This window comes from Streptomyces sp. NPDC002057 (assembly GCF_040296665.1).
In the GTDB taxonomy this organism is placed as follows: domain Bacteria; phylum Actinomycetota; class Actinomycetes; order Streptomycetales; family Streptomycetaceae; genus Streptomyces.
In genome coordinates, this window is record NZ_JBEOXR010000038.1 from 1 (window position 1) to 56967 (window position 56967).

Here is a 56967-nt window from a genome sequence, read left to right on the forward strand (position 1 = left end):
CGGTGGCGCGGGGGTTCCTGGAGTCGATGGGCGGCACGCTGACGGCCGAGGACACCCCCGGCGGCGGGCTCACCATGACGGTCACCCTGCGGATGCCCTCGCCGAACGGCTCCACGATCGCGGCGGAGGCCGGTGACGCGACCGTCGTCGCCGCCTCCCTGCGCAACCACTCGGCCGTCGCCCGCTGGCTCACCGACCGGGGGTACGGCACGGCGGACCGCCCCCTCGCCGTGATCGCCGCCGGCGAGCGGTGGCCCGACGGTTCGCTGCGCCCGGCCCTGGAGGACCTGCTCGGCGCGGGCGCCGTCCTCGCCGGACTGCGCGCCGCGGGCCGGCCCACCCTGACCCCCGAGGCGACCGCGGCGGCCACGCTGTGGTCGGCGACGGAGGACCCGGTCGCCGCCTTGCACGGCTGCGACTCGGGCCGTGAACTGTACGCGTACGGCTTTCCGCAGGACGTGGCCGTGGCCGCCGAGACCGACAGCTCGACGACCGTCCCCGTTCTCGTGGACGGCGCATTCCAGGAGGCACCATGACCGACGACGGCATCACCCGGCTCATCGAGATGCTGGACGACCTCGACGCGGACGTCGACGCGACCATCGACCTCGCCGACGAGATCGCGGCGACCGGCGACCGGGCGCTGCTGCCGCGCCTGACGGCCGAGCTCGACCGGGCGATCGCCGAGCGCAACGCGTACGCCCGCGAGCTGCTCGGCGGTGTCGTCGCGGGCGTCGGCGGCACCGGGACCCTCCCGGTCCTGGTGCGGGCCTCGGCCGTCGACCTCGGCGACGACCAGGACGGACTGGCGACCGAGATCGTCGACCTGGTCCAGGCGGACCCGCGGACGGCCCGCGGGCTGCTCCAGCCCCTCACGGAGGACGACGACCTCTCCGTCGCCCACCGCGCCGACTGGGCCCTGCGCTTCCTGCCGTAGCACCGGACGCACGCGAGGAGGCCACGGCCCATCGGCCGTGGCCTCCTCACGTCCGCGCGTACGCGTCCCTAGCGGCGCTTGCCGCCGCCCTCACCGAGCAGCCCGGCCTTGCGCAGGGCGTCGGCCATCGCGCTGTTCGCGGGGGCGGGCGCGCCCGAGCCGCCCGCCTTGCCACCCCGGTCGGACTGGCCGCCCCGGGCCGCCCGGTCGCCGCCCTGGCCGCCCCGGTTCCCCTGGCCGCTCCGCTCGGGCTGACCGCCCCGGCCGCCGCGCTCGCCGCGTCCGCCACCGCCCTGACGCTGCTGCGGAGGCCGCCCGGAGCGCTCGCCCCGCTCGCGCTTCGGCGCGCCGTCCTGGTCGTCCGCGCCGGCCTGGTCGTCCAGGCGCAGCGTCAGCGAGATCCGCTTGCGCGGGACGTCCACGTCCAGGACCTTCACCTTGACCACGTCGCCGGGCTTCACCACGTCGCGCGGGTCCTTGACGAAGGTCTTCGACATCGCCGACACGTGGACGAGGCCGTCCTGGTGCACACCGACGTCCACGAACGCGCCGAACGCGGCCACGTTGGTGACGACCCCCTCCAGGACCATCCCGGACACCAGGTCGCCGATCTTCTCGACGCCCTCCTTGAAGGTGGCGGTCCTGAACGCCGGACGCGGGTCGCGGCCCGGCTTCTCCAGCTCGCGCAGGATGTCCGTCACCGTCGGGAGCCCGAAGGTCTCGTCGACGAAGTCGTCCGCCCGCAGCGAGCGCAGCGTGCCCGTGTCGCCGATGAGCGCGGCGACCTGGCCGCCCGTCTTCTTCACCATCCGGCGCACCACCGGGTACGCCTCCGGGTGCACCGAGGAGGAGTCGAGCGGGTCGTCGCCGTCCCGGATGCGGAGGAAGCCCGCGCACTGCTCGTACGCCTTCGGGCCGAGCCTGGCCACGTCCTTGAGTGCCCGGCGGGAGCGGAAGGGGCCGTTGGCGTCCCGGTGCGCGACGATGTTCTCGGCGAGACCGGAGCTGATGCCCGAGACGCGCGAGAGCAGCGGCGTGGAGGCGGTGTTGACGTCCACGCCGACACCGTTCACACAGTCCTCGACGACCGCGTCGAGGGAGCGCGAGAGCTTCACCTCGGCCAGGTCGTGCTGGTACTGGCCGACGCCGATGGACTTCGGGTCGATCTTCACCAGCTCCGCGAGCGGGTCCTGGAGCCGGCGGGCGATGGAGACGGCGCCCCGCAACGACACGTCGAGGCCGGGGAGTTCCTGCGAGGCGAACGCGGAGGCCGAGTAGACCGAGGCGCCCGCCTCCGAGACCATCACCTTGGTCAGCTTCAGCTCGGGGTGCCTGTCGAGCAGTTCGGCAGCCAGCCTGTCGGTCTCGCGGGAGGCCGTGCCGTTGCCGATCGCGACCAGCTCGACCGCGTGCTCCTTCGCGAGCCGCGCCAGCTTCTCCAGCGCCTGGTCCCACTTGTTGGCGGGGACGTGCGGGTAGATCGTGTCGGTGGCCACGACCTTGCCGGTCGCGTCGACCACGGCGACCTTGACGCCGGTACGGAAACCGGGGTCGAGGCCGAGCGTCGCCCGGGTGCCGGCCGGCGCGGCGAGCAGCAGATCGCGCAGGTTCGCCGCGAACACCCGGACCGCCTCGTCCTCGGCGGCCGTCCGCAGCCGCAGCCGCAGGTCGATCCCGAGGTGGACCAGGATGCGGGTCCGCCAGGCCCAGCGGACGGTGTCCTGGAGCCACTTGTCACCGGGGCGCCCCCGGTCCGCGACGCCGAAGCGGCCCGCGACGACCCCCTCGTACGAGGAGGGGCCGGGGGTCTCGGAGGGCTCCTCCGGCTCCAGGTCCAGGCTGAGCACGTCCTCCTTCTCGCCGCGCAGCAGGGCGAGCACCCGGTGCGAGGGCAGGGCCGTGAAGGGCTCGGTGAAGTCGAAGTAGTCGGCGAACTTCGCTCCCGCCTCCTCCTGCCCGTCCCGCACCTTCGCCACGAGGCGGCCGCGTCCCCACATGCGCTCGCGCAGCTCGCCGATGAGGTCGGCGTCCTCGGAGAACGTCTCGGCGAGGATCGCCCGCGCGCCCTCCAGGGCCGCGGCGGCGTCCGCGACGCCCCGGTCCGCGGCCACGAAGGCCGCGGCGGCGGCCGCCGGCTCCACCGACGGGTCGGCGAGCAGCCCCTCCGCCAGCGGCGCGAGACCGGCCTCACGGGCGATCTGGGCCTTCGTCCGGCGCTTCGGCTTGAAGGGCAGGTAGATGTCCTCCAGGCGCGCCTTGGTGTCGGCCGCCCGGATGCGGGCCTCGAGCTCCTCCGTGAGCTTTCCCTGCTCGCGTACGGAGTCGAGGACCGCCGACCGGCGGTCCTCCAGCTCGCGCAGGTAGCGCAGCCGCTCCTCCAGGGTGCGGAGCTGCGCGTCGTCGAGCATCTCCGTCGCTTCCTTGCGGTAGCGCGCGATGAACGGCACGGTCGAACCGCCGTCGAGCAGCTCGACGGCTGCCTTCACCTGTCGCTCGCGTACGCCGAGTTCCTCGGCGATCCTTGCTTCGATGGACGTCGTCACGGTGTCCCGACTCGCCTTCTCGTGCCTCAAGCTTGCGAGTGCATTGTGCCGGGTCGGTCACCCGTACGCGGCAACCGACCCGTCCCGCGCGCGTCCCGCGGCCTCCCGCGCGCCCCCGCTCACCCCTTGCCGACGAGGTCCGCCGGGAAGGCGCCCGCGCCTGCCGCCGTGATGAGGAAGCCGCGTCCCAGCTCGGTGAGCCGCTCGACGCCGGCCGCTCCGAGGTGTTCGTAGGGGGCCGAGTCCAGGCGGTCGGTGTGCTCCTCGAGCTCGGCGCGCAGGGCCGTGCCCGCCTCGGTCAGCTCGCCGTCGGCGCCGAGCAGCCCGCGCCCGCGCAGCCGCTCCACCGCCGCCTCCCAGTCGGCGCGCCGCCAGCCGCGGGAGCCGAGGACCCAGCGGGGGGCCATGCCCTTGCCGGTGGCGGTGTGGGAGGCGAGGGCCTCGACGGGGTCGAGCCCGGCGGAGAGCAGGGCGGCGAGGTGCCCGTCGCCCCGGTGCTCCCGCAGCAGGGTGGCGGCGTGCCAGTACGCGAGGTGGGGCTCCTCGGGGACCGGCAGGTCGGCGTTGGCCGAGTAGAGGGGCCGGGCGTGCCGGGTGCAGGCCTCGGCGGCCCGCAGGGCGAGCCGCGCGGCCTCGGCCATCTCGGGGGAGGAGACGGTGTCCTCGCCGAGCAGCCTGCGCAGGGTCGCGTCCGCGGTGCGCAGCCGCGCGTCCAGGACCTGGGCGGGGGAGGCGGTCTCCCAGACGGCCGGGAGGTGCCGGGCGAGCAGCTCGTGGTTGTAGTTGTAGAAGGTCGCGGCGACGGTGCCGGCGCCCACCGCGCCGAGCGCGGCGCTGCGCGCGGCGAGCCGCATCGCGCTCTGGTCGGTGAATCCGAGGGCGCCGAACTCGCGGTCGAGGTCGGGCGAGAAGTAGAGCGTGGAGTGCAGCGGGTTGAGGGCGTTGTGGCAGCGGCGTCCCGCGCGCGGCGGCAGAGCAGTCGTCATGCCCCGAAGGTTACCGACTGGTCGGTACGACGGGAACAGTCGGTTCTCCTCCGGCCTGGGCCCCCACCATGGCAGAAAAGGTGGGGTCGGCGTCATTGCGGCCGTCATGGCCCCCTCCCAGGATGGAGCCATGACGCAGCGACCCGTACTCGTCGTCCTCTTCGACGGCGTCCAGAGCCTCGACGTCACCGGCCCCGTCGAGGTGTTCGCCGGTGCCGCCCGGGCCGCCGGCGACCCGGACGCGTACCCGATCCGCACCGCCTCGTTGGACGGCGGCCCGGTCCGTACGCACAGCGGACTGCGTCTGCTCCCCGACACCACCCTCGACGCGGCGGTCGCCGACGGAGCCCCGCACACCCTCGTCGTCCCCGGCGGCGAGGGCACCCGCGCACCCGACCCGGCCCTGATCGAGTGGCTGCGCGTCCACGCCCCCGGCGCCGGACGCCTGGTCTCCGTCTGCACGGGGGCGCTGCTCCTCGCCGAGGCCGGGCTCCTCGACGGACACCGGGCGACGACCCACTGGATCGCCTGCGACCACCTCGCCCGCCACTACCCCGAGGTCGAGGTGGACCCCGACCCCATCTTCGTCCGGGACGGGCGCCTCGCCACCTCCGCGGGGGTGACCGCCGGCATCGACCTGGCGCTCGCCCTCGTCGAGGAGGACCTCGGCCGGGACGTGGCCCTCGGCGTCGCCCGCCACCTGGTCGTCTTTCTGCGCCGCCCGGGCAACCAGGCCCAGTTCAGCGCCCAGCTGGCCGCCCAGACCGCCCGCCGGGAGCCGCTGCGCGACCTCCAGGCATGGATCACCGAGCACCCCGAGGGGGACCTCTCCGTCGAGGCGCTGGCCGCCCGCGCCCGGCTCTCGCCCCGCCACTTCGCCCGCGCCTTCCACGCGGAGACCGGCGCGACCCCCGGCCGCTACGTCGACCGCGTACGGCTCGAACACGCCCGCCGCCTCCTGGAGGAGACCTCGCGCGGGGTCGAGGAGGTCGCCCGCGCCTCGGGCTACGGCACCCCCGAGGCGATGCGCCGCGCCTTCACCAGGGCCCTGGGCACCGCACCCGCCGACTACCGCCGCCGCTTCCACGCACCCGTCAGCTGAAAGGGACCACCGTGCAGATCGCCGTCCTGCTCTACCAGGGCTTCACCACGCTCGACGCCGTCGGCCCGTACGAACTCCTCGCCCGCCTCCCCGGGGCCGAGACCGTCTTCGTGGCCAAGGAGACCGGGCCCGTCCGCAACGACCAGGGCAGCCTCGCCCTCGTCGCCGACAGGAGCCTCGCCGAGGTCCCGAGCCCCGACATCGTCCTGGTCCCGGGCGGGCCCGACTCCCGGGAGGCGATGAACGACCCGGAGATCCGGGCCTGGCTCCGTACCGCCGACGAGACCAGCACCTGGACCACCTCGGTCTGCACCGGCTCCCTGATCCTGGCCGCCGCCGGGGTCCTCTCCGGCCGCCGCGCCACGACCCACTGGCTCGCGTACGAGGAGCTCAGGGCGCTGGGCGTCGAACCCACCGGCGAGCGGGTCGTCTTCGACGGCAAGTACGTCACCGCCGCCGGCGTCTCCTCCGGCATCGACATGGCGCTGCACCTGCTCGGCCGGATCGCCGGGGACGAGGTGGCCCAGACGATCCAGCTGCTCACCGAGTACGACCCGCAGCCGCCCTACGACGCGGGTTCGCCGGAGAAGGCGCCGGCCGCGGTCGTGGCGCGCTGGCGGGGCGAGAAGGCGGAGACCCTCGACCGGTAGGCCGGCCCCCGAGCCGGCCGGGCCGTCCCCGGGGTCAGCTCCCGTAGGTGAAACGGGGCGCCCGGCGTTCCAGGAAGGCGGCGACACCCTCAGCGGTGTCGCCGCTGCCGCGCGCCTGCTCCGCCCAGTGGGCGTCCCGGTCCAGACGTCCGTCGGCGAACTCCTTGGCCGCCGCCTGGGTCAGCAGCGAGCGCGAGGCCAGCACCCGGGCGAACTCGGCGACCCGCTTGTCCAGCTCGCCCACCGGGTGCAGCTCGTCCACGAACCCGGTCCGCAGCGCCCGCCCGGCGTCGATCAGCTCACCCGAGAACAGCAGGTACTTGGCGGCCGAGGGCCCCACCAGGGCGGCGAGCCTGCGGGTCGAGGAGGACGGGTAGACGATGCCGAGCTTCGACGGGGTGATCCCGAAGCGGGCGCCCTCCTCGGCGAACCGCAGGTCGCACGCGGCGGCCAGCTGGCTGCCGCCCCCGACGCAGAAGCCCCGCACGGCGGCCAGGGTGGGCCGGGGGAAGGCCGCGAGCGCCTCCTCGGCCCGAACCGCGAGCGTCTGCTGCTCGTCGCCGGGCTCCCGGAGCGCCGAGATGTCGGCGCCGGCGCAGAAGGTGTCGCCCTCGCCCGTCAGCACCAGGACCCGCACCGAGGGATCGGCGGCGAGCCGGTCCAGCACGCCGGGCAGCGCCCGCCACATGCCGGCGCTCATCGCGTTGCGCTTGGCCGGGTTGGCGATGACGACGGTGGCGATCCCGTCCGCGACGGTGTCCCTCAGCTGCGGCTCCATGGGCCGGATGCTATCCGCCGCACCCGAACGTACGATCAAGAAGGGGTCGCTCCGAGGAGGCACGGCATGGCCAAGGACGCCCGCGCGACGCACGAGGACCCGGACCCCCTCCGGGAGATGGCACGCGAGGGGAAACGGCTCAACCGCAGCTTCAGCTGGCTCGCCGCGCTGGGCATCCTGCTCGTCGTCGGCGGTGTCGTCGGCCTGGTCTACACGGGCCTCGCCACCCTGACCTCGATGCTGCTCTTCGGCTGGCTGCTGCTGATCGGCGGTGTCGTGGGGCTGCTCCAGGCGATCCAGTCGCGGGGCACCAGCTACTTCTGGCTCGCCGCGGTCGTGGCCGCCCTGAACATCGCCGCGGGCGTCGTGGTGATCCGTCACCCGGAGGGCTCGGCGGAGGCGCTGACGATGTTCGCCGCCCTGCTCTTCCTGACCGGTGGTCTCTTCCGGCTGGTCGGCAGCGTGGTGGTGCGCGGTCCGCAGTTCGGCTGGACGCTCCTGCAGGGGGCCTTCGGCCTGCTCCTCGGTCTGCTGGTCCTGTTCGACTGGCCGCAGAGCAGTCGGTACGTCCTCGGGGTGTTCTTCTCGCTCGCGCTGCTCTTCGACGGCCTCGGCCTGATCGCGATCGGGGTGGGCGGCCGAAGGATCGTCAGTATGGTGACCCCGGCCGCCCCGGCCCCGGCCGCTGTGACGCCCCCGGCCCCGGCCGCCCCGGCCCAGGGCGCCCCGGCCTCGGACTCCGTGGCGCCCCCGGAGGCGTCAGAAAGCGCGCCCGATCAGTCGAACAACTGACATGGGCATACTCACCCGATCAGAAGGTGGCCGATAAGTGTCGACTTCTGGTCAGTAGGTCGGTCTGCCCACGCGCATTGCCAAGACTCGATCCGTGGCGAGAATCGAGCACGAGGGTGGGAACCGGACCGTGGAGAACCACGGGGGTGGCCCCGCCCGGCAACCGTCCTACGAAGGAGTCTGGCGCTTCACCGCTGCCGCGGTCGACGTCTCCGTCCCGCAGGCCCGGCACGCCGTACGCGACCTGCTGGTCCGCCAGGACGTTCCGCTCCATGAGGAGATCATGGACGGCCTGCTCCTGATCGTCTCCGAGCTGGTCACCAACGCCGTGCGGCACGCGGCGCTGCTCTCCCCGGAGATAGCGGTGGAGGTGGCCATCGGCCCCGAGTGGATCAGGGTGTCCGTCGAGGACAACCACCCGTACCGCCCCAAGGCGCTCGAGGCGGACTACGGGCAGACGGGCGGGCGCGGACTGCTGCTGGTCCGCGAGATCGCCCAGGAGGCCGGCGGCGCCTGCGACGTCGAGCACACCGCGAGCGGCGGCAAGATCATCTGGGCGGCGCTGCCCCTGGCCCCGATGGCACCGGGGCCGGGAGCGGCGATCCACGCGCCGATGGTCACCAGCCCCCGGACGGACCCGTCAGCTCCCTGACGGCCGGACGCGCCGCGTCGAGCACCGTCATGAACCAGGCGGAGAACGGCGCGGCGGCGTGACGCTCGGCCAGTTCGGCGGCGGTCACGAAGGCGGTGTCCTCGATCTCCTCCGGGTCCGGCCGGGGCTCGGCCTGCACCAGGCCGACGAAGAGGTGGTTGAACTCCTGCTCGACCAGGCCCGAGGCCGGGTCCGGGTGGTTGTAGCGGACGGTGCCCGCCTCCGCGAGCAGCGTGGGCGAGACGCCGAGCTCCTCGAAGGTCCGGCGGGCCGCTGCGGCGAACGGCGCCTCGCCCGGGTAGGGGTGGCCGCAGCAGGTGTTCGACCAGACGCCGGGGGAGTGGTACTTGCCGAGCGCGCGGCGCTGGAGCAGCATGCGGCCCGACTCGTCGAAGAGGAAGACGGAGAAGGCGCGGTGCAGCTGGCCGGGCGCCTGGTGGGCGGCGAGCTTCTCGGCCGTGCCGATGGTCGTCCCGTCCTCGTCGACCAGTTCGAGCATGATCGGCGCCGGGGCTCCGGACGGCTGGACACCGTTCGACGTGATCTCGGGCGAGATCTGAGCCGCGGTGGCTGGTGTGGTCGGCATACCCATCCTTCGCTTCGGTCCTCGCCCCGGTGGGGCCACCTCAGTCTGCCGTACAAAAGCGGCTTGTCCGTACTTCGGCGGCCGGACGTGGCCGCTCCCGCCGCACCGGAGTACCACCGGCGCGGCGGGAGCGGAAGGGCGGCGCGGGGCGGCTACACCCCGAAAGCCCCCGGATAGACGATCGTGCCGGACGGAACGGGCGCGGAGTCGTCCAGGACGAGGGCCATCATCGCCTCGTCCGGCACCTCGAAACCTGGCTTGATTCCATGCTCAGACGCACGTGCGAACCCGAACCTCCGGTAGTACTCCGGATCGCCCAGGACGAGCACCAGCGGCTCGCCCCGCAGCCGCGCGGCGTCGAGCACCGCGCGGACGACGGCCTGTCCGGCCCCCGACCGCTGGTGCGCGGGGGCCACCGCGACCGGGGCGAGCGCCGCCGCGGGGGCGCCGCCCACCCGGCAGCGGGTGATCAGGGCGTGCGCCACGACCGAGCCGTCGGGTGCCTCGGCCACGTAGGACAGGCCGGGGAGCCAGGCGTCGGGGTCGCGCCGGAGCGCGTCGACGAGGTCCGCCTCCGCCTCCGATCCGAAGGCGGCCGCCACCAGCGACCGGATCACCGGCGCGTCCTCGGCGGTCTCGGGCCGGGTGATCCGGCGCGGGTCGGCGGGCCGCAGGACGAATCCGGCGTACCCGTAGTCGGCACCGTGCTCGCGCCGCAGGGCGATCTCGGCGCGGGCGCCGGCCACCGCCCCGGCCATGCCGGGCCGGGTGGTGTCCGCCGCGTCGGCGCGGGCGGCGAGCGGACCGTAGTACTCGTCCCAGTCGCTCCCGGGCTGGGTGAAGGTGCCCAGGACGTGGTAGCCGGCCGCGACCGCGGCCGCCGCGTTCCCGGTGACGGTACGGAGCGGGTAGTGCTCCTCCCAGAAGGCGCGGGCCACGGGGCCCGGCTCCCCGGTGGTCCAGACGCACTCGGTGAGCACCAGGGTGCCTCCGGGCGCGAGCAGCCTGCGCCACTCGGCGAGGGCCCGGTCGAAGCCGAGGACGAAGACCGAGCTCTCGGCCCAGACCAGGTCGAAGGAGCCGTCCGGGAACGGCAGCGCGCCCATGTCGGCGCGGAGGGTGTGGATCGAGCCGTCGAGACCGCGGTCCGCGGCGGACCGCCGCAGCTCCGCGAGGAACGGTTCGTGGAGGTCGACGGCGGTCACCTCGGCGCCCGCCTCGGCGGCCAGGAGCAGGGCGGAACGGCCGGGGCCGCAGCCCAGGTCGAGCACGCGCGGGCGCTCGGGGAGCGGTCCGCAGAGCGCGAGGAGCCGGCGGGTGGTGGCGTCGGAGCCGGGACCCTGCCGCGGAAGACCGTGGTGCAGGGCGAAGAAGGAGTCGTGCGAGGCGTTGTCGGACAACGTGGGAAACCCTTGGTGAGAGGGCTCCGGCCGACGACGTGACGGACCGGTGGGAACCGGGATCAGGTCAGCCGGAGACCCGGAGGCTGAGGAAGGACCGGGTGCTGCCGCTGGGGGCAGCCTCCATCGTGACGGTCATCAACCTCAGCTCCTCTCTCCACACGTTCGTACGAAAAGACTAACAGCCGGCGCCGGCCCTCACAGACAGAGCTTCGCCTCGTGCTCCGCGTGCCCGACCGGCTCCAGCTGGAAGGTGCAGTGCTCCACGTCGAAGTGCGAGCCCAGGCACCCCTGCAGGGCGTGCAGCATTTTCTCGTGCCCGACCGAGTCGAGCGCGCCCTGGTCCACGACCACGTGCGCCGAGAGCACCGGCATCCCCGAGGTGATCGTCCAGGCGTGCAGGTCGTGCACGTCCTCGACCCCCGGCAGGGCCAGGATGTGCGCCCGCACCTCCGCCATGTCGACGCCCTTGGGGGCGGCCTCCAGGAGCACGTCCAGGGTCTCCCGCAGCAGCTTGACCGTGCGCGGGACGATCATCAGGCCGATCACGATCGAGGCGATCGGGTCGGCGTACTGCCAGCCCGTGGTCAGGATGATCGTGGCCGCGACGATCACCGTGACCGAGCCCAGCGCGTCCGCGAGCACCTCCAGGTACGCGCCGCGCACGTTGAGGCTCTCCTTCTGGCCCCGCATGAGGAGCGACAGCGAGACGACGTTGGCGACCAGACCGATCAGCGCGAAGGTGATCGCCAGACCGCCCTTGGTCTCGGCCGGCTCGACGAACCGCTGGATCGCCTCGTACAGCACGTATCCGCCGACGACGAGCAGCAGCAGACAGTTGGCGAGCGCCGCCAGGATCTCGGCCCGCGCGAACCCGAAGGTGCGGTTCCCCGAGGGCGGCCGGTTGGCGAAGTGGATCGCGAGCAGTGCCATCGCGAGGCCGACCGCGTCCGTCGCCATGTGCGCCGCGTCGGCGATCAGGGCGAGCGAGTCGGAGACCAGGCCGCCGATGATCTCGATCACCATCACGGAGAGCGTGATGCCGAGCGCGATGCGCAACCTGTTCTTGTACGCGGCCCCGGCCGTGCCCGTCGGCGCCGGGCCGCCGTGACTGTGTCCGTGGTCGTGTCCAGCCCCCATGGCATGGCCTCCAGATCGTGTCGTCCTCAGGTGCCCCGAGTGGCCAGTGAACTACGGGTGGGGGGTATGTGCAACACGGTACTGAACACCGTTGTCATATGCTCTGACCTGCGACGATGCAATCGGGCCCGACCGTGGCGAGAAGGCGGCGGCAGGAGCCCCCGGGGTGGCGCCGGAGCGTGGTTTGTGAGGGGGGCCGCCGATCACCCATGATGATCACCACCGGACGGGGCGCACCCGCGAGGACACGGGTGGGCCTGGGGGAGTCCTGGCCGCCAAGCCTCGGTGAACTCGCGCTCCTGTTCATCCGATAGCCTCAGCCGACGTGTCGCCGCCCGGTGCCGGGCCGCACCGCCGCGCCCGGGGCCGCCATGGGCCCCGCCGGCCCCTCCGTCAGCTCCAAGGAGTGAGTTCGTCTGTCGACCGCCATCCTCACCGGACCGCCGGCACCCGGATCCTCGCTCGACGGAGATCTCCGGTCGCTCGGCTTCGACGTCAGGGCCGCGTCCGGCCCCGACGAGGCCGGCGCCCTGCTGGCCGCCGTCCCGGCGGGCGAGCGCGTCGCGCTCGTCGACCCCCGGTTCGTCGGACACCTGCACGCGCTGCGCCTCACCCTCACCGACCCCCGGTTCCCCGCGGCCGCCGCACCCGGCGCGCTCACCGCGCAGGGCGAGGCCCGCCCCGCGCTCACCCGCGCCCTGACCGCCGCCGGGACCCCCGGCGCCGCGGACGACCTCACCGGCACGCTCGCCGACGCCCTCGACGCCGACGGCGTCGCCGTGCACCGGCCGCAGCTCGGCACCCTGGTCGCCACCGTCCCCACCGACGCCGAGACCCGCCACGCGGCGCGCGCCGCCGTCGACGCCGTCGACGACGAGGCCGTCCGCCTGCGCTCGGCCGTCAAGGCCCACGACGGCTTCTTCACCACCTTCTTCATCAGCCCGTACTCGCGCTACATCGCCCGCTGGTGCGCGCGCCGCGGACTGACCCCCAACCAGGTCACCACCGCCTCGCTGCTCACCGCCCTGATCGCGGCCGGCTTCGCGGCCACGGGGACCCGGGGCGGTTACGTCGCCGCGGGCGTCCTGCTCCTCGTCTCCTTCGTGCTCGACTGCACCGACGGCCAGCTCGCCCGGTACGCGCTGAAGTACTCGACGATGGGCGCCTGGCTCGACGCCACCTTCGACCGCGCCAAGGAGTACGCCTTCTACGCCGGCCTCGCCCTCGGCGCGGCCCGCGACGGCGACGACGTCTGGGCCCTGGCGCTGGGCGCGATGGTCCTGATGACCTGCCGGCACGTCGTGGACTTCTCGTTCAACGAGGCCAACCACGACGCCACCGCCAACACCAGCCCCACCGCGGCCCTCTCCGGCCGGCTCGACAGCCTCGGCTGGACCGTCTGGGCCCGCCGCATGATCATCCTGCCGATCGGCGAGCGCTGGGCGATGATCGCCGTCCTCACCGCCTTCACCACCCCCCGGATCGTCTTCTGGGCGCTGATCGTCGGCTGCGCCTTCGGCGCCTGCTACACCACGGCCGGCCGCGTCCTGCGCTCCCTGACCCGCAAGGCCAGGCGCACCGACCGGGCCGCCCAGGCCCTGGCGGACCTCGCGGACTCCGGCCCGCTCGCCGGGATCGTCGCCCGCGTCCTCGGCCGCGGCGGCCTGCGCGCCCCCGGAGTCGTGCTCGCGGCCGTCGCCACCGGCGCGCTCCTGGCCACGGTCCTGGCCCGGCCCTTCGGCGACCGCCAGATCGTGATCATCGCGGTCTTCTACGTGGTCCTGGCCGGCGCGGCCGTCGCCCGCCCCCTCAAGGGCGCCCTCGACTGGCTCGTACCCCCGCTCTTCCGCGCCGCCGAGTACACCACCGTGCTCGTGCTCGCCGCCCGCTCGGACTCCCCGCACGCCCTTCCGGCGGCGTTCGGGCTGGTCGCGGCGGTCGCCTACCATCACTACGACACGGTGTACCGCATTCGCGGAGGCACCGGCGCGCCGCCCGCCTGGCTGGTGCGCGTCACCGGCGGACACGAGGGGCGCACGCTCCTGGTGACCGTCCTCGCCGCCACGCTGGCGGACCGCGGTGACGACTTCACCCTGGCACTGACCGCTCTCGCGGTGGCCGTCGCGCTCGTGGTGCTCGTGGAGTCCGTCCGCTTCTGGGTCTCCTCCGGAGCACCCGCCGTTCACGACGAAGGAGAAACAGCATGATCGGTCTCGTACTGGCAGCCGGTGCCGGACGGCGTCTGCGCCCCTACACCGACACCCTTCCGAAGGCCCTCGTGCCGGTCGACGGCGAGACCACGGTCCTCGACCTCACGCTGAAGAACTTCGCCGAGATCGGTCTCACCGAGGTCGCGATCGTCGTCGGCTACCGCAAGGAGGCCGTCTACGACCGCAAGGAGGCCCTGGAGGCGAAGTACGGGCTCAAGCTCACCCTCGTCGACAACGACAAGGCCGAGGAGTGGAACAACGCCTACTCCCTGTGGTGCGCCCGTGAGGTCCTCAAGCGCGGTGTGATCCTCGCCAATGGCGACACCGTGCACCCCGTCTCCGTCGAGAAGACGCTGCTCGCCGCCCGCGGCGACGGCAAGAAGATCATCCTCGCCCTCGACACGGTGAAGAGCCTCGCCGACGAGGAGATGAAGGTCATCACCGCCGAGGGCAAGGGCGTCCAGCGCATCACCAAGCTGATGGACCCGGCCACCGCCACCGGCGAGTACATCGGTGTCACCCTCATCGAGGCCGAGGCCGCCGAGGAGCTCGCGGACGCCCTCAAGGCGACCTTCGAGCGCGACCCCGACCTCTACTACGAGGACGGCTACCAGGAGCTCGTCAACCGCGGCTTCACCGTCGACGTCGAGCCCATCGGCGACGTCAAGTGGGTCGAGATCGACAACCACGACGACCTCGCGAAGGGCCGTGAGATCGCGTGCCAGTACTGACCCGGCTGATCCCCTCGCCGGTCGTCGTCGACATCCGCCGGGGAGCGCTGGACGACCTGTCCGCGCTCCTCGCGGACCAGCGGATCTCCAGCAACGGCAAGATCGCCGTCGCCATCAGCGGCGGCTCGGGCCTGAAGCTGCGTGACCACTTCGCCCCCGAGCTGCCCGGTGCCGACTGGTACCCGGTCGCCGGCGGCACCATCGACGAGGCCGTGAAGCTCGCCGACGCCATGCGCGGCAAGCGGTACGACGCCGTGGTCGCCCTCGGCGGCGGCAAGATCATCGACGTGACGAAGTACGCGGCGGCCCGGGTCGGGCTGCCGCTGGTGGCGATCGCCACCAACCTGTCGCACGACGGGATCTGCTCCCCGATCTCCACCCTGGACAACGACAACGGCCGGGGTTCGTACGGTGTGCCCACCCCGATCGCCCTCGTCATCGACCTGGACGTGATCAGGGACGCGCCGGTCCGCTTCGTGCGCTCCGGCATCGGCGACGCGATCTCCAACCTCTCCGCGATCGCCGACTGGGAGCTCTCCCACCAGGTGACCGGCGAGCCCGTCGACGGCCTCGCGGCCGCCATGGCCCGCAGCGCCGGCGAGGCCGTGCTCCGCCACCCCGGCGGCGTCGGGGACGACGACTTCCTCGTCACCCTCTCCGAGGGCCTGGTGATGTCCGGCATCGCCATGTCGATCAGCGGGGACAGCCGCCCCTCCTCGGGCGCCTGCCACGAGATCAGCCACGCCTTCGACCTGCTCTTCCCGACCCGCGCCGCCAGCCACGGCGAGCAGTGCGGCCTCGGCGCGGCCTTCGCCATGCACCTGCGCGGCGCCCACGACGGCTCGGCCCGGATGGTCGAGACCCTGCGCCGGCACGGACTGCCCGTCCTGCCGGAGGAGATGGGCTTCACCGTGGACGAGTTCGTCCAGGCGGTGTCCTTCGCCCCGCAGACCCGGCCGGGCCGCTTCACCATCCTCGAACACCTCGACCTGTCCGACGACGAGATCAGGGACGCGTACGCCGACTATGCCAAAGCCATCCGTAGCTGAGCTCCGCCCGGTCGTCCACCCCCCGGGTGTGAAGGACCGGCGCAGCGGGGAGCACTGGGGCGGCCGCCTGTACATGCGGGAGATCTCGCTCAGGATCACCCGGCAGCTCGTCGGCACCAGGATCACGCCGAACCAGCTCACGTACGTGATGACCCTCGCGGGCGTCCTCGCGGCACCGGCCCTGCTGGTGCCCGGCATCCCCGGGGCGCTGCTCGGCGCGCTCATGGTCCAGCTCTACCTGCTGCTCGACTGCGTCGACGGCGAGGTGGCCCGCTGGAAGAAGCAGTTCTCGCTCGCCGGCGTCTACCTGGACCGGGTCGGCGCCTACCTGTGCGACGCGGCCGTGCTCGTCGGCTTCGGCCTGCGCGCCGCCGACCTGTGGGGCTCGGGCCGGATCGACTGGCTCTGGGCCTTCCTCGGCACCCTCGCCGCCCTCGGCGCCATCCTGATCAAGGCCGAGACCGACCTCGTCGGTGTCGCCCGGCACCAGGGCGGACTGCCGCCGGTCAAGGAGGCCGCCTCCGAGCCGCGCTCCTCCGGCATGGCGCTGGCCCGCCGGGCCGCCGGGGCGCTCAAGTTCCACCGGCTCGTCCTCGGCATCGAGGCCTCGCTGCTGATCGTGCTCCTGGCCATCGCGGACCAGGTCAGGGGAGACCTGTTCTTCACCCGTCTCGGTGTCGCCGTCCTGGCCGGCATCGCGCTGCTCCAGACCGTGCTCCACCTGGTGTCGATCATGGTCTCCAGCAGGCTGAAGTGAGGCCGGCCGTGAGCGCGCCGCTCAAGGTGGGAGCCGTCGTCATCACGATGGGCAACCGCCCTGACGACCTGCGCGCGCTCATCGACTCGGTCGCCGAGCAGGAGGGCGACCGCGTCGAGGTCGTCGTCGTCGGACAGGGCACCCCGGTCACCGGGGTGCCCGCCTGGGTGCGGACCGTCGACCTGCCGGAGAACGTCGGCATCCCCGCCGGGCGGAACGTCGGCATCGAGGCCTTCGGACCCGGCGGCACCGACGTCGACGTCCTGCTCTTCCTCGACGACGACGGTCTGCTGGCCCACCGGGACACCGCGGAACTGGTCCGCCAGGCCTTCACCGCCGACCCGCACCTCGGCATCATCACCTTCCGGATCGCCGACCCGGAGACCGGGGTCACCCAGCGCCGGCACGTGCCGCGGCTGCGGGCCTCCGATCCGATGCGCTCCTCCCGGGTGACCACCTTCCTCGGCGGCGCCAACGCCGTCCGCACCAAGGTGTTCGCCGAAGTCGGCGATCTTCCGGGCGAGTTCTTCTACGCGCACGAGGAGACCGACCTCGCCTGGCGCGCGCTCGACGCCGACTGGATGATCGACTACCGTTCCGACATGGTGCTGTTGCACCCCACCACAGCGCCTTCCCGGCACGCCTCGTACCACTTCAACGTGGCCCGCAACCGAGTCTGGCTGGCACGCCGCAATCTGCCCGCGCCCCTGGTGCCGGCGTATCTCGGCGTCTGGCTCCTGCTCACCCTGGTCCGTCGGCCCTCGCTCTCCGCGCTCAAGGCGTGGTGCGGCGGATTCCGTGCCGGCTGGACGACCCCCTGCGGACCGCGCCGCCCCATGAGGTGGCGTACGGTGTGGCGGCTGACCCGGCTGGGTCGCCCCCCGGTCGTCTGACATCGTGGTACCGACGTGCCGCGCATTTGAACACGAAAGTTTCGACTTGTGAGTGACACACAGCAGGGCGGGGCGGTCGCGACGAGCGCGCCCCCGTCCGTCGACGAGGGCCTGTCCTCGGCCGAGGTGGCCGCGAAGTACGGCCTCTCGGTCAGCGGCGCCAGGCCCGGCCTCGTCGAGTACGTCCGTGAGCTGTGGAGCCGCCGCCACTTCATCCTGGCCTTCTCCTCGGCCAAGCTGACCGCCCAGTACAGCCAGGCGAAGCTGGGCCAGGTGTGGCAGGTGGCGACCCCGCTGCTCAACGCCCTCGTCTACTACCTGATCTTCGGCCTCATCCTGGGTGCCGGGCAGGGGATGACCAAGGAGGTCTACATCCCCTTCCTGGTCACCGGCATCTTCGTGTTCACCTTCACCCAGAGCTCCGTCATGGCGGGCGTCCGGGCGATCTCGGGCAACCTCGGACTCGTCCGGGCCCTGCACTTCCCCCGCGCCACCCTCCCGATCTCCTTCTCGCTCCAGCAGCTCCAGCAGCTGCTGTTCTCGATGATCGTGCTCGTGGCGGTGGCGATCGCCTTCGGCAGCTACCCCTCGCTCCGCTGGCTGCTCGTGATCCCGGCGCTGTTCCTGCAGTTCGTGTTCAACGTGGGACTCGCCATGATCGTGGCCAGGATGGGCGCGAAGACGCCCGACCTCGCCCAGCTGATGCCGTTCGTCATGCGCACCTGGATGTACGCGTCCGGCGTGATGTTCTCGATCCCGGTGATGCTCTCCGACAAGCCGGCCTGGATCGCCGACATCCTCATGTACAACCCGGCGGCGGTCTACATGGACCTGATCCGCTTCGCCCTCATCGAGGGGTACAGCGCGCACAACCTGCCGGACCACGTCTGGATGACGGCCCTCGCCTGGGCCCTGATCTTCGGCATCGGCGGCTTCGTCTACTTCTGGAAGGCCGAGGAGAGGTACGGCCGTGGCTGACACCAACCGGTCCAACGTTCCCACCGTCATCTGCGACGACGTCCACATCGTCTACCGCGTCAACGCCGGCGGTGGCGGCAAGGGCAGCGCCACGGCGGCGCTCAGCCGGATCGTCGGCCGGGGCAAGGCCGAGGTCACCCGGGGCGTCCGCAAGGTCCACGCGGTCCGCGGCGTCACCTTCACCGCCTACCGCGGCGAGGCCATCGGCCTCATCGGCTCCAACGGCTCCGGCAAGTCCACGCTGCTGCGCGCCGTCGCCGGGCTGCTCCCCACCGAGAGCGGCAAGGTCTACACGGACGGGCAGCCCTCGCTCCTGGGCGTCAACGCGGCCCTCATGAACGACCTCACCGGTGAGCGCAACGTGATCCTGGGCGGCCTCGCGATGGGCATGAGCCGCGAGGAGGTGCGCTCGCGCTACGAGGGGATCGTCGACTTCTCCGGCATCAACGAGAAGGGCGACTTCATCAGCCTGCCCATGCGCACGTACTCCTCCGGCATGGGCGCCCGGCTCCGCTTCGCCATCGCGGCCGCCAAGAACCACGACGTCCTCCTCATCGACGAGGCGCTGGCGACCGGCGACCGCAAGTTCCAGATCCGCTCCGAGGAGCGCATCCGCGAACTCCGCAAGGAGGCCGGCACGGTCTTCCTGGTGAGCCACAGCAACAAGTCCATCCGGGACACCTGCGACCGGGTGCTCTGGCTGGAGAAGGGCCAGCTCCTCATGGACGGGCCCACGGACGAGGTGCTCAAGGCGTACGAGCGGGAGACCGCCCGCTGACCCGCGCCACCGCACACCGCCCCCACCCCCCGGTGGGGGCGGTGTCGTTTTCCGCGCGTCGCGCCGCCGCCTGGAATGTTCATGCGGTCAACATCGGGCAGGATGAGCCCATGGCAGCGATCTCGGGGGGAAAGACCTACCACCACGGCGATCTGCGCAACGCGCTGATCTGCGCGGCCGTCGACCTCGCCACCGAGGGCGGGCCCGAGCGGGTCGTCCTGCGCGAGGCGGCGCGCAGGGTCGGCGTCTCACCCACCGCCGCCTACCGGCACTTCGACGGACGGGGAGAACTCCTCCGCACCGTCAGGACCCACGCCCAGCGGCTGCTCGCCGACGCCATGGAGCGGGCCGCCGCCCGCGAGCCCGGCGCCGACGACCCCGCCCTGGCCGCCGAGCGCCGGCTCGCCGCCCTCTGCCGGGCCTACGTCGGCTTCGCCGTCGACCAGCCGGGCCTCTACCGGGCCGCGTTCTGCGTCCCCCGCCCGACCGGGGCGGACGAGCCGGTGCCGGAGCGCCAGACCCCCGAGCCCGAGGTCCGCGCCTTCACGCTGCTCCGTGAGGCCCTGGAGGCCCTCACCCGCGCCCGGACCCCCCGTCCGGACACCCGGCCGGGCGTCCGTCCGGCCGCCGGTGCCGCGGCGTGGTCCGCCGTTCACGGACTGTCACTCCTGCTGCTCGAAGGCCCTCTTCGCCGCCTTCCCGCGCAACGCAGGAACGCCGTCGTCGAGAGCACCCTCGCGATGGTGGTCTCCGGCACGCGCGCCCTCTGAATCCACCGTCGTCCCGAACTCCCTTGCGGTACGCGGGGGTTGGTGACACGTACGGGTGAGCCCCGGAGTGCCGGACACCCCGGAATGGCGACGGCCGTCGTACAACGTAAGCTGGACCGGTCTGTTTCGCGGCAAGTAGGGCGATACCCCACGACCATCGGGCCTCCGGGCGGCGGCTCTCCGTGCAGGGGTCGGCGGCGTGTCCGAAATAGGATGGATTGGGTCGGCAGTGTAGAACGGGAGACGTGACGGCCATGACGCAGAATCTCCAGCTCCACGAGGGTCTCGCCGTCCCTCCGTCGGGCAGCGCCCTGTGACGGACACCCGGCAGGCGCGCCCCGACGCCTCCTCGCGCGCCACCCTCGGCAAGGCCGCGGACGAGAACTTCCCCGTGGCCCCCTTCTTCCTGCCCCGGGCCTGGCGGGACGACCTCATGGCCGTCTACGGCTTCGCGCGGCTCGTCGACGACATCGGCGACGGCGACCTCGCCCCCGGCGGCGCCGACGCCCGCCACCTCGGCATCGACCCCGGGACCGCCGAGGACCGCCTCGCCTTCCTCGACGCCTTCGAGGACGACCTCCGCCGCGTCTTCGACGGCACCCCCCGCCACCCGCTCCTGCGGGGCCTCCAGCCGACCGTGCGCCGTCACCGGCTCACCCCCGAGCCCTTCCTCGGCCTGATCGCCGCCAACCGCCAGGACCAGCAGGTGAGGCGGTACGAGAGCTACGACGACCTCCTCGCGTACTGCGCACTCTCCGCCAACCCCGTCGGCCGGCTCGTCCTCGCGATCACCGGCACCGACACCCCCGAGCGGATCAGGCGCTCCGACGAGATCTGCACCGCCCTCCAGATCGTCGAGCACCTCCAGGACGTCGCCGAGGACCTCGGCAACGACCGGATCTACCTGCCCGCCGAGGACCTCAAGCGGTTCCACGTCACCGAGAGCGACCTCGCCCGGCCCTCCGCCGGAGCCTCCGTGCGCGCCCTGATCGCCTTCGAGGCCGAGCGGGCCCGCGAACTGCTCCACGCGGGCACCCCGCTCGTCGGCAGTGTCCACGGCCGCCTGCGGCTCCTCCTGGCGGGATTCACCGCCGGAGGGCTCGCGGCGCTCGACGCGATCACCGACGCCGGATACGACGTGCTGACCGGCCCACCGAAGGCCACCAAGCCGAGCCTGATGCGCCAGGCGGGAGCGGTTCTGCTCCGGGCGCGGAGAGAGGGGTGAGCGTGACCGTGGAGGGACAGCCCCAGTCGTCCGCGCCGGTCCAGGCCGCCTACAGCTACTGCGAGGCGGTCACCGGACAGCAGGCGCGGAACTTCGCCTACGGGATCCGGCTGCTGCCGGCCGAGAAGCGTCAGGCGATGTCCGCGCTGTACGCGTTCTCCCGGCGCGTCGACGACATCGGCGACGGCACGCTCGCGCCCGAGGCCAAGCGGGAACGCCTGGAGGCCACCCGCGTCCTGCTCGACCGGATCCGCGCCGGCGAGATCGACGAGGACGACACCGACCCGGTCGCCGTCGCCCTCGCCGACTCGGCCCGCCGCTTCCCGATCCCGCTCGGCGGCCTCGACGAACTCATCGACGGCGTCCTGATGGACGTGCACGGCGCCACCTACGAGACCTGGGACGACCTCAAGGTCTACTGCCGCTGCGTCGCCGGGGCGATCGGCCGGATCTCCCTCGGCGTCTTCGGCACCCAGCCCGGCGCCCAGGGCGCCGACCGCGCCCCCGAGTACGCCGACACCCTGGGCCTCGCGCTCCAACTCACCAACATCCTCAGGGACGTACGCGAGGACGCCGGGAACGGGCGGACCTATCTGCCCGCCGACGACCTCGCCAAGTTCGGCTGCGGCGACGGCTTCGGCAGCGAGACCCCGCCCGAAGGCGCCGACTTCGCCGGGCTCGTCCACTTCGAAGTACGCCGCGCCCGCGCCCTGTTCGCCGAGGGCTACCGGCTGCTGCCCATGCTCGACCGGCGCAGCGGCGCCTGCGTCGCCGCCATGGCCGGCATCTACCGCCGCCTCCTCGACCGGATCGAACGCGACCCCGAGGCCGTCCTGCGCGGCCGGGTCTCGCTGCCGGGCCGCGAGAAGGCGTACGTCGCGGTGCGCGGCCTCTCCGGCCTCGACACCCGCCACATCGCCCGGCGCACCGTCAGGAGGCGTGCCTGATGAGCCCCCGCGCCCCCGCCCACCGCGCAACCCCGGACGCCGCCCCGGCGTCCCTGCTCGGGGCGGTCGTGTCCGCGCCCGCCCGGCCCCCGGCCGTGACGACCCGAACGGAGGCCGTGTGACGACCGACGGAAGCGAGCGGAACACCGTGCCGGGCACCGGCGTGCCCGCCGCGGAGACCGGCCGGGCCACCCGCCCCGGCGCCGGTGACACCACCGGCGGGGGACGGCGTCCCCACGCCGTCGTCGTCGGCGGCGGGCTCGCCGGCATCACCACCGCGCTCCGGCTCGCCGAGTCCGGCGTCGGCGTCACCCTGCTCGAAGGCCGGCCCCGGCTCGGCGGCCTCGCCTTCTCCTTCCGCCGCGGCGACCTCACCGTCGACAACGGCCAGCACGTGTACCTCCGCTGCTGCACCGCCTACCGGTGGTTCCTCGACCGGGTCGACGGCGCCCGGCTCGCCCCCCTCCAGGACCGGCTCGACGTGCCCGTCCTCGACGTCGCGCACCCCGGCGGCCCCCGCCTCGGCCGGATCCGCCGCGACGCCCTCCCCGTACCGCTGCACCTGGCGCGCAGCCTCGCCACGTACCCGCACCTCTCCCTCGCCGAGCGGGCCTCCGTCGGCCGGGCCGCGCTCGCCCTGAAGAAGCTCGACCCCGCCGACCCGGCGCTCGACGGCATCGACTTCGCCACCTGGCTCGGGCGGCACGGACAGTCCCCGCGGACCGTCGAGGCCCTCTGGGACCTGGTCGGCATCCCGACCCTCAACGCCCCGGCCCCGCAGGCCTCCATGGGGCTCGCCGCCATGGTCTTCAAGACCGGACTCCTCTCCGAGCCCGGCGCCGCCGACATCGGCTGGGCCCACGTCCCGCTCGGCGAACTCCACGACACCCGGGCCGCGAAGGAGCTCGACGCCCTCGGCGTCCGCACCGCGCTCCGCACCAAGGCCGAGCGGATCTCCCGCACCGACGACGGACGCTGGGCCGTCGACGTACCCGGCGAGACGATCACGGCGGACGCGGTCGTCCTCGCCGTACCGCAGCAGGAGACCCACGACCTGCTGCCCGAGGGCGCCCTCGACGACCCCGACCGGCTCCTCGACATCGCCACCGCCCCCATCCTCAACCTGCACGTGGTCTACGACCGCAAGGTGCTGAGGCGTCCCTTCTTCACCGCCCTCGGCTCCCCGGTGCAGTGGGTCTTCGACCGCACCGACTCCTCGGGACTGCTGAGGGGCGGGCCCGAAGGACACTCGGACAAGGGCGGTGGTGGGCGACGGGTGGGCGGCCAGTACCTCGCCGTCTCCCAGTCCGCCGCCCAGGACGAGATCGACGAACCCGTCGCCGCCCTGCGCGCGAAGTACCTCCCCGAGCTGGAGCGGCTGCTGCCCGCCGCGCGCGGCGCCGGGATCCGCGACTTCTTCGTCACCAGGGAGCGGACGGCCACGTTCGCCCCCACCCCGGGCGTCGGCCGGCTCCGCCCGGGCGCCCGCACCCGGGCGCCGGGGCTCTTCCTGGCCGGGGCCTGGACCGCCACCGGCTGGCCCGCGACCATGGAGGGTGCCGTCCGCAGCGGATTCAGTGCCGCGGGCGCCGCGCTCTCCGCCCTCGGCCGCCGCCATGACCATCCGCTGCAGGAGGCGGTATGAGTGTGAGTACCGGAACAAGAGGAGAGACCGTGCCGACTGTGCCGCCGGGTAATCCGGCCGTCGACACCGCGGACGTGTCCGCACTGCTGGAGCGGGGGCGGACCCTGTCCACCCCCGTACTGCGGGCGGCCGTCGACCGCCTCGCGCCGCCCATGGACACCGTGGCCGCCTACCACTTCGGCTGGATCGACGCCCAGGGCAACCCCGCCGACGGCGACGGCGGCAAGGCCGTCCGTCCCGCGCTCGCGCTGCTCTCGGCCGAGGCCGCGGGGGCCGCGCCCGAGGTCGGTGTCCCCGGCGCCGTCGCCGTGGAACTCGTCCACAACTTCTCGCTGCTGCACGACGACCTGATGGACGGGGACGAGCAGCGCCGCCACCGTGACACCGTGTGGAAGGTGCACGGCCCCGCGCAGGCCATCCTGGTCGGCGACGCCCTCTTCGCCCTCGCCAACGAGCTGCTCCTGGAACTGGGCACCGTCGAGGCGGGACGGGCCACCCGCCGGCTGACCACGGCCTCCCGCAAGCTCATCGACGGGCAGGCCCAGGACATCTCGTACGAGCACCGCGAGCGGGTCACCGTCGAGGAGTGCCTGGAGATGGAGGGCAACAAGACGGGCGCCCTGCTCGCCTGCGCCGTCTCCATCGGCGCCGTCCTCGGCGGGGCCGACGACCGGACCGCCGACAAGCTGGAGGAGTACGGGTACCACCTCGGGCTCGCCTTCCAGGCCGTGGACGACCTGCTCGGCATCTGGGGCGACCCGGAGGCCACCGGCAAGCAGACCTGGAGCGACCTGCGGCAGCGCAAGAAGTCCCTCCCGGTCGTCGCCGCGCTCGCCGCCGGCGGACCGGCCTCCGAGCGGCTCGGCGAGCTGCTCGCCGCGGACGCCAAGTCCAACGACTTCGACACCTTCTCCGAGGAGGAGTTCGCCGTCCGCGCGGCCCTCATCGAGGAGGCCGGAGGACGGGAGTGGACCTCCCAGGAGGCCCGCCGCCAGCACGCCGTCGCGATCGAGGCCCTGGACGAGGTGGACATGCCCGCCCGAGTGCGGGCGCAGCTCACCGCGCTCGCCGACTTCGTGGTCGTACGGAAGAGATGATCACCATCACCCTGATATGAGTTCGCGGTCGCCGGCCGGTGCCTTCCGGCGCCGGCCGACGGCAGACCCGTAGAAGCAGAAGTAACCGACTGCGCAAAGGGGAAGCCATGACAGCGACGACCGACGGAAGCGCCGGGGCCGTGGGCCCCCGGGCAGCCGCGGCCAGCACGACGTACGACACCGACGCCTCCGCGTCGGGACTCGACACAGCCGCCGCGCGGGCCGCGGAACGGGCCGTCGAGCACCTGCTCGCCCGACAGGACCCCGAGGGCTGGTGGAAGGGCGACCTGGAGACCAACGTCACCATGGACGCCGAGGACCTCCTCCTCCGCCAGTTCCTGGGCATCCTCGACGCCGACACCACCCGCGCAGCGGCTCTCCACATCCGCCGCGAACAGCGCGAGGACGGAGCCTGGGCCACCTTCTACGGCGGGCCCGGCGAGGTCTCCGCCACCGTCGAGGCCTATGTGGCCCTGCGGCTCGCCGGAGACGCGCCCGAGGCGCCGCACATGGCACGGGCCGCCGCCTGGGTCCGCGCCAGGGGCGGCATCGCCGCCGCCCGGGTCTTCACCCGGATCTGGCTGGCCCTCTTCGGCTGGTGGCGCTGGGAGGACCTGCCCGAGCTGCCCCCGGAGCTGCTCTTCCTGCCGAAGTGGTTCCCGCTCAACATCTACGACTTCGGCTGCTGGGCCCGGCAGACGATCGTGCCGCTCACCGTCGTCTCCGCGAAGCGCCCGGTCCGCCCCGCGCCCTTCCCCCTCGACGAGCTGCACACCGACCCCGCCCGCCCGAACCCGCCCATGCCGCTCGCCCCGGCCACCGGATGGGACGGGCTCTTCCAGCGCCTCGACAAGGCGCTGCACGCCTACCACCGGGTCGCGCCGCGCGCCCTGCGCAGGACCGCGATGAACCTCGCCGCGCGCTGGATCGTCGAACGCCAGGAGAACGACGGCTGCTGGGGCGGCATCCAGCCGCCCGCCGTCTACTCGGTCATCGCCCTCCACCTCCTCGGCTACGACCTCCAGCACCCCGTCATGCGCGCCGGCCTGGAGTCGCTCGACCGGTTCGCCGTGTGGCGCGAGGACGGCTCCCGGATGATCGAGGCCTGCCAGTCGCCCGTCTGGGACACCTGTCTCGCCACGATCGCGCTCGCCGACGGGGGACTCCCTCCGGACCACCCGGCCCTGGTCAAGGCCGTCGACTGGATGCTCGACGAGGAGATCACCCGGACCGGGGACTGGGCGGTGCGGCGGCCCGGACTGCCCCCGGGCGGCTGGGCGTTCGAGTTCCACAACGACAACTACCCCGACATCGACGACACCGCGGAGGTGGTGCTCGCCCTGCGCCGGGTCAGGCACCCCGACCCCGCCCGGGTGGAGGCGGCCGTCGCCCGGGGCACGCGCTGGACGCTCGGCATGCAGTCGCGCAACGGAGCCTGGGGCGCCTTCGACGCCGACAACACCAGTCCCTTCCCCAACAAGTTGCCGTTCTGCGACTTCGGCGAGGTCGTCGACCCGCCCTCCGCCGACGTCACCGCCCACGTGGTGGAGATGCTGGCCTACGAGGGGCGGGCCCAGGACCCCCGGACCCGCAGGGGCATCGAGTGGCTGCTCGCCCACCAGGAGCCGAACGGCGCCTGGTTCGGCCGCTGGGGCGTCAACCACGTGTACGGCACGGGCTCGGTGCTCCCCGCGCTCACCTCCGCCGGGCTCCCCGTCTCCCATCCGGCGATCCGGCGGGCCGTCCGCTGGCTCGGGACCGTGCAGAACGAGGACGGCGGCTGGGGCGAGGACCTCCGCTCGTACCACGACGAGGAGTGGATCGGGCGCGGCGCCTCCACCGCCTCCCAGACCGCGTGGGCGCTGCTCGCCCTCCTCGCGGCGGGCGAGCGCGACTCCGAGCCCGTCCGGCGGGGCGTCGGCTGGCTCGCCGGGACCCAGCGCGAGGACGGGTCCTGGGACGAGCCGTACTTCACCGGCACCGGCTTCCCCTGGGACTTCTCGATCAACTACCACCTCTACCGGCAGGTCTTCCCGCTCACGGCGCTCGGGCGCTACGTGTACGGGGAGCCCTCGCCCGGCTCGGTGCGCTGATGGGCCGCGAGCCGGGTCCCGGCGCCCCACCGCCGCTGCTGATCGCCTGCGCGCTCGGCATCGAACGGTTCGCCCTGCGCAGCGGCGACCGGGGCGGCGCCCCCGGGCCGGTCACCGTCGTCCGTACGGGCATGGGGCCGGACCGGGCCCGCGAGGCGGTCTCCCGCGCCCTCGGCGAGGAGGGGTGGCGGGACGCCGCCGTCATCGCCTCCGGCTTCTGCGCGGGGCTGGCCCCCGGTATGCACCCCGGAGACCTCGTGGTGGCCGACGAGACCCGGAGCCCCGACGGGACGACGTCCTGCGCCGGGACCGAACTCCTGGTGAAGGCCCTGGTCAGGGCGGTTCCGGGGCGGGGCGTCCACACCGGGCCGCTGGCCGGCTCCGACCACGTGGTGCGCGGCCCCGAGCGGGCCGCCCTGCGGGCCACCGGGGCGATCGCCGTCGACATGGAGTCCGCGGCGACCCTGCGGACGGCCCGGGGCGTCCCAGGGCTCGCCGGCGGGCCGGACGCGCGTCCGGTTGCGGCCGTCCGGGTGGTCGTGGACGCTCCAGAACATGAACTGGTCCGGATCGGCACGGTACGCGGGGGAATATCGGCGTTCCGTGTTCTCCGTGCCGTCCTTCCCGCTTTCTTCGAATGGCACCGTTCTTTGCTGCTCCCCAGGAGGTGAACGAGTTATGGCCATGCCGCTCCGTCAGTCCATCCGGGTCGGGACCTATCTCTTCGAACAGAAGCTCCGCAAGCGCGAGAAGTTCCCGCTGATCGTCGAACTGGAGCCGCTGTTCGCCTGCAACCTCAAGTGCGAGGGCTGCGGAAAGATCCAGCACCCGGCGGGTGTCCTCAAGCAGCGCATGCCGGTCGCCCAGGCGGTCGGCGCCGTCCTGGAGTCCGGCGCCCCCATGGTGTCCATCGCGGGCGGCGAGCCCCTGATGCATCCCCAGATCCACGAGATCGTGCGCCAGCTGGTGGCCAAGCGGAAGTACGTCTTCCTCTGCACCAACGCGATGCTGCTGCGCAAGAAGCTGGAGAACTTCACCCCCTCGCCGTACTTCGCCTTCGCCGTCCACATCGACGGCCTGCGCGAGCGGCACGACGAATCCGTGGCCAAGGAGGGCGTGTTCGACGAGGCGGTGGCGGCCATCAAGGAGGCCAAGCGGCGCGGATTCCGCGTCACCACCAATTCGACCTTCTTCAACACCGACACCCCGCAGACGATCATCGAGGTGCTCAATTACCTCAACGACGACCTCCAGGTCGACGAGATGATGATCTCTCCGGCGTACGCGTACGAGAAGGCCCCCGACCAGGAGCACTTCCTCGGCGTCGAGCAGACCCGCGAACTCTTCAAGAAGGCCTTCGCCGGCGGAAACCGGCGCCGGTGGCGCCTCAACCACTCGCCGCTCTTCCTGGACTTCCTGGAAGGAAAGGCGGATTTCCCCTGCACCGCCTGGGCCATTCCGAACTACTCGCTCTTCGGCTGGCAGCGGCCCTGCTATCTGATGAGCGACGGGTACGTCCCCACGTACCGCGAACTCGTCGAGGAGACCGACTGGGACAAGTACGGCCGGGGCAAGGACCCGCGCTGCGCCAACTGCATGGCGCACTGCGGCTACGAGCCGACCGCCGTCCTCGCCACCATGGGCTCCCTCAAGGAATCCCTGCGCGCGGTCAGGGAGACCGTCTCGGGGAACAACGGGTGAGGACGGGGGAGCGATGAGCGGGGAGTTCGACCTGCGGGCCCTGCTCGCCGAGCGCGGCGGCGAGCGGTACGAACTGCACGCCCGCCACCTCAACCACCAGCTGCCGCGCATGCTCCACACCATCGGCTTCGACAAGGTCTACGAGCGGGCCGAGGGCGCCCACTTCTGGGACGCCGACGGCGTCGACCACCTCGACATGCTCGCCGGCTTCGGCGTGATGGGCCTCGGACGGCACCACCCCGTCGTCCGCAAGGCCCTCCACGACGTCCTGGACGCCCAGCTCGCCGACCTCACCCGCTTCGACTGCCAGCCACTGCCCGGCCTCCTCGCCGAACGGCTCCTCGCCCACAGCCCGCACCTCGACCGGGTCTTCTTCGGCAACAGCGGCACGGAGGCCGTGGAGACCGCCCTCAAGTTCGCCCGGTACGCCACCGGGCGCCCCAGGGTCCTCTACTGCTCCCACGCCTTCCACGGGCTCACCACCGGCTCCCTCTCCGTCAACGGCGAGAACGGCTTCCGGGACGGCTTCGCCCCGCTGCTGCCCGACACGGCGATCGAGCTCGGCGACCTCGACGCCCTGGAGCGGGAGCTGCGCCGGGGCGACGTGGCCGCCTTCGTCGTCGAGCCCATCCAGGGCAAGGGCGTCCACGAGGCCCCGCCGGGGTTCCTGCGCGCCGCGCAGGAACTGCTCCACCGGCACGGCGCCCTGCTCATCGCCGACGAGGTCCAGACCGGCCTCGGCCGGACCGGCGACTTCTACGCCTACCAGCACGAGGAAGGGGTCGAACCGGACCTGGTCTGCGTCGCCAAGGCGCTCTCCGGCGGGTACGTGCCGGTGGGCGCCACCCTCGGCAAGGACTGGATCTTCAAGAAGGTCTACTCGTCGATGGACCGGGTCCTGGTCCACTCGGCGAGCTTCGGATCGAACGCCCAGGCCATGACCGCGGGGCTCGCGGTCCTCTCGGTCATGGAGAACGAGGGGACGGTCGCGCACGCCCGCCGGATCGGCGACCTGCTCTCCGGCCGCCTGAAGGAACTCGTGCCCCGGTACGAGCTGCTCCACGAGATCCGCGGGCGCGGCCTCATGATCGGGATCGAGTTCGGCCGGCCGTCCTCGCTGGGGCTGCGCGGGCGGTGGACGATGCTCCAGGCGGCGCGCAAGGGCCTCTTCGCCCAGATGGTCGTCGTCCCGCTGCTCCAGCGGCACCGGATCCTCACCCAGGTCTCCGGGGACCATCTGGAGGTGATCAAGCTGATCCCGCCGCTGATCATCGACGAGGCGGACGTGGACCGGTTCGTGACGGCCTTCACCGCGGTCATGGACGACGCCCACGGCGGCGGCGGGCTGATGTGGGACTTCGGGAGGACACTGGTCAAGCAGGCGGTGGCCCAGCGCTGATCCGCACGCGACGGAGCGGTGACCCGGCGTCGAGTCGCACGCGACGGTGTGGTGATCCGCGCTGATCCGTGCGTCGGGCCGCACGTGGCCGACGGTTTTTGCCTCTGGGGCAAGAAACTTGCCTCAGAGGCACGATCCTGGCGGAATGGACGCATGGACCACGTCCCCGGGGACATCTCCCCGGACCCCGTCACCCCCGACGTCCTGCCCGACGTCGCGCCCCAGCTGCGGGCCCTGCGCCGCCGCCGGGGACTCACCCTGGAGGCCGCCGCCCAGCGGGCCGGTCTCTCGCCGGCCCACCTCTCCCGCCTGGAGACGGGGAACCGGCAACCCTCGCTGCCGATGCTGCTCGCCCTCGCCCGCATCTACGGTACGACGGTCTCCGAGCTCCTCGGCGAGGCGCCCCCCGAGCGCGACCCCGTCGTCCGGGCCGGCCGCTCCGAACCCGTCGAGGCCGACGGCTGGATCTACCGCCAGGCCGGCGGCGCCGGACGCGCCCTCCAGTGCCTGCGGGTCCACGTGCCGTACGCCACCCGCGCCGACATCGTGCGCGTCCATCCGGGCGAGGAGTGGATCCACGTCCTGGAGGGCCGGGTGCGGCTCGCGCTGGGCGAGACCGTCCACGTCCTCGACACGGGGGACAGCGCGCACTTCGACTCGCTGACCCCGCACCGGATCGGGGCCGCCACCCCGGGCGGGGCCGAGCTGCTCTTCGTCCATACCCTGATGCAGAGCCCCGCGGCCGAGCTGTGCCTCGGCGACGGCACCCCGCACCGGCGCTGACCCCGTACCTCTCCCGTATGTGCATCCCCTTCGACAGAAAAGGACCGAGATGTCCGAGAAGTCACGACCTGTCACCGGCGAGGAGCGCGAGGAAGGCAAGTTCCCCAAGGGGCTGGTCCTCCGCCTCTTCGCGTACCTGGTCGCCGGGCACCTCTTCGCCGGCTTCCTCTACCTGCTCTTCATGCTGGGCGGGCAGAACCAGTAGCGCGGCGCGGGCTCACGCCTCCGTGAGCAGGCGCTCCCGCAGGCGCTCGCGGGTCTCCGGGGCCAGCTTCAGGCCCTCCGTGAGGTAGGCGTCCACCGAACCCCAGGTCGCCTCGATCATCTCGAAGGCGCCCCGCAGGTACTCCACCCGCGCGTCGAACAGCGGGCTCAGCAGCTCCATCACCTCGGGCGACATCGCGTCCGCGTCGGTGGAGCTGCGGCGCACCTTGTAGCGGCGGTGCGGGTCGTTCGACTTCACGTAGTCCGCCTCGATCGCCTCCCGCTCGACCCCGACGGCGAGCAGGGTGATCGCTATGGAGAGCCCGGCGCGGTCCTTTCCGGCCGCGCAGTGCATCAGCGCGGGGAGGCTGTCCTCCGCCAGGGAGTGCAGGATCCGGCTGTGCTCCGCGGTCCGCTCGACCACCATCTTCCGGTACGAGTCGGACATTCGGGCCGCGGCCTTGCCCTCGCCGAGGATCTCCCGCAGCTGCTCGATGTCGCCGTCGCGGACCAGCTTCCAGAACTCCTTGCCGTCGGCCGGGTCGTTGAGCGGTATGTTCACGTTCCGCACGCCGGGCAGGTCCACGTCAGGACCCTCGATCTTCCGGTCCGCCAGGTTCCGGTAGTCGAAGACGGTGTGCAGTCCCAGCGAGTCGAGGAAGGTGACGTCCTCCTCGGTGGCGTGGGCGAGGTGGCCGCTGCGGTAGAGACGGCCGGGGCGCACGGCGCGCCCGTCCGTCGTCGGCAGGCCGCCCACGTCCCGGAAGTTGCGGACCTCGGCGAGCTCGGGCTCGGTCGCTTCGGCGGGCGGGACCTGCGGCAGCTGCTGCGTCACGGATGCTCCTGATGATCGACGTTCGGGTGCCCCGACACGAGGTCGGTTCCAGGGGCAATCATCCAGCCGGGACGGTGTCGGCGCACCCCCCTGGACGGGAATGGGTGATCTGTCCGAATTGAGGCCTTGCGTATAACGCGCCCTGGTTGCAGGCGAGATGAGCCGCGGCGCGTGAGCAGGGTCATAGAAGTGACGGATCGTGGCCGGAGGCCCGGGGCAATTGCCGTACGGAAAAAGGAAATCGAAGGACCGTCATCGACGGAGGGTGACCGGAATTCCGGGCGGAGGAGCGGGTGGGGAAAGCCGGCGGAAATCAGTGGCTTGTTCGTGCCGACCCCGCTCGTCTAGCGTCACCGTCAATCCGGTCGGACCGCCGAATCCTGCCACCGTCCGGAATTCCACCCATCCCATGCGTGGCAGGAGCGGGGGACCCAGGAAGTACGCCGGTCCCGCGAAGCAGGACGGCTTGGGGTGAAGCCGCGTGGACACGCGGCCGGGCATCTCCAGTCCGAACCCGACAGCTCACCTCGCAGGCGCCGGAGAGGAATTCGCCATGCCCGCGAAGGGTAAGCACCGCCGTACCAAGTCCAACCCCCTGACCCGCGGAATCGTCGCCGCCGGTACGGGAGGCGCCGTCGTCGCCCTCCCGCTCCTCGGCGCCACCGGGGCCCACGCCGCCACCCCGGCCGCCGTTCCCGGACAGGCCGTCACGGCCGCCGCCCAGGTGAAGGCCTCCGCCGCCGTCCAGGCCGCGCCCACCGCCAAGGCCAAGCCGAAGACGTACTCCGTCGTGAGCGGCGACTACCTGTCGAAGATCGCCGAGGAGCACCACCTCACCGGCGGCTGGCAGAAGCTCTACGCGGACAACCGCCAGGTCGTCGGCGAGAACCCCTCGCTCATCCTGCCCGGCATGAAGCTCACGCTCGGCGCGAAGAGCAAGGCCCCGGCCGCCGCGCCGAAGAGCGCCGCGCCCGAGGCCGCCCCGAAGGCCTCGGCCAAGAACAACGACGAGGCCCCCCGCGCCTCGCGCGGCGGCGAGCGCTCCGCCGCCCCGGCCGCGAGCACGGAGTCCTCGAACTCCACCGCGCCGTCCTCGGGCTCCTCCACCTCCGGCGCCTCGACCTCCGCGTCCGGCTGGGTCGCCCCGGTCGGCGGCGGCGTCTCCACCCCGTACCGCGCCTCCGGCTCCATGTGGTCCTCCGGCTACCACACCGGTGCCGACTTCATCGCCTCCTCCGGCACCACCGTCCGCGCCGTCGGCGCGGGCACGGTCGTCTCGGCCGGCTGGAGCGGTTCGTACGGCAACGAGGTCGTCATCCAGCACGCCGACGGCAACTACTCGCAGTACGCCCACCTCTCCTCGCTCTCCGTCTCGTCCGGCCAGACCGTCACCGGCGGCCAGCAGATCGGCCTCTCCGGTTCCACCGGCAACTCCACCGGCCCGCACCTGCACTTCGAGATCCGTACCTCGCCGAGCTACGGCTCCGACGTCGACCCGCTGGCCTACCTGCGCCAGCACGGCGTCTCCATCTGACGCACACCCGTCACCCGAGTGGCCCGGCACCCCGTGCCGGGCCATCGGCGTGCCCGAGGTCTATTCCGGCTTGGCAAATTCTTTATCGGTGGCATATGTCACCCAGCGTCAACCCCTCCTTACGGTCGCGTAGGTCACATCCGAAAGGGAAGGATGTGCTCCCGTGGCAGACGATTCGAGATCAAGAGACAAGAACGCATTCGGGTCGTACGCGGCGATCGGTGACAGTTTCACGGAGGGCGTCGGAGACCCCGGGCCCGCCGGGACGTACGTCGGCTGGGCGGACCGCTTCGCGGTGCTGCTCGCCGACCAGCTGCCGGAGCACGACGCCTTCCGCTACGCCAACCTGGCCGTACGCGGGCGCCTCCTCGACCAGATCGTGGCGGAACAGGTCCCCCGGGCGAAGGAACTCGCCCCCGACCTGGTGACCTTCTGCGCGGGCGGGAACGACATCATCCGCCCCGGCACGGACCCCGACGACGTCGCCGAGCGCTTCGAGCGCGCCGTCGCCGAACTGACCTCAGCCGTCGGCACCGTGATGGTGACCACCGGCTTCGACACCCGTGACGTACCCGTGCTCAGGCACCTGCGCGGCAAGATCGCCACGTACACCGCCCACGTCCGGGCCATCGCCGACCGCTACGACTGCCCGGTCCTCGACCTGTGGTCCCTCAGGTCCGTCCAGGACCGGCGGGCCTGGGACAACGACCGGCTGCACCTCTCGGCCGAGGGACACACCCGGGTGGCCCTGCGCGCCGCCCAGGTCCTCGGCCTGCCGGTGCCCGCCGACCCGGACCAGGCGTGGCCGCCGGTTCCGCCGCGCGGCACGCTGGAGGTGCGCCGCGACGACATCAACTGGGCCAAGGAGTACCTCGTGCCCTGGATCGGGCGCCGGCTCCGGGGCGAGAGCTCCGGCGACCACGTCGAGGCCAAGCGCCCCGACCTCATGCCCCTGTAGCCCCGGGGGAGGCCGGCGGGGGCACGACGGCGGGGATCCGCTCCAGGACCCCGCCGGCGAACACGTCGTACAGCGGCAGCGTCTCCAGATGGACGTAGCCGATGTGGCAGTCGCAGACGCCGAGCGGACAGGCGCGGGGCCGCAGGGCGGCGCGGTAGGAACCGTCGTACAGGTTCCCGAGCTCGGCCTTGACGAAGTGGCAGCGCCGCACCGTCCCCTCGCCGTCCACCGAGATCACCGACTCGCCGGTCCGGCAGGGCAGCCCCGCCGAGCGGTGCGGACGGCGGCTGTACGGGAAGAGCGGGTCGATCCCCGTCCACCCCGCGGCCTCCGCGTCGGTGTACGTGTGCCCCTCCGCCGCGTTCACCCAGAGGTAGACGTGCGGCGGCAGCGCGGCCCGCAGCCTTCGGGCGTGCCCGGCGTGCTCGGGGAGCCCGACCACGCCGACGCTGAAGCGGACGCCCCGCTCCGTCAGCTCCCCGCACTTCGCGAGGAAGCGCTCGTACGGCGTCTGCCCCGGGTGGTACGTGCACCAGAGCGCCACCGTCTCCGGGTCCGCCTCGGCGAGCCAGTCGGTCCGGCAGCTCAGATTGGTCTGGATCGCCACCCGCTCGACGTGCGGGAGCCGGGACAGCTCGACGATCGCCCGCCGGTACCAGGAGCGGACCAGGCCCTCGCCCCACGGGGTGAAGAGGATCCGCAGCCGGTCGCCGGTCTGCCCGGCGGCCCAGCCGGTGAACCGTTCGAGCGCGGCCCGGTCGGCCCGCAGCTGCTCCCGGCTGTCCCGGCGCTTGGCGAACGGGCAGTACGGGCAGTCGAAGTCGCAGGAGGAGAGCGGCCCGCGGTAGAGCAGGGTCAGGTCCATGGCCGCCCGCTACTTCGGCTCGTACGCGGCCATCGCGGCCCGCACCGAGGGGGAGAACAGCTCGGGGCCGAGACCGTCCGAGTGGGCGAGCCCCTCCGGCGACAGTCTCAGGAGCCCTCCCGCCGCCTCCCCGTCCAGCCAGCCGAGGGCCTCGAACCGGCCCAGCTCCTCCGCGAAGTCGGCGAACGGAGAGGAACCGAACCGCTCCTCGTACTCCGCGAGAGGCATGCCCCCGGCCTGGAGCAGCGACTGCAGCAGATGGCGGCGGCGGGCCTCCCCGGCGTCGACCCACCGGCCGACCTCGGCGCGCGAGAAGTCCGCGGTCTCCGTGTACGCGTCGATGATCGAGCGGATCTCCCGCATGTCGACCGCGTAGTCGAAGGAGTAGTGGAGGGCCGAGGTGTACGAGCGGGCCCCGCAGCCCAGTCCGATCATCCCGTCCGTCTGGCAGGCGTGGTCGTCCGGGCCCAGCGGCGCCGCGTCCGCCCGGCGGAACATCCGCATCGACACCTGCTCGTACCCGTGGGAGAGGAGATGGTCACGGCCGTACCGGTACAGGCGCAGCCGCTGCTCGTCCCACGCGCGGTCGGCGCCGGGGGAGATCCGGCCGAGGCCGGTGAGCGGCCGGACGTACAGCGGATAGAGGTACAGCTCCTCGGGGCGCCAGGCGAGGGCGGCGTCGAGCGAGGAGCGCCAGGTCTCCTCCGTCTGCCCGTCGATCCCGTAGATCAGGTCGATGTTCAAGACGGGGACGCCGGTGTCCCTGATCCGGCCGAGGGCCGACTCGACGTCCGCGCGGCGCTGCGGCCGGACGGCGGCGCGCGCCTCGGCCTCCACGAAGCTCTGCACCCCGATGCTGAGACGGGTCGCGCCCCGCTCGGCGAGCACGGCGAGGCGGTCGGCGGTCGCCGTCGCGGGCGAGGTCTCCACGGAGAGCGGCACCGCCCGCAGGTCCACCCCCGTCCGCCGCTCGGCGATGTCGCAGAGCCGCTCCAGCTCGGCGGCGGTGAGGAAGGTGGGCGTGCCGCCGCCGAACGCGGCCGTCGCGAACCGCACGGGGTCGCTCTCCCCGAGGGCCTCGCGCACGGCCGCGGCCTGGCGGTCGAGGGCGTCGAGGTAGCGGGTGGTCAGCTCGTCGGGGGCGCCGATCCGGGTGAAGAGGTTGCAGAAGCCGCAGCGGACCTCGCAGAACGGTATGTGCGCGTAGAGGGAGAGCGCGTCCTTCGGCTCGCCCCGCCAGAGGGCGGCCAGCTCCGGACGCTCGGGCAGCCTCCGGTACGCCGTCTTGTGCGGGTAGGCGTAGACGTAGCTCCGGTACGGGCGCGAGGTGGCGTCGTCGCTCATGCCGCGGCCTCCCGCTCCGGGCCCGCCAGCTCGAACTGCGCGTACGGGACGGTCCACACGACCTCGTGGCCGAGCCGGTGACCGGTGTGGCCGTCCTCCCCGTACGCCGTGCCGTGGTCGGAACAGACGATCGCGAAACACGGGCGGCGGCTGCTCATCGCGGCGAAGAGCCGGCCGATGTGGCGGTCGACGTAGGTGAGGGCGGCCGCGTGGGTCTCCCGGGAGTCACCCGCCTCGCGGGTGGCGCCCGGCAGATGGAACCAGTTGGGCTGGTGGAGCGCGGACACGTTGACGAAGAGGAAGAGCCGCCGCTCGTGGGGGAGTCCGGCGACGACCTCCTCGGCGCGGGTGACCTGGGACTCGAAGGAGGTCGGGGAGGCGACGCCGAAGGAGGGCTCCCAGTGGCTCTCCTGGAACAGGCCGGGGAGCACGGTGCCCAGGGGCGGCTGCCGGTTGAAGAAGCCGACTCCGCCGACGCAGACCGTGCGGTAGCCCTCGCCCGCGAGGGCGGACACGAAGTCCGGGGTGTCGTGGACGTAGGTGCCGTCGGCGGTGGTCTCGCTGCCCGCGAAACGCGCCGCGAAGAGGCGCGGGTGCGGACCGGGGGCGGCCGGGGTCGGCAGGAATCCGGCGAACATGGCCTGGTGGGAGGCGTAGGTGAAGCTGCCGGGCGCGTGCCGGCGCTCCCAGCCACCGGCGGGCAGATGACGGGCCAGGTTCGGCAGGCGGCCGGCGGCCGCGAGCTCCACGGCCACGTCGTACCGCAGCGTGTCGAGGGTGACCAGGAGCAGATCGTGGCTGCCGACGATCCTGTTCATGTCGGGCTGGTTCACGTGGTGCTCGTTCCTGTGGTGCGGGTGGTGCGGGTGGTGCGAGTGGGGCGGTCGGGGCCGCTGTCGGCGGGACGGTCGGGTCCGGTGGCGGGGTCGGGTCGGGCGGTGCGGTGGGGTCGGGCGGCGGCGGCACCGCGCGGGCCCGGGAAGTGGGCGGCGACCTGGGCCGCGTAGGTGTCGAGGCCCTCGGCGCCGCTGCCGGGCAGGCCCGTCAGCCCCGGCAGCAGATCCCCGAAGGCGTTCACCTCGCCCACCGCGAACCGGCGCCAGCCCGAGGAGGGCAACAGGTCGACGCCCACGCACCGGGTGCCGGGGTACGCGGCGGCGGCCCGCTCGCACACGTCGAGCGCGTCCGTCCACCGCCCGCCGGCCGCGGCGACAGCGGCGCGGGCCGCGTCCAGATCGCCGCGGGCGCCGCCCAGGTGCAGATTGGTCATGGGGGAGCGGCTGGTGCGGAGCACGGCGTGGGTGGCCCGCCCGTCGACCACCACCACCCGCAGATCGGCCGCCCGGCCGTCCTGGGAGGCCTTGGGCAGCCAGCGCTCGACGTGCAGACCGTCGGGGGCGAGGGCGTCCACGATCGCGGCGACCTCGCGCTCGCTCGTGTAGCGCCGCACCCGCAGGGAGTTGAAGAGCAGCCCGTCGGCCGCGAGTTCCACCGACGTGGTGGCCTGGACCCGGCCCGCCGCGTTCGTCTCGACCGCGAGCACCCCCGAGGCGGAGGAGCCGTGCGCGAGCTTCACGAAGGACCGGCGCAGACCGGCCTCCGCCGTCAGCGACCTGAGGTGCTCCCAGCCCCGCACCGGCGGGGCGGAAGGACCCGAGGTGGGCGACTCGGGGACCGGGACGCCCGCCGCGCGCAGCAGACCGTGGCCGAGCCGCTTGTCGAACAGGACGGACAGCTCGGCCGGGTCGTCGACGAGCACGGCGCCCGCCTCGGCGACGGACCGGGCGAGGCCCGCCACGGCGGCCGTGAACCGCTCGTACCAGAGGCCGGTGCCCTCGACCCGGGCCGGATCGTCGAGGCCGCGCAGCAGCCGGTCGGCCTCCGCGTCCTCGCCGGGCGAGTCCAGGCGTACGGTCTCGCCCGCCGCGAACCGGGCCCGGCCGCGCAGCACCTCGGGCCAGGAGACCACCCGCGCCCCGGGCAGCCCGGCGGTCCGCAGCGCGTCCTGGAGGAACGCGACGCGGCGGCCCGCCGGATCGCCGACGACCACGAGGCGCGGGCCGGCGGTCACTCGGCGACCGCGACGTACCGGTAGACCTCGCCGTCACCGTCGTCCTCGGGCTCCTGCGCGCCGTCGAGGTCCACGGTCACGCCGTACGGGGTGAGCGCGGCGAGCACGCGCTCCCCCATGGCCTCGGACAGGAAGTGGTGCGAGAGGTCGAGGTGGACGAGATGGGTCAGCGGCTGCCCGTCCAGCAGGGCCGCCGCACCCTCGTCGGTGAGGACGCCCATGGACAGGTCGAGCCGCTCGATCCGGGCGACGACGGGGGCGCCCGCCACGGCGGCGGCGACGGCGTCCTGGATCACGCTGTTGCACAGGCCGAGACTGCGCAGCGCGGGGAACGACGCGCCGGAGAGCAGCGGCGCCAGGTCCTCGGCCGTGCTGTCGCCGCCGTACTCGTCGGTGCCGAGCCAGAGTTCCAGGTTCTCCAGGGCGGGCAGATCACTGCCCACGATCCCGCGCACGACCTCGGCACCCAGGCCGCCCGCCTCCACCACCAGGGTCTCCAGACCGGTGTGACGGATCGAGGGGAAGACCAGGCCCGTGCCGCCGCGCACCGCGAACTCCCGCAGGGCCGGGTAGGCCGCGAAGAGCGGGGTCACGTCGGACTGGACGATCCAGCTGATCTCGCAGTCCTCGGACTCCATGTCCCCGAGGAAGACCGCCTCCAGGTCGGTGAGCCGGTTGTTCGCGGCCATGAGGGCCGTGACGATGCCGGCCGACGAGGTCTCGTACGCCTCGTTCCAGCCGCCGACGACCACCGCGCGCACCCGCCCCGTGTCCACCGTCTTCAGGAACCGCTCGAAGAGCGGCCCCCACTGCTCGTCCTCGGGGTCGCAGTAGGTCGGGGAGGAGATCCGCCAGGCGACGGCCGCCGCGTCGGGCAGTTCGACCCGCGCGTCCTCGGCCGGGAAGTCGAACACGGGCAGGCCGTGGAATTCCTGCAGGTGGTGGTCAACGGTCATGACTGCGCTCCCGGACGACGGACGGCGTGGATCAGCTGATGGCAAGAGTTCTACCAAGCGGCACCGACAGTGCTCGGCGGAGGGTCGGTGGCCGGCGGTGCGGGCCGGGTGGGCGCCGGTGCGGGGCCGATTGTCAGACCCGGCCCCTAGCGTCGTTCCCATGTCCGGCGTACCGCGCCGAACGGGGAGGGGAGAGCCATGTACCGGCAGGGAGACGTGCTGATCGCGCCCGTCGAGGAGACGGCCGTTCCGGAGCGCGCCAGGACCGCGGCGGGGGAGCCGAGGGACGCCCGGGGCCGCCTGGTCCTCGCGCTCGGCGAGGTCACCGGGCACGCCCACGCGATTCCCGGGCCCGGCCGGCTCGTCCGCGAGGCGGGGCCCCACGGCCCGCTCCTGCTCCACCTTCCCGAGGGCGGCCGGGTGGTGCACGAGGAGCACGCCCCGATCCCGCTGCCCAAGGGCTGGTACCGGGTGGTGCGCCAGCGGGAGTACGTGCCCGGCGCCTACCGGATCGTCGCGGACTGACCGAGAGAGAACTGGGGGACACGACATGAACCACACCACCGCACAGGACAAGTGGCGGACCGTCGCCGCGGCCACCGGGCCCGCCGACCGCGCCGCCGCGGAGGCCGGTGTCAGACTCGCCTACCGCACGGCGGGTCTCGCCGAACCCGGCCGCGTGCTCTGGGCCGACTCGCCGCTCGCGGCGGTCCACCTCGTCAGGGGTCTGACGGAGCGGGGCCGTTCGGTACGGGACGAGGTGCGCACCCGGCCGTGGGCCGAGGAGCGCCGCCGCCTCCACGACCTGCTCGGCCCGGCGGGCTGGGCCGCCCACTGGCAGGCGACCGGCGCCCCGCTCTGGGACCTCACCCGCGGCCTCGCCGACCGGATACGGGCCGGGGTGACGGAGGCCGCCACGGGAGCGGCGGGCTCGGGCGGCGCGAGTGACGATCCCGGCTCGGGCGACTCGGGCGGCTCTGGTGGCGCGGGTGATTCCGGTGGCCCTCGTGGCTCCCGTGCCTCCGGTGACGCCGACGGTTCCGCCGCTCCCGTGCGGGAGGCGACCGCCGTCCGGATCGTGCTGCTCGACGCGGTGCTCGGCCAGCACGACGCCGCCTGGCTCGCGGCCTTCGACGGTCGCGGAGAGCGGCTCGCGGGGCTCGCCGCCGTCGCCGGACACGCGGGCTGGTGGTGGCCCTACGAGAACGTCGCCGTGGTCTGCGAGCGCCCCGTCGCCCTCCACCGGGACGAGGCCGGGAGGCTCGACCGGGGCGACGGCCCCGCACTGGCCTTCGCCGACGGATTCGCCCTCCACGCCTGGCGGGGCATGCCGGTGCCCGCCGCGTTCCTCGCCGGCCTCGCCGGTCTCACCCCCGAGCGGATACGGAAGGAGGAGAACGCCGAACTGCGCCGGGTGATGCTGGAGTACTACGGCTACGAGCGCTATCTCGCCGCTTCGGGCGCCCGGCACGAGCACCGCGACGAGACGGGCGTCCTCTGGCGGATCGCGCTGGCCGACGACGAGGACGTGGTGATGGTCGAGGTCGTCAACTCCACCCCCGAGCCGGACGGCAGCCACCGCACGTACTGGCTCCGGGTGCCGCCCACGACCCGGACCGCGCGGGAGGGCGTCGCCTGGACCTTCGGTCTCCCCTCCGACGCGTACCGGCCCCTCGTCCAGACCTGAGCGCGCCGCCCGGGGAGGGACGGGCCCGGCTGGTACGGAGAGGTGAAGGGAGCCGGCGGTCAGGAGTGGCGTACCGGAGGGGACGGCGCCGGGTGCTGGGATGTGCCCGCCGGAGCCCCGGCACCCACCCTCGAAGGGACCGCCCGTGACGATCCGCCGGCCCAGCGCCGCAGCCCGTACCGCCCGTCTGCTCGCCGCCACCGCCGTGCTCGGCGGCCTCCTCGCCGGTACCTCGGCCCCCGCGCTGGCCGCCCCGCCCGAGCGGACGGCCCCGCGCACGGCCGCCCGGGCGGAGGCGCCCGCGACGGTCTCCGTCAGCGGCAGCGGCCGTGCCGCCGCCGCGCCCGACCTGGCGATCGTGGCCGTCGGGGTGGAGGCCTCGCGCCGGACCGCGAAGGAGGCGATGGCCGCGCAGAGCACCGCCGCGAAGTCGCTCCTCGACGTGCTGCGCGTGCAGGGCGTCGCCGAACGGGACATCCGCACCGACAGCCTGTCGCTCTCCCCGGTCTACACCCAGAACACCGCGGGCGAGAGCAAGGTGACCGCGTACCAGGCCGGCCAGTCCTTCTCGGTGAAGGTCCGGGACCTCGACAGGACCGGGCAGGTCATCGGCGCCGTCAACGACACGGCTGGGGACGCGGGCCGGGTCAACGGCGTCGTCTTCGACGTCGCCGACCCGTCGGCCCTGCGGGTGAAGGCGCGGGAGGCCGCCTACCGGGACGCGTACGACAAGGCGGCGCAGCACGCCCGGCTCAGCGGCCACCGGCTCGGCCGGCTCGTCTCGCTGAGCGAGGGCGAGTCCGTGCGCCCCGGTCCCGGTGCGGCGCCCGGGATCTCCGCGGACGAGGCGAGCGTTCCGCTGGCCCCGGGCGAGATCGAGGAGCAGGTCACCGTCTCGGCGGTGTTCGAGCTGCTCTGACCGGGCGGGCGTCCGGGGCGGTCGGCTCGGAGCGCGCGGTGGCCGGGCCGGGCCGGTCCGCCGGCCGCCCGGCGTCGGCGCCGACGCCGTCGGACGGCCCGTCGGGCGTGCCCACCTCCGTCTCCGGATCGCTGTCCGTAGCCTCCCGGTCCGTAGCCCCTCCGTCCGTAGCCTCCCGGTCCGTCGTCTCCCGGCCTCCCGCCTCGCCGGCCCGCGCCTCCGCGTCCGGGGCCTCCGCGTCCAGCGTCTCCTCGGCCGGCAGGTTCAGCTCGCGGGCGAGGGCCGCGTCCGCCCAGCGGAGCATCGCGGTGCGGGAGAGGGAGCCGGCGTAGGCCGTCGTCTGGACCGCCAGGCCGTCGAGGAACGCGGTGAGCCGCCAGGCCGCCGCCGCCGGGTCCGGGCAGCGGAACTCCCCGGCGGCGGCGCCCTCCGCGATCACCCGGGTCAGCGCGGCCTTCCACTCCTGGTCGAGGGAGGCGGAGACCCGGCGCAGCTCGGGGTCCCGCAGGGAGGCCGCCCAGGCCTCGATCCACAGCCGCCAGCCCTTGGCCTGGCCGGTGGGGGCGTACCAGCGCACGGCGGCCCGCAGGCGGCGCACCGCCGTGGAGCGGCGCCCGAGGAGCCGCCGCAGATGGGCGAGATCGGCCTCGGCGGCATGGGCGAAGGCGGCGGCGACCAGCTGTTCCTTGGACGAGAAGTGGTAGAGCACCAGAGCGTTGCTCACCCCGAGCGCGGCGGCGACGTCGGAGATCCGGACGGCGGCGACGCCGCGCGCCTCGATCTGCTCGACGGCGGCCCGGAGGAGTTCCTCCCGCCGCTCGGCCACGCTCAACCGCACTCTCGCCACGTCGGCAGCCTACACAGCACATGACGCGGGCATGATCGTCAACGGTCCGACGGGTGGACGGCCCGGCATCCGGCGGGTGACCGGCTCAGTACCAGCCGTAGCGTTCGGCGATCACCGGCAGCCGTTCCGCCACCAGCGCGTGCGCCGCGGCGCGCGGGCTGGTGCCGTCCGCCGCCGCCCGGTCGAGCATCCCGCCGACGAGCGTCCGCATCGCCCCGCGCACCCGGTCGAAGGCCTGGTCGGTGTCGGCCTCGATGTCGCCGAAGAGCGTCCACCACCACCAGGCGTTGGTGCACGAGTTCACCACCACGTCCGGCAGCACGGTGACCCCGCGGGCGCGGAGCGCCTCCTCGGCCTCCGGCAGGACCGGCATGTTGGCGGCCTCGGCGATCCAGCGGGCCGTGATCCGCCCCTGGTTCCCGGCGTCGATCGCGTACGAGACGGCCGCCGGTACCAGGACCTCCGCCTCGGCGGCGAGCCAGGCGTCCCCGGGCTCCTCCCGGTCCCCGGGGCGCAGGGCGGAGCGGTCGACGGTGCCGTGGGCGTCGCGGGCCGCGAGCAGCGCCTCGACGTCGAGGCCCTCGGGGTGGGTGATGGTGCCCCGGACGTCGGCGACCGCCACCACCCGCAGTCCGGCCCGTGCCAGGAACCGGGCGGTCGCCCCGCCCATGGTGCCGAGCCCCTGCACCGACACCCGGGTCCCGGCGTGCTCCCGGCCGGCCCGGTCGAGGGCGACGAGCACGGACTCGGCGACGCCGAGGCCACCGACCAGCTCGTCGAGGCCGATGCCGTCGACCTCGATCGCGAAGGCGTCGGCGAGCCGCTTGCGGGCCGCCGCCTCGTCGTCCAGGAGCGGGTAGACGGCCTGCACCGACGAGACGAGGCCCGCCTCGGCCACGGCGCGGTCCACCAGGTCCTGGCTGAGCCCCAGGTCCTCCCCGGTGGTCCAGAACCGCTCGACGTACGGCCGCATCGCGCGCAGATAGCGCACGAGGACGCCGTACGCCTCCGGGGAGCGGGGGTCGCAGTCGATGCCGCCCTTGGCGCCGCCCAGCGGCACGTACCGGGCCGACGGGTCGTAGTGCAGGGCCTCCTTCATGGTCATGCCGCGGGCCAGTCCGGCGACCTCCTCCGCCGAGCACCCCTCCCGCATCCGCAGGCCTCCGCTGGCCACGCCCCGTACCAGCCGGTCGACGACCAGGTGGCCCCGGCGGCCGGTCACGTGGTCGGTCCAGCCGACGGAGATCAGGGGGGCGGGGGTCATCGTGCGTCTCCTGGGAGGGGCGGGGCGGCCGGGCCGTCGTACCGGTCGACCGGGGTGGTCGTACTGAACAGTGGTTCAGTATGGCTGACCTTTCCGACCGTTCGCGGCGCGGGCCGCCCATAATGGAACGATCCCCAGAGATCAGGAGGTCCTGTGACCGGTACCGGCTCCGACCGTTCGCCGCGGGCCCGGCTGCGCGCGCTGCGCCCCGAGTCCTTCGGGGCGGATCCCACGGGTGAGCGCCTCGCCCGTATCCACCGCTCGCCGAATTTCGCGGACGGGATCTTCCAGAACCCCGAACAGGCCCGACGCGGCCCCTCCGGCTCCAGCGTCGAGTTCGCCAAGATCTACTTCGACAAGGAGGGGCGCTCGCGCCGAGCCCCCACCGGCACGATCCCCGTCCACCCCACCACCGTCGCCGACCTGGCCCGCCCGCCGGTCACCGGTCTCCGGATGACCTGGATGGGACACTCCGGCGTCCTCGCGGAGATCGACGGCCACCGGGTCCTCTTCGACCCCGTCTGGGGCGAGCGGTGCTCTCCCTTCCCGTTCGCCGGGCCCAAGCGCCTCCACCCGGTGCCCGCGCCGCTCGCCGCGCTCGGCCCGGTCGACGTCGTCGTGATCTCGCACGACCACTACGACCACCTCGACCTGCCGACGATCAAGGCGCTCGCCACCACCGACACCCTCTTCGCGGTGCCGCTCGGCGTCGGCGCGCACCTGGAGCGCTGGGGGGTGCCCGCCTCCCGCCTGCGCGAGCTGGACTGGAACGAGTCCACCGAGATCGGCGAGCTGAGGCTCACGGCCACCCCCGCCCGGCACTTCTGCGGCCGCGGCCTGCGCAACCGGCAGATGACGCTCTGGGCGTCCTGGGTGGTCACCGGACCCGCCCACCGGATCTTCCACAGCGGGGACACCGGCTACTTCACCGGCTTCAAGGACATCGGCGCCGCTCACGGCCCCTTCGACGCCACCATGATCCAGATCGGCGCCTACTCGGAGTTCTGGACCGACATCCACATGACCCCCGAGGAGGGCATGCGCGCCCACCTGGACCTCCAGGGCGGCGCTCCGGCCGGGGTGATGCTGCCGATCCACTGGGGCACCTTCAACCTCGCACCACACCCGTGGGCCGAGCCGGGGGAGGGGACCGTCGAGGCCGCCACCGGTGTCGCCCAGCGGATCGCCCTGCCCATCCCGGGCGAGCCCTTCGAGCCGGGCGCCGAGCGGATCCCCGAGAGCCCGTGGTGGCGCCGGGTCGCCCGCGCCCCCGTCGGCGGCTGGACGGGCGCACCCCTCACCGACGGTGACCGGTCGTTCACGGCCGCCTCCGGCACGGATGCGGACGCGAAGACGGAAGCGATCGGCGGAGGGACGTCAGGCGAGGCCGGCCCGGACGCCGGCCGGGGCGCGCCGGAGGCCGCGCGGACTCCGTAGCCGAGTCGCGGACCGTCTGGTCCGCAGCCGCCCGCCGGGGATTCCGGTCGGGGCGATTTCCGCAGAGGGCGGAGGTGTGAGAACGCCTCCGCCCTCTTCCGTTCCCGGTCCCCAACAGCCCTTCCGCGCCACGTCGTCGACTTTCGGCCGATGGATATCGGCCTGTCGCGCCGGAGGTGATACCTGAGGGGCCCGCTCAGCGGGTAAGTTTGCCAACTGCGCACCGCACATGAACGGTTGACGACTACAGTGTGTGGTTGGTGATCATCGATAGGCTCGTTCCATCCTTGTCGTCCACCTCCTGAACCACCCCCTGAACCCCCCCCCCGAAGTCCACCTCCTCCGCTCCCCGCAGTACGCCGATTCCTGGGCACGTACGTACCAAGGACACTCATGTCTCAACTTCGCGCACCCGCCTCGCGGTCCGATCGACGCGAGGGCGGGCGGCACGGCCGGTCAGGCGCCCGCTCAGCCCCCGGCGCCGGCGGCAACCCCCCGGCGCAGCCCCCCGCGCCGCACACGACGGAAGCCCGCATACGCCCCCAGCTCCTGCGCAGCTCCGTGCTCCCCGCCGTCGCGGTGGCACTGGGCGGCGCAGCGGCCGTGCTCTTCACCATCCGCTCCACCGGCGCCACCCCGACGCCCGGACTCTGGGCCGCGCTCACCGGCGCCGCCGCCCTCACGGTCGCCTCCGTGACGGCCGCCGCGCTCGGCGCGGACCGGGCCGCCAAGGCGGTCCTCGACCGGTGCAACTCGCTGCGCCGGTCCAGCGCCCGCAGCCAGAGCGAACTCCGAGCGATCCTCGAACAGTTGCGCAAGGGGGAGGGCATCGCGCCCCGCCCCGCCCCGCCGACCACCGCCGCCTCCGGCGACGAGTTCGACCTGCTCTCCCAGGAGCTGACGCGCTCTCACGAGGGCGCCGTGGCAGCCGTCGTGCAGGCGTCCCGGCTCTCCAGCAGCGTCGGCAACGAACAGAAGGTCGAGGTCTTCGTCAACCTCGCCCGGCGCCTGCAGTCCCTGGTCCACCGCGAGATCCAGCTCCTCGACGAGCTGGAGAACGAGGTCGAGGACCCGGAGCTGCTCAAGGGCCTGTTCCACGTCGACCACCTGGCCACCCGCATCCGCCGCCACGCCGAGAACCTCGCCGTCCTCGGTGGCGCGATCTCCCGCCGCCAGTGGTCGAACCCGGTCACCATGACCGAGGTGCTGCGCTCCTCCATCGCCGAGGTCGAGCAGTACCCGCGCGTCAAGCTCGTACCGCCGATCGACGGCACGCTCCGGGGCCACGCCGTCGCCGACGTCATCCACCTCCTCGCCGAACTCGTCGAGAACGCCACGCTGTTCTCCGCGCCGCACACCACCGTGCTGCTCCGCGCGCAGTACGTGACGGCCGGACTCGCGATCGAGGTCGAGGACCGCGGCCTCGGCATGCCGGTCACCGAGCAGAACAAGATGAACGCGCTGCTCGCCGACCCCGACCAGGTCAATGTCGCGCACCTGCTCCAGGACGGCCGCATCGGACTCTTCGTCGTCTCGGCGCTGGCCCGCCGGCACGGCATCGCCGTACGCCTCCAGTCCAACATCTACGGCGGAGTCCAGGCCGTCCTCGTGCTGCCGCAGGGACTCCTCGGCGCCGACCCCGAGGGCCTGGCCCACCACGAGCGCCAGGCGGCGGCGACCGCAGGTTCCGCCGCGGTCCCGCCCAACCAGGTGCAACTGCAGCCCCAGCCGACGCAGCAGCCGCAGGGGAACGCGCCGGCGCACCCCGCGCCCGTCGTCCCCATGCCCGCCCCGGTCCAGGCCCCCATGCCGGTACCGATGACGGCACCGGCACCGGTCCACCCCCAGGCGCCCGCGCCGATGGCCATGAACACGCCGGCCGACGGCGGACCCGCACCGTACGCCGTGGCCTCCCCCGAGCGGACCGCCGTCCGCCACGAGGAGCCCCCGGCCCCCCACCCGCTCGCCCACCCCGGTACCGGCGGGCCGTCGAACGGGTACGCGGACTCCGGTCGCGCGCCCGCCGCACCGGCCCGTTCGGCCGGCGCGGAACACAGCGGGCCGCCGGCCTCCCTCATGTCGCCGCTTCCCCCGGCGCCCGAGGCCCCCGGCCGGCCCCTGCTCCCCAAGCGGCGCGCCCAGGAGCACATCGTCCCGCAACTGCGCGACGAGCCCGTGGTCCGCAAGCCCGAGGAGCACGCCCTGCACGACCCCGGCTTGATGGCCGCGTTCCAGCGCGGCATCGGTCTCGCCGAGTCCCAGTCCGCCCCCCATGAATCGCCGCGTCCCGGCGACGCGCACAAGGAGTAGATGCACCATGGCGAGCAATGTGCCGACCGGCCATTCCTCGGACCTCGACTGGCTGCTGAGCGGACTGGTCCAGCGGGTCCCCTACACCCGCAACGCGGTCCTGCTCTCCTCCGACGGCCTCGTGAAATCCGTCCACGGCCTCGACCCCGACGCGGCCGACCACATGGCGGCCCTCGCCTCCGGGCTCTACTCGCTCGGCCGCAGCGCCGGCGCCCGGTTCGGCGACGGCGGCGAGGTCCGTCAGGTGGTCGTGGAACTCGACTCCACCCTCCTCTTCGTCTCCACCGCGGGCTCCGGCACCTGCCTGGCGGTCCTCGCCGGGCGCGAGGCGGACGCCGCGGTCCTCGGGTACGAGATGGCGATGCTCGTCAAGAGCGTCCGGCCGTACCTGGTCACCCCCGCCCGGCAGGCCGCCGGCGTGGTGGGTGGCATCGGGCAGTGATGACGTCACCCCAGGAAGGGCCCTGGCTCGACGACGCGGCCGGCCGGCTGATCCGCCCGTACACCGTCAGCGGTGGCCGGACCAAGCCGACGACCGCGCTGGACCTGCTGTCGATGGTGATGGCGACCGGATCGTCACCCCAGACACACATGGGTCCCGAGCACAGCCTGGCCCTGGGGCTGTGCGACGGCCCCACCTCGGTGGCCGAGATCGCGGCGCACTTACGGCTCCCGGCCGTGGTCACCAAGGTCCTGCTCTCCGACCTCGTGGACTGCGGGGCGCTCACCGCCCGCGCGCCCCGCTTCCACGCCAATCCAACCGACCGTTCCTTGCTGGAGGCAGTGCTCGATGGCCTACGACAACGGCTCTGAGCGCCACGACGGTTTCGCGACCGACCCGTTCCCCACCGCTCTCAAGATCCTGGTGGCGGGCGGATTCGGCGTGGGCAAGACGACCCTCGTGGGCGCGGTCAGCGAGATCGAACCACTCAGCACCGAAGAGCTGCTGACCTCGGTCAGCGCGGCCACCGACAGCCTGGAGGGCGTGGAGTCCAAGACCACGACCACGGTCGCCATGGACTTCGGCCGCATCACGCTCGACGACCGCCATGTGCTCTACCTCTTCGGCACCCCGGGCCAGGAACGCTTCTGGTTCATGTGGGACGAGCTCTCCGAAGGGGCGCTCGGGGCGGTCGTCCTCGCCGACACCCGCAGGCTCCAGGAGTGCTTCTCCGCCGTCGACTTCTTCGAACGGCGGGGCATCCGCTTCGTCGTGGCGGTCAACGAGTTCGACGGCGCCTTCCGCTACGAACCGGACGAGATCCGGTCCGCGCTCGACCTCAAGCCGGACGTTCCGGTCGTCCTCTGCGACGCCCGGATCTCCAGCTCGGGCATCCGCACCCTGCTGACCCTCGTCCAGCATCTGCTCACCACCATCCCGGACACCGTGCCGAGCTACGGAGCCATGCCATGACCTACGACCCGACCGGTCACCTCCTGCTGACCCCCATCGACAAGGAAGCGCCCGTCCGCGCGCAGCGGCTGCGCGAGCTGGGTCTCGGGGAGCGGCCGGAGCCGGCGTTCGACGAGTTCGCCCACCGCCTGGCGGACGTGACCGGGGCCCCGTTCTCGATGGTCAACTTCATCGACGAGAACCGGCAGTTCTTCGCGGGCCTGCACACCCCCGAGGGCACCCACTCGGGCAGCGACCTGGGTGCGGCCGCCGCGGGCTCCGGCGGCGTCGGCCGCTTCATGGCCCGTGACCACGGCTACTGCCCGCACGTGGTCGTCCGGCGCAAGGCGCTCGTCCTGGAGGACGTCTGCGACTACCCGCGCTTCGCGGGGAACCCGGTCGTGGACGAGATCGGCATCCGCTCCTACATGGGCGCGCCGCTGATCGACCGCACCGGTGTGGCGCTCGGCACCATCTGCGTGGTCGACACCGACGTCCGGCCGTGGGGCCGCGCCGGTCTGGAGACGATCAAGGCGATGGCGGCCGAGCTGGTGGAGCAGATCCACCGTCGCGAGGACGGGATGTTCTGACGGACGCCGGGCGTCCGGTCGGACGCGCGGGGAGCCCCGGTACGGCCGTCGCCGTACCGGGGCTCCTTCCGTCCCGGGGTGCGTCAGGCGTGCGCCGGCTCCGGTTCCGGCGTGCGGACCAGCTCGGAGAGGCGCTCCGACCAGCTGCCCTTGTCCTGGCCGAGGGCGACCTCGGCCAGTCGCAGGAGCTGGATGTCGGAGGTGCCGGCCGGCGCGAAGATGTGGTGCGCGTCACGGAGGTACCGCTCGATGGCCCGGTCCGTGAAGAGACCGGCGGCGGCGTGGATCTCCATGGCGTTGCGCCCGGAGTCGATCGCCGACTCGACGTTGACGAGCTTGGCGTTCATCAGCTCGGTGTCGCAGGAGAGTCCCTGGTCGAGCAGGTGGACGGCGTGGTACGCGGCGAGCCTGGCGGTCATGAGCCGGGACTGCATCTGGCCCAGCTTGAGCTTGACCGTGGGGAGGTCGTGGAGCGGCTTGCCGTACCGGATGCGCTCGGAGGCGAACCGGGTGGTCTCCTCCAGGATCGCCTGGTGGATGCCGAGCGAGACGGCGGTGAGGTTGGCCCGCCCGTAGAGCACGCTGGAGGAGTACGCGACGGAGAGGCCGTCGCCCTCGTCGCCGAGCCGGTTGGAGGCCGGAACCCGGCAGTTCTCGAAGATCAGCTCGCCGAAGCTGAAGCCGTGGAGCCCCATGGCCGGCTGCTGGGGACCGGTCCTGAACCCCGGACGATCGGATTCGACCAGGAAGGCGGTGAGTCCCTTCGAGCCGGGACCGGTCCTGACCACGACACCGTGCAGATCCCCGACGTGGCTGTTGCCGACGTAGACCTTGCTGCCGTTGAGGATGTAGTCGTCGCCGTCCCGGACCGCGCTGGCGCTCATGCCCAGGACATGGCCGCCGGACTCGGGCTCGGTGACCGCGATGGTCGGCAGGCACTCACCGGCGGCGATCGCCGGGAGCCAGGTCTTGCGCTGCTCGTCGCTGCCGAAGTGGACGATCTTGGCCGTGCCCAGCTGGGAGGCCTGGACCATGGCGCCCATGGCGCCGCTGACCCGGGACAGCTCTTCGATGATGATGGTCTTGGCCAGGTGGCCGGCGCCCATGCCGCCGTACTCCTGATGGATGGTCGCGCCCAGCCAGCCCTGCCCGGCGATCAGCCGGGACAGCTCGTGGTGGACCGTGCGGTTCGCCTCCATCTCGGCTATCCGCGGCCGAACCTCACGCTCTGCGAACTCCCGGACCGTCTCCCTGAGCTGATGATGCAGTCGACTGCTGAAGTAGCCGTCCATCCGGAGTTCCTCCCCTGCGAAACGCCTGATCGGTTGTCCGGTCAGGTGGTGCATCGGCAGTGGTCCCGTCCCGAACAGGCCGACCACCTCATGGTGTTGATCTTTCGGGGACGGATCAATATCGCCACGAGATTTGTCCGAAACCCGAGTGGTTGACGATTGATTCCGACTGTGGTTGTCATGGTCTCGGCATGATCACCCTCGTCCGCCGGACATTCCGCGAAGGCAGCTTTCTGCCACATGCCAGCGGCAACGGAGGCCCGGGCATATGGCCATGAGGTCGGCCCGTTCGGCACATGAGCACCTTCATCCTCAGAGGGGCGGAATTCCGGAAGTCCTCCGACCACCTTCCTGCCCGCACGGCACGCCCCCACGACCCGCCGGACCCCGTGTTCGAGCCCCCGGAGGCGGCGCGCGAGCGCACACCCCGGCGCCCCGGCGCGTCACGGAGAGTGAACGCTCGACTCCGCGCGCCCCGGTTTCCGGGAGCGGGGAAAGGGTTCGTGACCACCAGTGAAAGTGCGGTATTGTTCTCATGCGCGTCCAGCCGGGGGAAACCCCAGGTCAGACGGGCAACGGGACGTGGCGCAGCTTGGTAGCGCACTTGACTGGGGGTCAAGGGGTCGCAGGTTCAAATCCTGTCGTCCCGACTTTTCGAAGTCGCAGGTCAGGGGCCGTTTCAGAGCAATCTGAAACGGCCCCTGACGCGTTTTCGGGGATCGGTCGGTGATCAGCGTGCTCGACCGGCCCGACGGGCGTCCCGAACTCCGATCCTGACGGCGAGGGGCCGACCCGGTGTGGGCCGGCCCCTCGGTGGTGTCGGGGGAGGGGTGGGGGCTAGAAGCCCTTCACCACCCAGTCCTGGACGTCGGAGGTGGGGCTGCCCTTGGTCCACAGGGTCAGCCAGACGCCGTTGCCCAGGGAGTTGCCCTTCGGCGTGATGGCCTTGCCGTAGGCGTTGACGGCGCTGCCGTCGGCCGACGGGGAGAAGCGCTGGACGTCACTGGCGGGGTTGCACGTCCACAGGGTCAGCAGTGCGCCGTTGGTGTTGGCGCCGTTGGCCTCGGGAGTCATGCACTTGCCGCTCGGCTTGTGGACGATGAGGCCGTTCTCGTACTTCCAGCGCTGGGTCTCCGCTCCCGTGCAGGTCCACACGGTGATCGGGGTGCCGTTGGCGGTGCCGTTGCCCTGGGGTGTCGCGCAGACGGAGCCGGCCACGTGGAAGTTGGTGAGCCAGCTCCAGCCGTCGACGGGCTTGCCGGCGTCGGGCTGGATGTTGAACACGACCCTGCGCGGTCCGCCGGCGTCCACGAGCGCCTCGTTGGCGCCCCAGAGCCGCTTGGCGAGGGGGTCCCAGGAGAGGCCCTGGGTCAGCTGCGGCGCCTGGGTGAGGACGTGCGGCGCCTCGCCGGGCTTGGCCACGTGGACGCAGGAGTAGAGCTCCGTGCCGCCCGGCCAGTACGTGGGGCAGGTGCCGCTCATGTAGTAGCTGGTGCCGTCCGTGGCCGTGCCCTGGATGCCCCACACGGGAGACGTGTAGCCCGTGGTCTCCGAGGCGACCGTGGCGGGAAGCCCGGTGCCGAGGGCCGACAGGGGCCAGCGGACGATGCGGGCACCCGCGCCGCTCCTGTTCTCCACCGAGACGAGGGCCGGTGTCGCGCCGGAGCGGTCGATGCTCAGGCTGCTCAGGCACAGCTCGCTGTTGACGGACGGGCCGCAGGCGCGGGGGCTGTTGTTGAGCCAGGCCGTACCGGCGTTGTCGACCGCGGCGCTGCTGATGGTGCTGTAGCGGGCGACCAGCGGCATGGCCCAGAGGTGGTAGCGGGCGGAGGTCTTGCCCGCGTTCAGGCGGGTGAGGGCGCTCGTGGTGTCGTTCATCCGCCACATGCGGGTCAGGTCGAAGACCTGGAGTTCCGCGCCGTTGGCGACGAACAGCCGGTTGCCGTACCAGGCGACGCCGTCCGCGTGCGAGATGTACTCGAGGGGCTTGAAGTTGCCGCCGACCGGCTCGACGAGCGCGATGTGCCCGTACTTGACCTGGCCGCCGGCCGACTCCGCGATCGTGACCCGCGCGTAGTCCTCCACGGTGGTCGGAACGCGGTCCTTCACGTAGGTGCCGTGGTACCAGGAGGTGGCGGTGAGGGAGCGGCCCGCATACAGCCCGTCGGCGGTGGCGGCATGCGAACCCGCGAAGCCCTGCGGCATCCAGCCGCCGCCGCCGTCCGCGTAGTTGGACCGGTCGTCCTCGTCGTCCCAGCAGAAGCCGTCGGGCTTGAGGGCGCCGTTCAGCGCGGTGGCGTGACACAGCCCCGGGCGTCCCGTGCGGGTGCCCAGGACGTCGGTGACGGAGGCCCTGGCGACTCCGGCGGCCTCGGCGGAATCGATGAGGGCGGTCTTGTCGCCGTCCACGCGGGTGAGCTTGAAGTTCGCGGTGAACGGGTCCAGGCCCGAGGCGGCCCGGGCGGTCTGGGCGGGAAGCAGGAGGGAGGCCGCCAGGGCCGCGCCCAGCGCGAGCGGGGCGAGGCGGTTTCTTCGTCCGAACATGAGTTTCATTTGGGCAGGCTAAGCCGCGCCCGCTCCCCATGATCATCTTCTTCGCCAGGTCTTCACGCAGGTCACAGGGTCTGCACAGGGGGTGCGGAGGGCGTTCCCTCCGTCCCGCACGCGGTCCGATCGCGTTCTCTCGTACGTTCGAACCGCGTGCGGGACGCCCGTTCAGACGATCCGTGGGGGCCGGGGGGCGGCCGGGCGGTCGGAGGTGAGGGCGGCCAGGCCCACCAGGTCGTCCGCCTGCGCGTCCGGTACCTCCCGGTCGAACCGGGCCAGTACCCGCACCCGGAGCGAGATCGCTCCCAGGAGCAGGATCGCGGCCCCCAGCAGGACGTAGAGCAGACCGATTCCCCTGCCCTCGCCCGTGCCCAGGGCGGCGCCCACGGTGTCGGCGAGGCCGCCGCCGGACGCCATCAGCGGCTCCAGGAACCGGCTGCCGAACGGTGCGATCAGCAGGAAGCCGACCGGCAGGGTGGACCACGCGACGAGCTGGTTCAGCGCCATCACCCGGCCGTGGAACCGCTGCGGCACCTTCACCTGGACGATCGTCAGATAGATGCCGTTGAGCAGCGAGAGCGACGCCGACATCCCGAACACACCCGCGCAGACCACCAGGACATCGGGGCGCGAGCCGGTCACCACGGAGAAGAACGCCAGCACCGGCACCACGAGCAGCATCCCGCGCATCCTGCGGTGGCGCGGCCCGCCCCAGACACCCATCGCCAGGCCGCCGGTGATCGCGCCGAGCCCGCCCGCCAGGGAGACCGTCGCCACCGTGCCCAGCCCGGAGAACCCGAGCACCAGCGGTGAGACGAGCTGGAAGAGGACAGGCAGGAAGAGGTTGAGCACGGCGAAGAAGAACAGCATCGCCCGGAAGCCGGGCCGCCGCCAGACCAGCCGGAACCCGGCCGCGATCTCCTGCTTCAGGGTCTCGCGCCGCCGGGCGCCCAGCGTGTGCGGGAAGCGGACGGTCAGCAGGACCAGCGCCGCCACCCCGTAACTGACCACGTCGATCAGCAGCACGCCGCCCAGACCGATGACGGCGAGCAGACCGACCGCCGCCAGCGGCGCGACCACCTGGGCGATGCCGCCGGAGATCTGGACGACGCCGTTGGCGTGCCCCAGATAGCGCTTCGGCACGAGCTGCGGGATCGACGACTGGAAGGCGAGCCGCTGCCCGGTGAGCGAGACGGAGAGGATCGCCATCAGCACCCCGACGTGCCAGGACCGCAGACTCCCGAACCCGTGGAGCAGCGCCAGCACCGCCTCGGAGGAGCCGCAGACCAGGGTCGAGGCCAGCATCACCCGGCGGCGGTCGACCCGGTCCACCAGGCTGCCGAGGACGGGGGCGGCCAGCAGCCCCGGCACGATGCCGAGGACGGCGAAGAGGCCGAACCAGGCGATCGAGTCCGTCGACAGGTAGATCCACAGCGGCAGGGCGAACTCGGTCAGCGCCGAACCGGTCTGCGAGATCATCTGGGAGCCGGCGACGGCCACGAACCGGCGGGTGTCGCGACGGGTCGCGGGGGCGCCCGGGCGCTCACCCGCGGCGGGCGCGTGATGGACGCCGTCCAGCCACCAGGTGGCGCGCGCGGGGCGGCGGGCACGGGTGAGGGCGGTGACGTCGGGGTGTTCTGGGTGTTCGGAGTGTTCGGCGCCGGCGGGCTCCGGGACCTCCGCAGCCCTCTCGGCCCGCACGGCGTCCGTGGCCGCGGCGGGTCCGGACGCGCCCTCCGGGCCTGCTCCGGCGCGCGAGGCCACGACCGCCGGGTGGACGGTGGTGACGATCTCGGCCAGTTCCCCGGCGCGGTGCTTGAGGAAGTAGTGGCCGCCCTCGTCGAGTACGGCCACGGCGGTGGTGGAACCGACGAAGCCCCACTCCCGGTACCGCTCGCGGTGGAACTCGGTCCCCGGGTCGGCGGAGCCGACCACCGAGACCACCGGGGACGCCAGCGCGGGGGCGGGCCGCGCCAGCCGCTCCGTGAAGTACGCCTCGGCCGCGCGGGAGTCCTCCCGCACGTTCCGCACGATCGTCGCCAACTGCTCCGGGTCCAGGCCCTCCAGGTCCGCGCCCATCGAGCGGAGCCAGTTCAGATGGAGCCGTCCGCTGCGCCGCCGGTCGAGCACGGAGAAACGGGCGAGGAGACCGAGCAGGCCCTCGGTGGGCCGGGCGAAGGGGAAGATCCCGCCCAGGTAGAGGGCGGTGGGCTCCCGGCCGGCGGCCGCCAGCCGGTGGGCCAGTTCGACGCCGAGCGCCGCGCCCACCCCGCAGTGCCCGTACACCGCGACCGGTCCGGCCACCCCGCTCAGCACCTCCTCGGCGCAGCGGCGGGCCACCTCCTCCAGCGGCAGCGACTCCTCGGACATGCCGAGGTCGTGCCCGGGAACGGCGACGGCGTGCAGGGCGACACCGGGCGGCAGCGCGTCCGCGAGCGGCTGGTAGACGACGGCGCTGCCGCCGCCGTACGGCAGACAGACCAGGGAGAGCGTGACGCGGTCGGCGGGCTGACGCGGGGTCAGCTCGTGCAGGAGGCGGCTCGGTCCGCGCTCGGAGCCGGAGCGGTCGGCCAGCGCGGCGAGCGCGGCGACGGTCCGTTCCCGGAAGACGTCCATGAGGGTGATCCGGGCCTCGGGGCCGAGCACCTTGCGCAGCCCCGCCACCATCCGGATGGCCAGCAGGGAGTGACCGCCGAGGTCGAAGAAGTCGTCCTGCGCGCCGACCCGTTCGAGACCGAGGAGGGTGGCCCAGCAGGCGGCGACGGCCTCCTCCGTGGGAGTGGCGGGAGCCGTCCAGACGGCGCCCTCGCCGGGCCCGGGCGCGCCGGGTTCGGGCAGGGCCCGCCGGTCGACCTTGCCGTGGGCCTGCCGGGGCAGGTCGGGCAGGACGACGAAGCGGGACGGGACGAGATAGTCGGGCAGCTTCTCGGCCAGCAGACGGCGCACTTCGGCGACCGGGGGCGGAGCCTCGTCCGCGGAGGGGACGAGATAGCCGACGAGGACGAGCTCGCCTGCGGGGCCCCGGGCGGCGGCCACGGCCTGGGCGACCCCGGGGAGCCGGGCGAGATGGGCCTCCACCTCGCCGAGTTCGACCCGGTAGCCACGGATCTTCACCTGGTGGTCGTCGCGGCCGAGGAACTCGATCGTGCCGTCGGAGCGGTGCCGGGCGAGGTCCCCGGTGCGGTACATCCGAGGCGTACCGCCGCCGCCCCCGGCCTCCCCGTCGCGGGCGAACGGGTCGGCGCGGAAGCGGTCGGCCGTCAGCTCCGGCAGCCCCAGGTAGCCGCGCGCC

Annotated in this window: 52 protein-coding genes, 1 tRNA gene, 1 pseudogene and 1 riboswitch (1 of these 55 only partly in view); of the genes and pseudogenes, 37 read left to right on the forward strand and 17 right to left on the reverse strand. The window is 73.0% G+C overall.

Annotated features, from left to right (window positions below):
• Positions 1–536, forward strand: a 536-nt coding sequence (locus tag ABT129_RS25740) for a 2-phosphosulfolactate phosphatase (RefSeq protein WP_351906050.1), incomplete at its 5' end; no start/stop codon positions are given.
• Positions 533–937, forward strand: a complete 405-nt coding sequence (locus ABT129_RS25745) for a hypothetical protein (protein WP_351906053.1) — start codon at positions 533–535, stop codon at positions 935–937. The genes ABT129_RS25740 and ABT129_RS25745, both read left to right, overlap by 4 nt.
• A gap of 68 nt (positions 938–1005) precedes the next feature.
• Here ABT129_RS25745 and ABT129_RS25750 read toward each other — a convergent pair whose 3' ends face one another.
• A complete protein-coding gene (locus ABT129_RS25750; protein ID WP_351906056.1) occupies positions 1006–3480 on the reverse strand; it encodes a Tex family protein in 2475 nt (824 codons plus the stop codon).
• Positions 3481–3599: 119 nt separating this feature from the next.
• Complete coding sequence (locus ABT129_RS25755) at positions 3600–4466, reverse strand: SCO6745 family protein (RefSeq protein WP_351906059.1); 867 nt, start codon at positions 4464–4466, stop codon at positions 3600–3602.
• A 130-nt stretch (positions 4467–4596) separates the two neighbouring features.
• Between ABT129_RS25755 and ABT129_RS25760 the strand changes: the two genes are divergently transcribed.
• On the forward strand, positions 4597–5568 hold the full coding sequence (locus tag ABT129_RS25760; protein ID WP_351906062.1) for a GlxA family transcriptional regulator: 972 nt from the start codon (positions 4597–4599) through the stop codon (positions 5566–5568).
• Between the two features lie 11 nt (positions 5569–5579).
• Positions 5580–6218, forward strand: coding sequence for a DJ-1/PfpI family protein (locus ABT129_RS25765; protein WP_351906065.1), 639 nt, complete (start codon positions 5580–5582; stop codon positions 6216–6218).
• Positions 6219–6252: 34 nt separating this feature from the next.
• On the opposite strand, the gene ABT129_RS25770 is transcribed toward ABT129_RS25765, so the two are convergent.
• A complete protein-coding gene (locus tag ABT129_RS25770) occupies positions 6253–6996 on the reverse strand; it encodes an enoyl-CoA hydratase/isomerase family protein (RefSeq protein WP_351906068.1) in 744 nt (247 codons plus the stop codon).
• Between the two features lie 66 nt (positions 6997–7062).
• On the opposite strand from ABT129_RS25770, the gene ABT129_RS25775 reads away from it, so the two are divergent.
• Both ABT129_RS25775 and ABT129_RS25780 read left to right on the forward strand, forming a co-directional pair.
• Entirely contained in the window at positions 7063–7788 is a 726-nt protein-coding gene (locus tag ABT129_RS25775) for an HdeD family acid-resistance protein (RefSeq protein WP_351906071.1), read from the forward strand.
• A gap of 94 nt (positions 7789–7882) precedes the next feature.
• Entirely contained in the window at positions 7883–8440 is a 558-nt protein-coding gene (locus ABT129_RS25780) for an ATP-binding protein (protein ID WP_502981905.1), read from the forward strand.
• On the opposite strand, the gene idi is transcribed toward ABT129_RS25780, so the two are convergent.
• From idi to ABT129_RS25795, 3 genes are all read right to left on the reverse strand, one after another.
• Positions 8406–9026 carry an isopentenyl-diphosphate Delta-isomerase gene (gene idi, locus ABT129_RS25785; protein WP_351906074.1) on the reverse strand — a complete coding sequence of 207 codons (621 nt, stop codon included), beginning with the start codon at positions 9024–9026 and terminating at the stop codon, positions 8406–8408. The genes ABT129_RS25780 and idi overlap by 35 nt on opposite strands.
• A 152-nt stretch (positions 9027–9178) precedes the next feature.
• On the reverse strand, positions 9179–10426 hold the full coding sequence (locus tag ABT129_RS25790) for a bifunctional class I SAM-dependent methyltransferase/N-acetyltransferase (protein ID WP_351906077.1): 1248 nt from the start codon (positions 10424–10426) through the stop codon (positions 9179–9181).
• Positions 10427–10624: 198 nt separating this feature from the next.
• Entirely contained in the window at positions 10625–11566 is a 942-nt protein-coding gene (locus ABT129_RS25795; RefSeq protein ID WP_351906080.1) for a cation diffusion facilitator family transporter, read from the reverse strand.
• A gap of 416 nt (positions 11567–11982) precedes the next feature.
• Here ABT129_RS25795 and ABT129_RS25800 point away from each other — a divergent pair, with 416 nt between their 5' ends.
• The 19 genes from ABT129_RS25800 (at position 11983) to ABT129_RS25890 (ending at position 30827) form a co-directional block, all read left to right on the forward strand.
• Positions 11983–13773 carry a DUF5941 domain-containing protein gene (locus tag ABT129_RS25800; protein ID WP_351906221.1) on the forward strand — a complete coding sequence of 597 codons (1791 nt, stop codon included), beginning with the start codon at positions 11983–11985 and terminating at the stop codon, positions 13771–13773.
• A complete protein-coding gene (locus ABT129_RS25805; protein ID WP_030313679.1) occupies positions 13770–14507 on the forward strand; it encodes a phosphocholine cytidylyltransferase family protein in 738 nt (245 codons plus the stop codon). Before ABT129_RS25800 ends, ABT129_RS25805 begins: the two co-directional genes overlap by 4 nt.
• Positions 14495–15556 (forward strand): iron-containing alcohol dehydrogenase family protein, encoded by a 1062-nt coding sequence (locus ABT129_RS25810; protein ID WP_351906083.1) that lies wholly within the window; start codon positions 14495–14497, stop codon positions 15554–15556. Before ABT129_RS25805 ends, ABT129_RS25810 begins: the two co-directional genes overlap by 13 nt.
• Positions 15534–16313: a CDP-alcohol phosphatidyltransferase family protein gene (locus ABT129_RS25815; RefSeq protein WP_351906086.1), complete on the forward strand. Its 780-nt coding sequence runs from the start codon at positions 15534–15536 to the stop codon at positions 16311–16313. Before ABT129_RS25810 ends, ABT129_RS25815 begins: the two co-directional genes overlap by 23 nt.
• A gap of 47 nt (positions 16314–16360) precedes the next feature.
• Entirely contained in the window at positions 16361–17206 is an 846-nt protein-coding gene (locus tag ABT129_RS25820; protein ID WP_351906224.1) for a glycosyltransferase family 2 protein, read from the forward strand.
• A 48-nt stretch (positions 17207–17254) separates the two neighbouring features.
• Positions 17255–18184 (forward strand): ABC transporter permease, encoded by a 930-nt coding sequence (locus ABT129_RS25825; RefSeq protein WP_351906089.1) that lies wholly within the window; start codon positions 17255–17257, stop codon positions 18182–18184.
• Positions 18177–18962: an ABC transporter ATP-binding protein gene (locus ABT129_RS25830; protein ID WP_351906092.1), complete on the forward strand. Its 786-nt coding sequence runs from the start codon at positions 18177–18179 to the stop codon at positions 18960–18962. The genes ABT129_RS25825 and ABT129_RS25830 overlap by 8 nt, the downstream gene beginning before the upstream one ends.
• Positions 18963–19072: 110 nt before the next feature.
• Positions 19073–19732, forward strand: coding sequence for a TetR/AcrR family transcriptional regulator (locus ABT129_RS25835; RefSeq protein WP_351906095.1), 660 nt, complete (start codon positions 19073–19075; stop codon positions 19730–19732).
• Positions 19733–20045: 313 nt separating this feature from the next.
• Complete coding sequence (gene hpnC, locus ABT129_RS25840) at positions 20046–20957, forward strand: squalene synthase HpnC (RefSeq protein ID WP_351906098.1); 912 nt, start codon at positions 20046–20048, stop codon at positions 20955–20957.
• Positions 20954–21904 carry a presqualene diphosphate synthase HpnD gene (gene hpnD / locus ABT129_RS25845; protein ID WP_351906101.1) on the forward strand — a complete coding sequence of 317 codons (951 nt, stop codon included), beginning with the start codon at positions 20954–20956 and terminating at the stop codon, positions 21902–21904. The genes hpnC and hpnD overlap by 4 nt, the downstream gene beginning before the upstream one ends.
• Positions 21904–22026 (forward strand): hypothetical protein, encoded by a 123-nt coding sequence (locus ABT129_RS25850; protein ID WP_351906104.1) that lies wholly within the window; start codon positions 21904–21906, stop codon positions 22024–22026. The genes hpnD and ABT129_RS25850 overlap by 1 nt, the downstream gene beginning before the upstream one ends.
• On the forward strand, positions 22023–23549 hold the full coding sequence (hpnE, locus tag ABT129_RS25855) for a hydroxysqualene dehydroxylase HpnE (RefSeq protein ID WP_351906107.1): 1527 nt from the start codon (positions 22023–22025) through the stop codon (positions 23547–23549). The genes ABT129_RS25850 and hpnE overlap by 4 nt, the downstream gene beginning before the upstream one ends.
• On the forward strand, positions 23546–24646 hold the full coding sequence (locus ABT129_RS25860) for a polyprenyl synthetase family protein (protein WP_351906110.1): 1101 nt from the start codon (positions 23546–23548) through the stop codon (positions 24644–24646). Before hpnE ends, ABT129_RS25860 begins: the two co-directional genes overlap by 4 nt.
• A gap of 107 nt (positions 24647–24753) precedes the next feature.
• Positions 24754–26739: a squalene--hopene cyclase gene (gene shc, locus ABT129_RS25865; RefSeq protein ID WP_351906113.1), complete on the forward strand. Its 1986-nt coding sequence runs from the start codon at positions 24754–24756 to the stop codon at positions 26737–26739.
• On the forward strand, positions 26739–27410 hold the full coding sequence (locus tag ABT129_RS25870) for a phosphorylase family protein (RefSeq protein ID WP_351906116.1): 672 nt from the start codon (positions 26739–26741) through the stop codon (positions 27408–27410). The genes shc and ABT129_RS25870 overlap by 1 nt, the downstream gene beginning before the upstream one ends.
• Before the next feature lie 7 nt (positions 27411–27417).
• Positions 27418–28440, forward strand: coding sequence for an adenosyl-hopene transferase HpnH (gene hpnH, locus ABT129_RS25875; protein WP_351906119.1), 1023 nt, complete (start codon positions 27418–27420; stop codon positions 28438–28440).
• Between the two features lie 13 nt (positions 28441–28453).
• On the forward strand, positions 28454–29839 hold the full coding sequence (locus ABT129_RS25880; RefSeq protein ID WP_351906122.1) for an aspartate aminotransferase family protein: 1386 nt from the start codon (positions 28454–28456) through the stop codon (positions 29837–29839).
• A gap of 153 nt (positions 29840–29992) precedes the next feature.
• Positions 29993–30622 carry a helix-turn-helix domain-containing protein gene (locus ABT129_RS25885; RefSeq protein ID WP_351906125.1) on the forward strand — a complete coding sequence of 210 codons (630 nt, stop codon included), beginning with the start codon at positions 29993–29995 and terminating at the stop codon, positions 30620–30622.
• A 49-nt stretch (positions 30623–30671) separates the two neighbouring features.
• On the forward strand, positions 30672–30827 hold the full coding sequence (locus ABT129_RS25890; RefSeq protein WP_351906128.1) for a DUF6126 family protein: 156 nt from the start codon (positions 30672–30674) through the stop codon (positions 30825–30827).
• A 12-nt stretch (positions 30828–30839) separates the two neighbouring features.
• Here the strand turns inward: ABT129_RS25890 and ABT129_RS25895 are convergent, their stop codons facing one another.
• The gene (locus tag ABT129_RS25895) at positions 30840–31661 is read right to left on the reverse strand and encodes a tyrosine-protein phosphatase (protein WP_351906131.1); all 822 of its coding nucleotides are present in this window, start codon (positions 31659–31661) and stop codon (positions 30840–30842) included.
• A 389-nt stretch (positions 31662–32050) separates the two neighbouring features.
• A riboswitch (cyclic di-AMP (ydaO/yuaA leader) is annotated at positions 32051–32210 on the forward strand.
• Between the two features lie 4 nt (positions 32211–32214).
• Between ABT129_RS25895 and ABT129_RS25900 the strand changes: the two genes are divergently transcribed.
• A complete protein-coding gene (locus ABT129_RS25900; protein ID WP_351906134.1) occupies positions 32215–33195 on the forward strand; it encodes a M23 family metallopeptidase in 981 nt (326 codons plus the stop codon).
• 163 nt (positions 33196–33358) lie between these two features.
• Positions 33359–34153 carry an SGNH/GDSL hydrolase family protein gene (locus ABT129_RS25905; RefSeq protein ID WP_351906137.1) on the forward strand — a complete coding sequence of 265 codons (795 nt, stop codon included), beginning with the start codon at positions 33359–33361 and terminating at the stop codon, positions 34151–34153.
• Here ABT129_RS25905 and ABT129_RS25910 read toward each other — a convergent pair.
• The 5 genes from ABT129_RS25910 to ABT129_RS25930 are packed head-to-tail and all read right to left on the reverse strand — an operon-like array spanning position 34140 to position 39389.
• Positions 34140–35018 carry an STM4011 family radical SAM protein gene (locus ABT129_RS25910; protein ID WP_351906140.1) on the reverse strand — a complete coding sequence of 293 codons (879 nt, stop codon included), beginning with the start codon at positions 35016–35018 and terminating at the stop codon, positions 34140–34142. The two genes, ABT129_RS25905 and ABT129_RS25910, sit on opposite strands and share 14 nt — an antisense overlap.
• A gap of 9 nt (positions 35019–35027) precedes the next feature.
• The gene (locus ABT129_RS25915) at positions 35028–36362 is read right to left on the reverse strand and encodes an STM4012 family radical SAM protein (RefSeq protein ID WP_351906143.1); all 1335 of its coding nucleotides are present in this window, start codon (positions 36360–36362) and stop codon (positions 35028–35030) included.
• Positions 36359–37180, reverse strand: coding sequence for an STM4013/SEN3800 family hydrolase (locus ABT129_RS25920; RefSeq protein WP_351906227.1), 822 nt, complete (start codon positions 37178–37180; stop codon positions 36359–36361). Before ABT129_RS25920 ends, ABT129_RS25915 begins: the two co-directional genes overlap by 4 nt.
• Before the next feature lie 11 nt (positions 37181–37191).
• Entirely contained in the window at positions 37192–38433 is a 1242-nt protein-coding gene (locus ABT129_RS25925) for an STM4014 family protein (RefSeq protein WP_351906146.1), read from the reverse strand.
• A complete protein-coding gene (locus ABT129_RS25930) occupies positions 38430–39389 on the reverse strand; it encodes an STM4015 family protein (RefSeq protein WP_351906148.1) in 960 nt (319 codons plus the stop codon). Before ABT129_RS25930 ends, ABT129_RS25925 begins: the two co-directional genes overlap by 4 nt.
• A 198-nt stretch (positions 39390–39587) precedes the next feature.
• Here ABT129_RS25930 and ABT129_RS25935 point away from each other — a divergent pair, with 198 nt between their 5' ends.
• The 3 genes from ABT129_RS25935 (at position 39588) to ABT129_RS25945 (ending at position 41995) form a co-directional block, all read left to right on the forward strand.
• On the forward strand, positions 39588–39914 hold the full coding sequence (locus ABT129_RS25935) for a DUF8820 family protein (protein WP_351906151.1): 327 nt from the start codon (positions 39588–39590) through the stop codon (positions 39912–39914).
• Positions 39915–39939: 25 nt separating this feature from the next.
• On the forward strand, positions 39940–41076 hold the full coding sequence (locus ABT129_RS25940) for a DUF6745 domain-containing protein (protein WP_351906154.1): 1137 nt from the start codon (positions 39940–39942) through the stop codon (positions 41074–41076).
• A gap of 145 nt (positions 41077–41221) precedes the next feature.
• On the forward strand, positions 41222–41995 hold the full coding sequence (locus tag ABT129_RS25945) for an SIMPL domain-containing protein (protein WP_351906157.1): 774 nt from the start codon (positions 41222–41224) through the stop codon (positions 41993–41995).
• 247 nt (positions 41996–42242) lie between these two features.
• Here the strand turns inward: ABT129_RS25945 and ABT129_RS25950 are convergent.
• Positions 42243–42842 (reverse strand): annotated as a pseudogene (locus tag ABT129_RS25950) (TetR/AcrR family transcriptional regulator); the annotation flags it as partial.
• Between the two features lie 85 nt (positions 42843–42927).
• Positions 42928–44106, reverse strand: coding sequence for a Glu/Leu/Phe/Val dehydrogenase dimerization domain-containing protein (locus ABT129_RS25955; protein WP_351906160.1), 1179 nt, complete (start codon positions 44104–44106; stop codon positions 42928–42930).
• Positions 44107–44259: 153 nt separating this feature from the next.
• Here ABT129_RS25955 and ABT129_RS25960 point away from each other — a divergent pair, with 153 nt between their 5' ends.
• From ABT129_RS25960 to ABT129_RS25985, 6 genes are all read left to right on the forward strand, one after another.
• On the forward strand, positions 44260–45543 hold the full coding sequence (locus ABT129_RS25960; protein WP_351906163.1) for an MBL fold metallo-hydrolase: 1284 nt from the start codon (positions 44260–44262) through the stop codon (positions 45541–45543).
• 561 nt (positions 45544–46104) lie between these two features.
• Positions 46105–47853, forward strand: coding sequence for a sensor histidine kinase (locus ABT129_RS25965; protein ID WP_502981907.1), 1749 nt, complete (start codon positions 46105–46107; stop codon positions 47851–47853).
• 7 nt (positions 47854–47860) lie between these two features.
• The gene (locus ABT129_RS25970) at positions 47861–48295 is read left to right on the forward strand and encodes a roadblock/LC7 domain-containing protein (RefSeq protein ID WP_351906169.1); all 435 of its coding nucleotides are present in this window, start codon (positions 47861–47863) and stop codon (positions 48293–48295) included.
• Positions 48295–48666, forward strand: coding sequence for a DUF742 domain-containing protein (locus ABT129_RS25975; protein WP_351906172.1), 372 nt, complete (start codon positions 48295–48297; stop codon positions 48664–48666). The genes ABT129_RS25970 and ABT129_RS25975 overlap by 1 nt, the downstream gene beginning before the upstream one ends.
• Complete coding sequence (locus ABT129_RS25980) at positions 48644–49267, forward strand: GTP-binding protein (protein ID WP_351906175.1); 624 nt, start codon at positions 48644–48646, stop codon at positions 49265–49267. Before ABT129_RS25975 ends, ABT129_RS25980 begins: the two co-directional genes overlap by 23 nt.
• Positions 49264–49836, forward strand: a complete 573-nt coding sequence (locus tag ABT129_RS25985; RefSeq protein WP_351906178.1) for a GAF domain-containing protein — start codon at positions 49264–49266, stop codon at positions 49834–49836. The genes ABT129_RS25980 and ABT129_RS25985 overlap by 4 nt, the downstream gene beginning before the upstream one ends.
• A gap of 83 nt (positions 49837–49919) precedes the next feature.
• Here ABT129_RS25985 and ABT129_RS25990 read toward each other — a convergent pair whose 3' ends face one another.
• Positions 49920–51128 (reverse strand): acyl-CoA dehydrogenase family protein, encoded by a 1209-nt coding sequence (locus ABT129_RS25990; RefSeq protein ID WP_351906181.1) that lies wholly within the window; start codon positions 51126–51128, stop codon positions 49920–49922.
• Positions 51129–51704: 576 nt separating this feature from the next.
• Here ABT129_RS25990 and ABT129_RS25995 point away from each other — a divergent pair.
• Positions 51705–51778 (forward strand) — tRNA-Pro (locus ABT129_RS25995).
• Between the two features lie 187 nt (positions 51779–51965).
• Here the strand turns inward: ABT129_RS25995 and ABT129_RS26000 are convergent.
• A complete protein-coding gene (locus ABT129_RS26000) occupies positions 51966–53681 on the reverse strand; it encodes an RICIN domain-containing protein (RefSeq protein WP_351906184.1) in 1716 nt (571 codons plus the stop codon).
• A 162-nt stretch (positions 53682–53843) separates the two neighbouring features.
• On the reverse strand, positions 53844–56967 hold the 3' portion of the coding sequence (locus ABT129_RS26005) for a non-ribosomal peptide synthetase/MFS transporter (protein ID WP_351906187.1). Its footprint extends 2843 nt past the window's final position; 3124 of the gene's 5967 nt are visible here — the last part of the coding sequence; its start codon lies off the right edge, out of view — the gene reads right to left on this strand; the stop codon is at positions 53844–53846.

What these genes read in the sequence shown, in the direction of transcription:
- ABT129_RS25745 (WP_351906053.1), top strand. Translation starts at nt 533, where the DNA reads ATGACCGACGACGGCATCACCCGGCTCATCGAGATGCTGGACGACCTC.
- ABT129_RS25755 (WP_351906059.1), bottom strand. Translation starts at nt 4,466, where the DNA reads ATGACGACTGCTCTGCCGCCGCGCGCGGGACGCCGCTGCCACAACGCC.
- ABT129_RS25760 (WP_351906062.1), top strand. Translation starts at nt 4,597, where the DNA reads ATGACGCAGCGACCCGTACTCGTCGTCCTCTTCGACGGCGTCCAGAGC.
- ABT129_RS25770 (WP_351906068.1), bottom strand. Translation starts at nt 6,996, where the DNA reads ATGGAGCCGCAGCTGAGGGACACCGTCGCGGACGGGATCGCCACCGTC.
- ABT129_RS25775 (WP_351906071.1), top strand. Translation starts at nt 7,063, where the DNA reads ATGGCCAAGGACGCCCGCGCGACGCACGAGGACCCGGACCCCCTCCGG.
- idi (WP_351906074.1), bottom strand. Translation starts at nt 9,026, where the DNA reads ATGCCGACCACACCAGCCACCGCGGCTCAGATCTCGCCCGAGATCACG.
- ABT129_RS25795 (WP_351906080.1), bottom strand. Translation starts at nt 11,566, where the DNA reads ATGGGGGCTGGACACGACCACGGACACAGTCACGGCGGCCCGGCGCCG.
- ABT129_RS25805 (WP_030313679.1), top strand. Translation starts at nt 13,770, where the DNA reads ATGATCGGTCTCGTACTGGCAGCCGGTGCCGGACGGCGTCTGCGCCCC.
- ABT129_RS25815 (WP_351906086.1), top strand. Translation starts at nt 15,534, where the DNA reads ATGCCAAAGCCATCCGTAGCTGAGCTCCGCCCGGTCGTCCACCCCCCG.
- ABT129_RS25820 (WP_351906224.1), top strand. Translation starts at nt 16,361, where the DNA reads ATGGGCAACCGCCCTGACGACCTGCGCGCGCTCATCGACTCGGTCGCC.
- ABT129_RS25835 (WP_351906095.1), top strand. Translation starts at nt 19,073, where the DNA reads ATGGCAGCGATCTCGGGGGGAAAGACCTACCACCACGGCGATCTGCGC.
- ABT129_RS25850 (WP_351906104.1), top strand. Translation starts at nt 21,904, where the DNA reads ATGAGCCCCCGCGCCCCCGCCCACCGCGCAACCCCGGACGCCGCCCCG.
- ABT129_RS25860 (WP_351906110.1), top strand. Translation starts at nt 23,546, where the DNA reads ATGAGTGTGAGTACCGGAACAAGAGGAGAGACCGTGCCGACTGTGCCG.
- shc (WP_351906113.1), top strand. Translation starts at nt 24,754, where the DNA reads ATGACAGCGACGACCGACGGAAGCGCCGGGGCCGTGGGCCCCCGGGCA.
- ABT129_RS25870 (WP_351906116.1), top strand. Translation starts at nt 26,739, where the DNA reads ATGGGCCGCGAGCCGGGTCCCGGCGCCCCACCGCCGCTGCTGATCGCC.
- hpnH (WP_351906119.1), top strand. Translation starts at nt 27,418, where the DNA reads ATGGCCATGCCGCTCCGTCAGTCCATCCGGGTCGGGACCTATCTCTTC.
- ABT129_RS25880 (WP_351906122.1), top strand. Translation starts at nt 28,454, where the DNA reads ATGAGCGGGGAGTTCGACCTGCGGGCCCTGCTCGCCGAGCGCGGCGGC.
- ABT129_RS25885 (WP_351906125.1), top strand. Translation starts at nt 29,993, where the DNA reads ATGGACCACGTCCCCGGGGACATCTCCCCGGACCCCGTCACCCCCGAC.
- ABT129_RS25890 (WP_351906128.1), top strand. Translation starts at nt 30,672, where the DNA reads ATGTCCGAGAAGTCACGACCTGTCACCGGCGAGGAGCGCGAGGAAGGC.
- ABT129_RS25900 (WP_351906134.1), top strand. Translation starts at nt 32,215, where the DNA reads ATGCCCGCGAAGGGTAAGCACCGCCGTACCAAGTCCAACCCCCTGACC.
- ABT129_RS25910 (WP_351906140.1), bottom strand. Translation starts at nt 35,018, where the DNA reads ATGGACCTGACCCTGCTCTACCGCGGGCCGCTCTCCTCCTGCGACTTC.
- ABT129_RS25915 (WP_351906143.1), bottom strand. Translation starts at nt 36,362, where the DNA reads ATGAGCGACGACGCCACCTCGCGCCCGTACCGGAGCTACGTCTACGCC.
- ABT129_RS25920 (WP_351906227.1), bottom strand. Translation starts at nt 37,180, where the DNA reads ATGAACAGGATCGTCGGCAGCCACGATCTGCTCCTGGTCACCCTCGAC.
- ABT129_RS25930 (WP_351906148.1), bottom strand. Translation starts at nt 39,389, where the DNA reads ATGACCGTTGACCACCACCTGCAGGAATTCCACGGCCTGCCCGTGTTC.
- ABT129_RS25935 (WP_351906151.1), top strand. Translation starts at nt 39,588, where the DNA reads ATGTACCGGCAGGGAGACGTGCTGATCGCGCCCGTCGAGGAGACGGCC.
- ABT129_RS25940 (WP_351906154.1), top strand. Translation starts at nt 39,940, where the DNA reads ATGAACCACACCACCGCACAGGACAAGTGGCGGACCGTCGCCGCGGCC.
- ABT129_RS25955 (WP_351906160.1), bottom strand. Translation starts at nt 44,106, where the DNA reads ATGACCCCCGCCCCCCTGATCTCCGTCGGCTGGACCGACCACGTGACC.
- ABT129_RS25970 (WP_351906169.1), top strand. Translation starts at nt 47,861, where the DNA reads ATGGCGAGCAATGTGCCGACCGGCCATTCCTCGGACCTCGACTGGCTG.
- ABT129_RS25975 (WP_351906172.1), top strand. Translation starts at nt 48,295, where the DNA reads ATGACGTCACCCCAGGAAGGGCCCTGGCTCGACGACGCGGCCGGCCGG.
- ABT129_RS25980 (WP_351906175.1), top strand. Translation starts at nt 48,644, where the DNA reads ATGGCCTACGACAACGGCTCTGAGCGCCACGACGGTTTCGCGACCGAC.
- ABT129_RS25985 (WP_351906178.1), top strand. Translation starts at nt 49,264, where the DNA reads ATGACCTACGACCCGACCGGTCACCTCCTGCTGACCCCCATCGACAAG.
- ABT129_RS25990 (WP_351906181.1), bottom strand. Translation starts at nt 51,128, where the DNA reads ATGGACGGCTACTTCAGCAGTCGACTGCATCATCAGCTCAGGGAGACG.
- ABT129_RS26000 (WP_351906184.1), bottom strand. Translation starts at nt 53,681, where the DNA reads ATGAAACTCATGTTCGGACGAAGAAACCGCCTCGCCCCGCTCGCGCTG.